Annotated in this window: 59 protein-coding genes and 1 pseudogene (1 of these 60 cut by a window edge); 30 read left to right on the top strand and 30 right to left on the bottom strand. The window is 64.8% G+C overall.

Annotated elements, in window-relative coordinates:
• Nucleotides 1–146 carry the 3' end of an FMN-dependent NADH-azoreductase gene (locus tag NR187_RS17165; RefSeq protein WP_211385872.1) on the top strand. It extends 463 nt beyond the left edge of the window, so the window shows 146 of its 609 coding nt (coding positions 464–609); its start codon lies off the left edge, out of view; it ends in the stop codon at nt 144–146.
• Nucleotides 147–218: 72 nt separating this feature from the next.
• Here the strand turns inward: NR187_RS17165 and NR187_RS17160 are convergent, their stop codons facing one another.
• Together NR187_RS17160 and NR187_RS17155 are read right to left on the bottom strand one after the other, a co-directional pair.
• A complete protein-coding gene (locus tag NR187_RS17160; RefSeq protein WP_256807106.1) occupies nt 219–401 on the bottom strand; it encodes a hypothetical protein in 183 nt (60 codons plus the stop codon).
• 176 nt (nt 402–577) lie between these two features.
• Nucleotides 578–1,351, bottom strand: a complete 774-nt coding sequence (locus NR187_RS17155; protein ID WP_211385870.1) for an SDR family oxidoreductase — start codon at nt 1,349–1,351, stop codon at nt 578–580.
• A gap of 122 nt (nt 1,352–1,473) precedes the next feature.
• Between NR187_RS17155 and NR187_RS17150 the strand changes: the two genes are divergently transcribed.
• Nucleotides 1,474–1,941, top strand: a complete 468-nt coding sequence (locus NR187_RS17150; RefSeq protein ID WP_211385869.1) for a helix-turn-helix domain-containing protein — start codon at nt 1,474–1,476, stop codon at nt 1,939–1,941.
• Between the two features lie 58 nt (nt 1,942–1,999).
• Here NR187_RS17150 and NR187_RS17145 read toward each other — a convergent pair whose 3' ends face one another.
• The gene (locus NR187_RS17145; RefSeq protein WP_211385868.1) at nt 2,000–2,239 is read right to left on the bottom strand and encodes a hypothetical protein; all 240 of its coding nucleotides are present in this window, start codon (nt 2,237–2,239) and stop codon (nt 2,000–2,002) included.
• A 228-nt stretch (nt 2,240–2,467) separates the two neighbouring features.
• On the opposite strand from NR187_RS17145, the gene topA reads away from it, so the two are divergent.
• The 4 genes from topA to NR187_RS17125 are packed head-to-tail and all read left to right on the top strand — an operon-like array spanning nt 2,468 to nt 8,807.
• Nucleotides 2,468–5,224 carry a type I DNA topoisomerase gene (gene topA / locus NR187_RS17140; RefSeq protein ID WP_256807105.1) on the top strand — a complete coding sequence of 919 codons (2,757 nt, stop codon included), beginning with the start codon at nt 2,468–2,470 and terminating at the stop codon, nt 5,222–5,224.
• Nucleotides 5,225–5,243: 19 nt separating this feature from the next.
• A complete protein-coding gene (gene rnr, locus NR187_RS17135; protein WP_256807104.1) occupies nt 5,244–7,592 on the top strand; it encodes a ribonuclease R in 2,349 nt (782 codons plus the stop codon).
• The gene (locus NR187_RS17130) at nt 7,586–8,026 is read left to right on the top strand and encodes a DUF983 domain-containing protein (RefSeq protein ID WP_211385865.1); all 441 of its coding nucleotides are present in this window, start codon (nt 7,586–7,588) and stop codon (nt 8,024–8,026) included. The genes rnr and NR187_RS17130 overlap by 7 nt, the downstream gene beginning before the upstream one ends.
• A gap of 31 nt (nt 8,027–8,057) precedes the next feature.
• Nucleotides 8,058–8,807 carry an NUDIX hydrolase gene (locus NR187_RS17125; protein ID WP_211385864.1) on the top strand — a complete coding sequence of 250 codons (750 nt, stop codon included), beginning with the start codon at nt 8,058–8,060 and terminating at the stop codon, nt 8,805–8,807.
• On the opposite strand, the gene NR187_RS17120 is transcribed toward NR187_RS17125, so the two are convergent.
• Nucleotides 8,808–9,350 (bottom strand): hypothetical protein, encoded by a 543-nt coding sequence (locus tag NR187_RS17120; RefSeq protein WP_211385863.1) that lies wholly within the window; start codon nt 9,348–9,350, stop codon nt 8,808–8,810. It abuts the gene before it with no gap.
• Nucleotides 9,351–9,568: 218 nt separating this feature from the next.
• Between NR187_RS17120 and NR187_RS17115 the strand changes: the two genes are divergently transcribed.
• The 5 genes from NR187_RS17115 to NR187_RS17095 all read left to right on the top strand — a co-directional run bounded on the left by NR187_RS17115 (nt 9,569) and on the right by NR187_RS17095 (nt 14,499).
• Entirely contained in the window at nt 9,569–10,894 is a 1,326-nt protein-coding gene (locus NR187_RS17115; protein ID WP_211385862.1) for an LLM class flavin-dependent oxidoreductase, read from the top strand.
• A 124-nt stretch (nt 10,895–11,018) separates the two neighbouring features.
• Complete coding sequence (rpmG, locus tag NR187_RS17110) at nt 11,019–11,186, top strand: 50S ribosomal protein L33 (protein WP_007603295.1); 168 nt, start codon at nt 11,019–11,021, stop codon at nt 11,184–11,186.
• A gap of 400 nt (nt 11,187–11,586) precedes the next feature.
• A complete protein-coding gene (locus NR187_RS17105) occupies nt 11,587–12,255 on the top strand; it encodes a helix-turn-helix domain-containing protein (RefSeq protein ID WP_256807103.1) in 669 nt (222 codons plus the stop codon).
• A 153-nt stretch (nt 12,256–12,408) separates the two neighbouring features.
• Nucleotides 12,409–13,647 carry an acyltransferase gene (locus tag NR187_RS17100; protein ID WP_256807102.1) on the top strand — a complete coding sequence of 413 codons (1,239 nt, stop codon included), beginning with the start codon at nt 12,409–12,411 and terminating at the stop codon, nt 13,645–13,647.
• Between the two features lie 243 nt (nt 13,648–13,890).
• Nucleotides 13,891–14,499: a hypothetical protein gene (locus NR187_RS17095; RefSeq protein WP_256807101.1), complete on the top strand. Its 609-nt coding sequence runs from the start codon at nt 13,891–13,893 to the stop codon at nt 14,497–14,499.
• A 652-nt stretch (nt 14,500–15,151) separates the two neighbouring features.
• On the opposite strand, the gene NR187_RS17090 is transcribed toward NR187_RS17095, so the two are convergent.
• A complete protein-coding gene (locus NR187_RS17090; RefSeq protein WP_211385859.1) occupies nt 15,152–16,390 on the bottom strand; it encodes an MFS transporter in 1,239 nt (412 codons plus the stop codon).
• Nucleotides 16,391–16,520: 130 nt separating this feature from the next.
• Here NR187_RS17090 and NR187_RS17085 point away from each other — a divergent pair, with 130 nt between their 5' ends.
• Nucleotides 16,521–17,120, top strand: a complete 600-nt coding sequence (locus NR187_RS17085; protein WP_256807100.1) for a TetR/AcrR family transcriptional regulator — start codon at nt 16,521–16,523, stop codon at nt 17,118–17,120.
• A 234-nt stretch (nt 17,121–17,354) separates the two neighbouring features.
• Here the strand turns inward: NR187_RS17085 and NR187_RS17080 are convergent, their stop codons facing one another.
• Nucleotides 17,355–18,728, bottom strand: coding sequence for a PleD family two-component system response regulator (locus tag NR187_RS17080; protein ID WP_256807099.1), 1,374 nt, complete (start codon nt 18,726–18,728; stop codon nt 17,355–17,357).
• A gap of 14 nt (nt 18,729–18,742) precedes the next feature.
• Complete coding sequence (locus tag NR187_RS17075) at nt 18,743–19,108, bottom strand: response regulator (protein ID WP_007603272.1); 366 nt, start codon at nt 19,106–19,108, stop codon at nt 18,743–18,745.
• 228 nt (nt 19,109–19,336) lie between these two features.
• On the opposite strand from NR187_RS17075, the gene NR187_RS17070 reads away from it, so the two are divergent.
• The 3 genes from NR187_RS17070 to NR187_RS17060 are packed head-to-tail and all read left to right on the top strand — an operon-like array spanning nt 19,337 to nt 21,341.
• The gene (locus tag NR187_RS17070; RefSeq protein WP_015685596.1) at nt 19,337–19,648 is read left to right on the top strand and encodes a DUF3572 domain-containing protein; all 312 of its coding nucleotides are present in this window, start codon (nt 19,337–19,339) and stop codon (nt 19,646–19,648) included.
• Nucleotides 19,645–20,934, top strand: coding sequence for a DNA polymerase IV (locus tag NR187_RS17065; protein WP_211385856.1), 1,290 nt, complete (start codon nt 19,645–19,647; stop codon nt 20,932–20,934). Before NR187_RS17070 ends, NR187_RS17065 begins: the two co-directional genes overlap by 4 nt.
• Nucleotides 20,934–21,341 (top strand): ACT domain-containing protein, encoded by a 408-nt coding sequence (locus tag NR187_RS17060; protein WP_211385855.1) that lies wholly within the window; start codon nt 20,934–20,936, stop codon nt 21,339–21,341. The genes NR187_RS17065 and NR187_RS17060 overlap by 1 nt, the downstream gene beginning before the upstream one ends.
• On the opposite strand, the pseudogene NR187_RS17055 reads toward NR187_RS17060, so the two are convergent.
• From NR187_RS17055 to NR187_RS17045, 3 genes and pseudogenes are all read right to left on the bottom strand, one after another.
• Nucleotides 21,338–21,631: pseudogene (locus NR187_RS17055) on the bottom strand (NUDIX domain-containing protein); the annotation flags it as partial. The gene NR187_RS17060 and the pseudogene NR187_RS17055 sit on opposite strands and share 4 nt — an antisense overlap.
• 12 nt (nt 21,632–21,643) lie before the next feature.
• Nucleotides 21,644–22,045, bottom strand: coding sequence for a RidA family protein (locus tag NR187_RS17050; protein ID WP_256807098.1), 402 nt, complete (start codon nt 22,043–22,045; stop codon nt 21,644–21,646).
• Between the two features lie 74 nt (nt 22,046–22,119).
• A complete protein-coding gene (locus NR187_RS17045; protein WP_256807097.1) occupies nt 22,120–22,965 on the bottom strand; it encodes a cell envelope integrity EipB family protein in 846 nt (281 codons plus the stop codon).
• A 245-nt stretch (nt 22,966–23,210) separates the two neighbouring features.
• Here NR187_RS17045 and NR187_RS17040 point away from each other — a divergent pair, with 245 nt between their 5' ends.
• The 4 genes from NR187_RS17040 to NR187_RS17025 are packed head-to-tail and all read left to right on the top strand — an operon-like array spanning nt 23,211 to nt 26,210.
• Nucleotides 23,211–23,678, top strand: a complete 468-nt coding sequence (locus tag NR187_RS17040; RefSeq protein WP_007603263.1) for a RidA family protein — start codon at nt 23,211–23,213, stop codon at nt 23,676–23,678.
• A 5-nt stretch (nt 23,679–23,683) separates the two neighbouring features.
• On the top strand, nt 23,684–24,430 hold the full coding sequence (locus NR187_RS17035; protein ID WP_211385852.1) for a glycerophosphodiester phosphodiesterase: 747 nt from the start codon (nt 23,684–23,686) through the stop codon (nt 24,428–24,430).
• Between the two features lie 58 nt (nt 24,431–24,488).
• Nucleotides 24,489–25,730, top strand: coding sequence for a GNAT family N-acetyltransferase (locus NR187_RS17030; RefSeq protein ID WP_211385851.1), 1,242 nt, complete (start codon nt 24,489–24,491; stop codon nt 25,728–25,730).
• A 51-nt stretch (nt 25,731–25,781) separates the two neighbouring features.
• Entirely contained in the window at nt 25,782–26,210 is a 429-nt protein-coding gene (locus NR187_RS17025) for an HIT domain-containing protein (RefSeq protein WP_211385850.1), read from the top strand.
• 120 nt (nt 26,211–26,330) lie between these two features.
• Here the strand turns inward: NR187_RS17025 and tsaA are convergent, their stop codons facing one another.
• The 4 genes from tsaA to NR187_RS17005 form a co-directional block, all read right to left on the bottom strand.
• Nucleotides 26,331–26,822, bottom strand: coding sequence for a tRNA (N6-threonylcarbamoyladenosine(37)-N6)-methyltransferase TrmO (tsaA, locus tag NR187_RS17020; RefSeq protein ID WP_256807096.1), 492 nt, complete (start codon nt 26,820–26,822; stop codon nt 26,331–26,333).
• A gap of 30 nt (nt 26,823–26,852) precedes the next feature.
• Complete coding sequence (locus NR187_RS17015) at nt 26,853–27,203, bottom strand: AzlD domain-containing protein (protein ID WP_256807095.1); 351 nt, start codon at nt 27,201–27,203, stop codon at nt 26,853–26,855.
• The gene (locus NR187_RS17010) at nt 27,200–27,940 is read right to left on the bottom strand and encodes an AzlC family ABC transporter permease (RefSeq protein ID WP_256807094.1); all 741 of its coding nucleotides are present in this window, start codon (nt 27,938–27,940) and stop codon (nt 27,200–27,202) included. Before NR187_RS17010 ends, NR187_RS17015 begins: the two co-directional genes overlap by 4 nt.
• A 125-nt stretch (nt 27,941–28,065) precedes the next feature.
• Entirely contained in the window at nt 28,066–29,025 is a 960-nt protein-coding gene (locus NR187_RS17005) for a transglycosylase SLT domain-containing protein (RefSeq protein WP_256807257.1), read from the bottom strand.
• 315 nt (nt 29,026–29,340) lie between these two features.
• Between NR187_RS17005 and NR187_RS17000 the strand changes: the two genes are divergently transcribed.
• Complete coding sequence (locus NR187_RS17000) at nt 29,341–29,802, top strand: hypothetical protein (RefSeq protein WP_256807093.1); 462 nt, start codon at nt 29,341–29,343, stop codon at nt 29,800–29,802.
• Here the strand turns inward: NR187_RS17000 and NR187_RS16995 are convergent.
• Nucleotides 29,792–29,992: a hypothetical protein gene (locus tag NR187_RS16995; RefSeq protein WP_256807092.1), complete on the bottom strand. Its 201-nt coding sequence runs from the start codon at nt 29,990–29,992 to the stop codon at nt 29,792–29,794. The two genes, NR187_RS17000 and NR187_RS16995, sit on opposite strands and share 11 nt — an antisense overlap.
• Nucleotides 29,993–30,324: 332 nt before the next feature.
• Nucleotides 30,325–30,573: a type VI secretion protein gene (locus NR187_RS16990; protein ID WP_256807091.1), complete on the bottom strand. Its 249-nt coding sequence runs from the start codon at nt 30,571–30,573 to the stop codon at nt 30,325–30,327.
• A gap of 357 nt (nt 30,574–30,930) precedes the next feature.
• On the opposite strand from NR187_RS16990, the gene NR187_RS16985 reads away from it, so the two are divergent.
• Nucleotides 30,931–31,569 carry an HAD family hydrolase gene (locus tag NR187_RS16985; RefSeq protein ID WP_256807090.1) on the top strand — a complete coding sequence of 213 codons (639 nt, stop codon included), beginning with the start codon at nt 30,931–30,933 and terminating at the stop codon, nt 31,567–31,569.
• Here the strand turns inward: NR187_RS16985 and NR187_RS16980 are convergent.
• Nucleotides 31,566–32,606, bottom strand: coding sequence for a phenylacetaldoxime dehydratase family protein (locus NR187_RS16980; protein WP_211385841.1), 1,041 nt, complete (start codon nt 32,604–32,606; stop codon nt 31,566–31,568). The genes NR187_RS16985 and NR187_RS16980 overlap by 4 nt on opposite strands.
• Nucleotides 32,607–32,617: 11 nt before the next feature.
• Nucleotides 32,618–33,634, bottom strand: coding sequence for a carbon-nitrogen hydrolase family protein (locus NR187_RS16975; RefSeq protein ID WP_211385840.1), 1,017 nt, complete (start codon nt 33,632–33,634; stop codon nt 32,618–32,620).
• Between the two features lie 197 nt (nt 33,635–33,831).
• Between NR187_RS16975 and NR187_RS16970 the strand changes: the two genes are divergently transcribed.
• The 6 genes from NR187_RS16970 (at nt 33,832) to NR187_RS16945 (ending at nt 38,902) form a co-directional block, all read left to right on the top strand.
• A complete protein-coding gene (locus tag NR187_RS16970; protein WP_211385839.1) occupies nt 33,832–34,788 on the top strand; it encodes a helix-turn-helix domain-containing protein in 957 nt (318 codons plus the stop codon).
• 108 nt (nt 34,789–34,896) lie between these two features.
• Nucleotides 34,897–35,091, top strand: a complete 195-nt coding sequence (locus NR187_RS16965) for a hypothetical protein (RefSeq protein WP_249129394.1) — start codon at nt 34,897–34,899, stop codon at nt 35,089–35,091.
• A 116-nt stretch (nt 35,092–35,207) separates the two neighbouring features.
• Nucleotides 35,208–36,233 carry an aldo/keto reductase gene (locus NR187_RS16960; RefSeq protein WP_211385838.1) on the top strand — a complete coding sequence of 342 codons (1,026 nt, stop codon included), beginning with the start codon at nt 35,208–35,210 and terminating at the stop codon, nt 36,231–36,233.
• Nucleotides 36,234–36,486: 253 nt separating this feature from the next.
• On the top strand, nt 36,487–36,834 hold the full coding sequence (locus tag NR187_RS16955) for a c-type cytochrome (RefSeq protein WP_211385837.1): 348 nt from the start codon (nt 36,487–36,489) through the stop codon (nt 36,832–36,834).
• A gap of 79 nt (nt 36,835–36,913) precedes the next feature.
• Nucleotides 36,914–38,335, top strand: a complete 1,422-nt coding sequence (locus NR187_RS16950) for an MFS transporter (RefSeq protein WP_256807089.1) — start codon at nt 36,914–36,916, stop codon at nt 38,333–38,335.
• A gap of 108 nt (nt 38,336–38,443) precedes the next feature.
• The gene (locus NR187_RS16945; RefSeq protein ID WP_256807088.1) at nt 38,444–38,902 is read left to right on the top strand and encodes a translation initiation factor 2; all 459 of its coding nucleotides are present in this window, start codon (nt 38,444–38,446) and stop codon (nt 38,900–38,902) included.
• A gap of 69 nt (nt 38,903–38,971) precedes the next feature.
• Here the strand turns inward: NR187_RS16945 and clpA are convergent, their stop codons facing one another.
• The 3 genes from clpA to NR187_RS16930 all read right to left on the bottom strand — a co-directional run bounded on the left by clpA (nt 38,972) and on the right by NR187_RS16930 (nt 42,896).
• The gene (gene clpA, locus NR187_RS16940) at nt 38,972–41,380 is read right to left on the bottom strand and encodes an ATP-dependent Clp protease ATP-binding subunit ClpA (protein ID WP_211385834.1); all 2,409 of its coding nucleotides are present in this window, start codon (nt 41,378–41,380) and stop codon (nt 38,972–38,974) included.
• Between the two features lie 289 nt (nt 41,381–41,669).
• A complete protein-coding gene (clpS, locus tag NR187_RS16935; RefSeq protein ID WP_211385833.1) occupies nt 41,670–42,002 on the bottom strand; it encodes an ATP-dependent Clp protease adapter ClpS in 333 nt (110 codons plus the stop codon).
• Between the two features lie 558 nt (nt 42,003–42,560).
• A complete protein-coding gene (locus tag NR187_RS16930) occupies nt 42,561–42,896 on the bottom strand; it encodes a phasin family protein (RefSeq protein ID WP_211385832.1) in 336 nt (111 codons plus the stop codon).
• A gap of 388 nt (nt 42,897–43,284) precedes the next feature.
• On the opposite strand from NR187_RS16930, the gene NR187_RS16925 reads away from it, so the two are divergent.
• Nucleotides 43,285–45,132, top strand: a complete 1,848-nt coding sequence (locus NR187_RS16925) for a D-alanyl-D-alanine carboxypeptidase (protein WP_211385831.1) — start codon at nt 43,285–43,287, stop codon at nt 45,130–45,132.
• 223 nt (nt 45,133–45,355) lie between these two features.
• Here the strand turns inward: NR187_RS16925 and NR187_RS16920 are convergent, their stop codons facing one another.
• The 4 genes from NR187_RS16920 to NR187_RS16905 form a co-directional block, all read right to left on the bottom strand.
• Complete coding sequence (locus tag NR187_RS16920) at nt 45,356–46,081, bottom strand: DnaJ domain-containing protein (protein WP_256807087.1); 726 nt, start codon at nt 46,079–46,081, stop codon at nt 45,356–45,358.
• A gap of 64 nt (nt 46,082–46,145) precedes the next feature.
• Nucleotides 46,146–46,895, bottom strand: a complete 750-nt coding sequence (locus tag NR187_RS16915) for a VWA domain-containing protein (protein WP_256807086.1) — start codon at nt 46,893–46,895, stop codon at nt 46,146–46,148.
• 149 nt (nt 46,896–47,044) lie between these two features.
• Nucleotides 47,045–47,905, bottom strand: a complete 861-nt coding sequence (locus NR187_RS16910; RefSeq protein WP_211385828.1) for an alpha/beta fold hydrolase — start codon at nt 47,903–47,905, stop codon at nt 47,045–47,047.
• 344 nt (nt 47,906–48,249) lie between these two features.
• Nucleotides 48,250–49,173, bottom strand: coding sequence for a division plane positioning ATPase MipZ (locus NR187_RS16905; RefSeq protein ID WP_211385827.1), 924 nt, complete (start codon nt 49,171–49,173; stop codon nt 48,250–48,252).
• A gap of 284 nt (nt 49,174–49,457) precedes the next feature.
• On the opposite strand from NR187_RS16905, the gene panC reads away from it, so the two are divergent.
• Nucleotides 49,458–50,309, top strand: a complete 852-nt coding sequence (gene panC / locus NR187_RS16900) for a pantoate--beta-alanine ligase (protein ID WP_211385826.1) — start codon at nt 49,458–49,460, stop codon at nt 50,307–50,309.
• Here the strand turns inward: panC and NR187_RS16895 are convergent.
• The 5 genes from NR187_RS16895 to NR187_RS16875 all read right to left on the bottom strand — a co-directional run bounded on the left by NR187_RS16895 (nt 50,306) and on the right by NR187_RS16875 (nt 53,425).
• Complete coding sequence (locus tag NR187_RS16895) at nt 50,306–50,746, bottom strand: DUF1489 family protein (protein WP_211385825.1); 441 nt, start codon at nt 50,744–50,746, stop codon at nt 50,306–50,308. The genes panC and NR187_RS16895 overlap by 4 nt on opposite strands.
• A 42-nt stretch (nt 50,747–50,788) precedes the next feature.
• Nucleotides 50,789–51,772 (bottom strand): hypothetical protein, encoded by a 984-nt coding sequence (locus tag NR187_RS16890; protein ID WP_256807085.1) that lies wholly within the window; start codon nt 51,770–51,772, stop codon nt 50,789–50,791.
• 154 nt (nt 51,773–51,926) lie between these two features.
• Nucleotides 51,927–52,130, bottom strand: a complete 204-nt coding sequence (locus NR187_RS16885) for a hypothetical protein (protein WP_007611353.1) — start codon at nt 52,128–52,130, stop codon at nt 51,927–51,929.
• Nucleotides 52,131–52,307: 177 nt separating this feature from the next.
• Complete coding sequence (locus tag NR187_RS16880) at nt 52,308–52,676, bottom strand: YidB family protein (RefSeq protein ID WP_211385823.1); 369 nt, start codon at nt 52,674–52,676, stop codon at nt 52,308–52,310.
• 86 nt (nt 52,677–52,762) lie between these two features.
• On the bottom strand, nt 52,763–53,425 hold the full coding sequence (locus NR187_RS16875; protein ID WP_211385822.1) for a glutathione S-transferase family protein: 663 nt from the start codon (nt 53,423–53,425) through the stop codon (nt 52,763–52,765).
• Nucleotides 53,426–53,549: 124 nt separating this feature from the next.
• On the opposite strand from NR187_RS16875, the gene NR187_RS16870 reads away from it, so the two are divergent.
• A complete protein-coding gene (locus NR187_RS16870; RefSeq protein ID WP_211385821.1) occupies nt 53,550–54,296 on the top strand; it encodes a DUF599 domain-containing protein in 747 nt (248 codons plus the stop codon).
• Nucleotides 54,297–54,577: the final 281 nt, after the last annotated feature.

Raw genomic sequence — 54,577 nt, 5'->3', positions numbered from 1 at the left:
AAACTTATCTGCGCGGCGTGTTCGGCTTCATGGGCATTCACACCCCTGAGTTCATCACCGCCGACGGCATCCAGGTCGGTCCGGAGCATCGCGAGAAGTCGCTCGCAAGCGCGCTCGAGGCGGCAACCACCCTGCGCGCGGCCTGAGCCAAAGCGCACATCATCAGCCGCCGCAACATCGCCTGCGGCGGCTGATCGACCGATGCGCGATCGGCGAAACTAAAACCAGGCGCCCTGAATGCCCAGGATGACGGCGACGAGCGAAACGAACAGGCCGATGCCGCAGAAAAGAGCGACCCCGATGAACTCGGAGGTGTCGGAACTCTTGGCGGGAACGGCGGTCTTCTCGGTGTAAATACGCGGTGCTGAAATCGGCGAAAAAATACGAGCTGCCTTTGGCATATCGGGCTCCATCGAAATGAGTCTTCGTGACCCCTGCCCGTAAAAGGGTCTTGGCAGCGCAACCGAAGGTTCAACGCGTCACGCAAGGTTCAGAAAATACAGCTCGCAAAATGTGGGAACCGGCCGGCGCAACCGCGTGCCGCTGCGCCGGTCGATTCAATTTGCACCAGGATTGATCAACCGCGATAGATCGGCGCGCCGCTTGGAGACGCAACAGCGCCGCCATCGACGAAGATTTCCTGGCCCTGTACATGCGCGGAATCGTCGGAGGCGAGGAACAGCACCGTCTTCGAAACGTGATCTGTTTCACCAATGCGCCCCAGCGGCGTCGTCAGCGCGATCCGCTTCTCGAATGCCTTCTCCGCCTCGGGCGTTGCGATCGCGGCGCCCCAGATCGGCGTGCGGATCGCGCCGGGCGCAACGACGTTGACGCGGATGCCGCGCGGCGACAGCTCCGAGGCCATGATCCGCGCCATCGCCCGCACGCCGGCCTTCGCAGCACCGTAAGCGGAGTAACCGGGAATGCCGAGCACGGAGATCACCGAACCGTTGAGGATGATCGAGGCGTTGTCGTTGAGATAAGGCAGCGCAGACTGCACGGTGAAGAACACGCTGGTCAGATTGGTGCTGATGACCTTCTCGAAAACGTCCAGCGTGGCTGAGCCGAGCGGCGTGCCGCCGGCGATGCCGGCATTGGCGAACACGATGTCGAACTTGCCGAATTTTTCGGCGCCCTGCTTGATCGCAGCTTCGGTCGCCGCGATGTCGGTGGCATCGGCAGCGAGCGCAATTGCGTTCGGGCCTAGTTCCTTCGCCGCCGCCTCCAGCGTCTCCCTGTTGCGCCCGGTGATCACCACCTTCGCACCCTCGGCCACGAACAGTTTTGCCGTCGCAAACCCGATGCCGCTGTTGCCGCCTGTAATCAGTGCCGTCTTGTCCTTCAGCCTCATGCTCGCCTCCAGTAGTTGCATGATAAAACTAGATTGCCATCTAGGCCATTTGGTTTTATGATGCAACCACACAAACGCGTGATCGCCGCCCAATTCTGGCGAATGCGACAGGACGACAGACGATGGTGAAACGAACCAGCTTCGAGGGCGATGCCTGCCCGATCGCGCGCTCGCTGGAGGAGATCGGCGACTGGTGGTCGCTGCTGATCATCCGCGAGGCGCTGTTCGGCGTGCGCCGCTTCGGCGAGTTTCAGAACAAGCTCGGCATGGCCAAGAACATCCTGTCGGCGCGGCTGCGCGCGCTGGTCGACCACGGCATTCTGGCGACGGCACCCGCTTCCGACGGCAGCGTCTACCAGGAATATGTGCTGACGCCGAAGGGCCACGGCACCTTTCCAATCCTGGTGGCGCTACGGCAATGGAGCGAGGAGTTCGACGATCACCCGGAGGAGATCGCGACCATCCTGGTCGATCGCGCCAAGGGCCGCCCGGTGAAGAAGCTGGAAATGCGCGCGGAGGACGGGCGCCTGCTCGCGCCGGCCGATACCATGCTGAAGCCGCGGCCCGCACCAAGGCGACGATCGGCCTGAGGGCTCCTTTAGCCCGGATTCCGCTGCGCTCTATCCGGGCTACCTTAGAATCCTGCCCTCACGACAGCTTGCGCTTGCTCCGCAGCCGCAGATGCTCGTCGGCTTCCAGCTTGGTCATGCCCAGCAGATAATGCAGCACGTCGAGCTTGTGGCGCTCGGCGAGCTTGCGCAATGCCCCGGCCTGCTCGGCGATGAAGGCGACCGCCTCCTCGACGCCGCCCTCCCCCGGCTCCTCGTGACGCGAGCCCGCTGCCGCGTCCGATGCGGCACGCGCCCGTTTCTTTCCCGGCTTAGTCACCAGCCCCCCAGCCGAATCCATGCCCCAAGGAAACATTACGCCTACATCGGCCGCAACTCCAAGGTGGTATTTTGCAACTTTCTCGATATGAAACTTTTCCCATCGGGAGGGCCTTCAACACCCTTCGATTTGACAGCGAGGGCCTCACCACCCATGTTCGGGACGAAAGGGCCGACCCGAATCCCTTCGAATTCGGCCCCAAATTTTCCCATAAGTTACTGGAACTACATGAATATCGTCATTGTGGAGTCGCCGGCGAAAGCCAAGACGATCAACAAGTATTTGGGCTCGTCCTACGAGGTTCTGGCCTCGTTCGGCCATGTCCGGGACTTGCCGGCGAAGAACGGCTCCGTCGATCCCGACGCCAATTTCAAGATGATCTGGGAGATCGACCCCAAGGCGGCCGGCCGGCTCAACGATATCGCCAAATCCCTGAAGGGCGCCGATCGCCTGATTCTCGCCACCGACCCTGATCGCGAGGGCGAGGCCATCTCCTGGCACGTGCTGGAGGTGTTGAAGGAAAAGCGCGCGCTGAAGGATCAGAAGATCGAGCGCGTGGTGTTCAACGCCATCACCAAGCAGGCGGTCACGGACGCGATGAAGAATCCGCGCCAGATCGACGGCGCGCTGGTCGACGCCTATATGGCGCGCCGCGCGCTGGATTATCTGGTCGGCTTCACCCTCTCCCCCGTGCTGTGGCGCAAGCTGCCGGGCGCCCGCTCGGCCGGCCGCGTGCAGTCGGTGGCGCTGCGGCTGGTCTGCGACCGCGAACTCGAGATCGAGAAGTTCGTCGCTCGCGAATACTGGTCGCTGATCGCGACCCTGCTGACGCCACGCGGCGACGCCTTCGAGGCGCGGCTCGTCGGCGCCGACGGCAAGAAGATCCAGCGTCTCGACATCGGCACCGGCGCGGAAGCCGAGGACTTCAAGAAGGCGCTGGAAGCAGCCAGCTACGCGGTGACCGCGGTCGACGCCAAGCCGGCCCGGCGCAATCCGCAGGCGCCCTTCACCACCTCGACGCTGCAGCAGGAAGCCAGCCGCAAATACGGCTTTGCGCCGGCCCACACGATGCGCATCGCCCAGCGCCTCTATGAAGGCATCGACATCGGCGGCGAGACCACCGGACTCATTACTTATATGCGTACCGACGGCGTGCAGATCGATCCGTCCGCGATCACCCAGGCGCGCAAGGTGATCGGCGAGGATTACGGCAACGCCTACGTGCCGGAAGCCCCCCGCCAGTACCAGGCCAAGGCCAAGAACGCGCAGGAAGCGCACGAAGCCATCCGCCCGACCGACATGTCCCGCCGCCCCGACAGCATGAGCCGCAAGCTCGATGCCGATCAGGCCAGGCTCTATGAGCTGATCTGGAAGCGCACCATCGCGAGCCAGATGGAATCTGCCGAGCTCGAACGCACCACCGTCGACATCACGGCGAAAGTGGGCGGCCGCACGCTGGAGCTGCGCGCCACCGGGCAGGTCGTCAAGTTCGACGGCTTCCTCGCGCTCTACCAGGAGGGCCGCGACGACGAGGAGGACGAGGATTCCCGCCGCCTGCCCGCGATGAGCCCGAACGACGCATTGAAGCGCCAGTCGCTCGCCGTCACCCAGCATTTCACCGAGCCGCCGCCGCGCTTCTCCGAAGCCTCGCTGGTCAAGCGCATGGAAGAGCTCGGCATCGGCCGGCCCTCGACCTATGCCTCGATCCTCCAGGTCCTGAAGGACCGAGGTTACGTCAAGCTGGAGAAGAAGCGCCTGCACGGCGAGGACAAGGGCCGCGTCGTGGTCGCGTTCCTCGAAAGCTTCTTCAGCCGCTACGTCGAATACGACTTCACCGCCAATCTCGAAGAGCAGCTCGACCGCATCTCCAACAACGAGATCTCCTGGCAGCAGGTTCTGAAGGACTTCTGGACCGGCTTCATCGGCGCCGTCGACGAGATCAAGGATCTGCGCGTCGCGCAGGTGCTGGACGTGCTCGACGACATGCTGGGGCAGCACATCTATCCGCCGCGCACCGATGGCGGCGACATCAGGCAGTGCCCAAGCTGCGGCAACGGCCGGCTCAATCTCAAGGCCGGCAAGTTCGGCGCCTTCGTCGGCTGCTCGAACTACCCGGAATGCCGTTACACCCGTCAGCTTGCCGCCGATGGCGAGGCCAGTGCCGATCGTTCGCTCGGCCAGGATCCTGATACGGGTCGCGATGTCTGGGTCAAGGCCGGCCGCTTCGGGCCCTATATCCAGCTCGGCGAGCCCAAGGACTACGAGGAAGGCGAGAAGCCCAAGCGCGCAGGCATTCCGAAGGGCACTTCTCCGGGCGATGTCGAGCTCGAGCTCGCGCTGAAGCTGTTGTCGCTGCCGCGCGAGATCGGCAAGCATCCGGAGACCGGTGAGCCGATCACCGCGGGTCTCGGCCGCTTCGGTCCGTTCGTGAAGCACGAGAAGACCTACGCCAGCCTGGAGGCCGGCGACGAGGTGTTCGACATCGGCCTCAACCGCGCGGTCACGCTGATCGCCGAGAAGGTCGCCAAGGGCCCGAGCCGCCGCTTCGGCGCCGACCCGGGCAAGGCGATCGGCGATCATCCGACGCTTGGCACCGTCACCGTGAAGAGCGGCCGCTACGGCGCCTACGTCACGGCCGGCGGCGTCAACGCGACGATCCCGGCCGAGTTCGAAAAGGACACCGTCACGCTGCCGCAGGCGATCGCGCTGATCGACGAGCGCGCGGCCAAGGGCGGCGGAAAACCCAAGGCGAAGAAAGCGGCCAAGCCGGCCAAGGCCAAGAAGGCTGCGGAGAAGGCCGCGGACGGCGATGATGCCGCGCCAAAGCCAAAGAAACCGGCCGCAAAGAAAGCCGCGGCCAAATCCGAATCCACCAGCAAGGCGCGCGCCGCCGTGTCGTCGACCGCCAAGACGTCGCCGACAAAGGCCGCCGCCACCAAGAATCCTGCAAATGCTCCGGCCAAGAAAAGTGCCGGCAAGACTTAGATCAAGAATTAGAGGTTAAGTGAAACGCAAGAATGACCATGGCTTTCCCGACAGGAGCGCCATCGTCGCCTTCATCAAGGCAAACCACGGAAACGTCGGGACCCGCGAAATTGCGCGCGAGTTCGGCCTGAAGAACGCCGATCGCGTCGAGCTCAAGCGCATGCTGCGCGAGCTCGCCGACGACGGAACCATCAAGAAGAAACGCCACAAGGTCTCGGAGCCGGACAGCCTGCCGCCGACGCTGGTCGCCGACATCACCGGCCGCGACGCCGACGGCGAGTTGATCGCCTCCCCCACCGAATGGGACGAGGTCGAAAGCGGCGAACCGCCAAAGATCCTCATCGTTCTGCCGCGCCGGCCGAAGCCCGGCACCGCGGCCGGAAGCGGCGACCGCGTGCTGCTGCGCGTCGAGCGCTCCGACGAGGCAGAAGGCCCCGCCTATCGCGGCCACATCATCAAGGTCTTCGACAAGACCAGGAGCCGCATCCTCGGCGTGTTCCGCAGCCTGCCCGAAGGCGGCGGACGGCTGGTCCCGGTCGACAAGAAGTCTGCCGACCGCGAGCTGAACATCGCCCCGGCCGAGACGCACGGCGCGCAGGACGGCGACCTCGTCAGCGTCGACATCATCCGCTCGCGCGGATTTGGCCTCGCCTCCGGCCGCGTGAAGGAGAAACTCGGCTCGGTCAAGTCCGAGAAGGCGATCAGCCTGATCGCGATCTACGCCCACGACATCCCGCTGCAATTCCGTCCCGCGGCGGAGCACGAAGCCGAAGCGGCGGAGCCTGCGAACCTGAAGGGGCGCGAGGACTGGCGCGACGTCCCGCTTCTCACCATCGATCCGCCGGACGCCAAAGATCATGATGACGCGGTGCATGCGCAGCCCGACCCTGATCCGAACAACAAGGGCGGCTTCATCGTCAACGTCGCGATCGCCGATGTGAGCTTCTATGTGCGCCCCGGCACCGCGCTCGACCGCGATGCGCTCGACCGCGGCAATTCGGTCTATTTCCCCGACCGCGTCGTGCCGATGCTGCCGGAGCGCATCTCCAACAATCTCTGCTCGCTGGTCCCGGGCGAGCCGCGCGGCGCGCTCGCGGTGCGGATGGTGATCGGCCCGGACGGCCGCAAGCGCTCCCACAGCTTCCATCGCATCCTGATGCGCTCGGCGGCGAAGCTGAGCTACGCCCAGGCACAGGCCGCGATCGACGGAAGGCCTGACGACACCACCGGCCCCCTGCTCGATCCGATCCTGCGGCCGCTCTACGCCGCCTATGCCTGCGTCAAGCGCGCCCGCGACGAGCGCGATCCGCTCAATCTCGATCTGCCCGAGCGCAAGATCCTGCTCAAGAGCGACGGCACGGTCGATCGCGTCGTCGTCCCCGACCGGCTCGATGCGCACAAGCTGATCGAGGAGTTCATGATCCTCGCCAATGTCGCGGCGGCGGAGATGCTCGAGAAGAAGTCGCTGCCGCTGATCTACCGCGTGCATGACGAGCCGACGCTGGAGAAGGTCCACGCGCTGGCGGAATTTCTGCAGACGCTCGATGTTCCCTTCGCCAAGAGCGGCGCGCTGCGCCCGGCGCTGTTCAACCGCGTACTGGCGCAGCTCGAGGGCCACGACCACTTCCCGCTGGTGAGCGAAGTGGTGCTGCGCGCCCAGGCGCAGGCCGAATATTCCTCAGAGAATTACGGTCATTTCGGCCTGAACCTGCGCCGCTACGCGCATTTCACCTCGCCGATCCGCCGCTACGCCGACCTCGTCGTGCATCGCGCGCTGGTCCGCGCGCTCGGGCTCGGCGAAGGCGCCCTGCCCGACAGCGAGACGCCGGAAACCCTGAGCGAAGTCGCCGCCCACATCTCGGTGACCGAGCGGCGCGCGATGAAGGCCGAGCGCGAGACCGTCGACCGCCTGATCGCCCACCATCTCGCCGACCGCATCGGTTCGAGCTTCCAGGGCCGCGTCTCCGGCGTCACGCGCGCCGGCCTGTTCGTCAAGCTGGCCGAGACCGGCGCCGACGGATTGATCCCGATCCGATCCCTCGGCACGGAATATTTCAATTATGACGAGGGCCGCCACGCCCTGGTCGGCACGCGCAGCGGCACCATGCATCAGCTCGGCGACGTCGTCGACGTCCGCCTGATCGAGGCCGCTCCCATCGCAGGCGCGCTGCGCTTCGAGCTGCTATCGTCGACCGGCGAGACCGCGCCGCGGGGCCGCAGGCCATCCGGCCCGCAACGCCGCCCCTCGTTCAAGGCGCAGCCCGGACGCAGCCCGGCGAAGAAGCACAAGGCGGCGAAGCCGAAGAAGCCCGGCAAGGGCAAGAAGCCCAAGGGAAAAGGCAAGGGACAGAAAGGCAAGGCATGGTGACGATGAGCACGGCGCCGAAGATATGGACCCGCGAGACCGGCCTCGTCGAGAAGCGCGACCTCTGGACGGCGATGAAACGCGGCTTTCGCGGCCGCTGCCCGCGCTGCGGCGAGGGAAAGCTGTTCCGCGCCTTCCTGAAGACGGCGGACAATTGCTCGGCTTGCGGCCTCGATTTCACGCCGCACCGCGCCGACGACCTGCCCGCCTATCTCGTCATCGTCATCGTCGGCCACATCGTGGTGCCCAGCATCCTCTGGATCGAGACCAATTACACCACGCCGGTCTGGATCAGCTTTGCGGCCTATCTGCCCTTTACGTTCCTGGCCTCGCTCGCGTTGCTCCAGCCGGTCAAGGGAGCCGTGGTCGGATTGCAATGGGCTCTGCGCATGCACGGCTTTGACGACAACCCTCCGGATGGTATTCCGCCGGTGTAAGCAATAAGCAAGAAGCGGTTTGGGTGAGGACATGACGGATACGGCGCAGGCGGAAAAGGCAAAGATCCACGAGGGCAAGGAAGCCGACCACCATCCCTATTTCCGCCCGAAGGATGCGGCGACGCTGATCCTGGTCGATCGCAGCAGCGCCATTCCAAAAGTCCTGGTCGGCAAGCGCCACGACAAGGTGGTGTTCATGCCCGGAAAGTTCGTCTTCCCCGGTGGCCGCGTCGACAAGGACGACTATCGCGTGCCCTGTGCCGCCCCCATCACGTCCGAGTTGGAAGCCAATCTCGCCAAGGGCAGCCCGAAGACGCCGCCCTCGCGCGCCAAATCGCTCGCCATTGCCGCGATCCGCGAGGCCTGCGAGGAGACCGGTCTCTGCCTCGGGCGCAAGGCCGAGGGCAAGGCGCCCAGGCTCGAGGGCCCCTGGAAGCCGTTTGCGGATGCGGGTCTGCTGCCCGATCCCTCCAGCCTGTTCCTGATCGCGCGCGCGATCACCCCGCCCGGCCGCGTCAAGCGGTTCGACACCCGCTTCTTCACGGCGGACGCCTCCGCGATCGCCCACAGCGTCGACGGCGTGATCCATGCCGACGCCGAGCTGGTCGAGCTGGTGTGGGTCGAGCTCGGCTCGAAGCCGCTCGCCGATCTGCATCCGATGACGCGCAACGTCCTCAACGAGCTCGACACGCGCCTGGCCACCGGCCCGCTCGGCCACGATGCACCCGTGCCGTTCTTCCATTTCTACGGCGGCAAGATGCAGAAGGATATTTTGAGCTGATCAATCGGCGTCGGGCTCGGTGCCGACATAGTCGCGCGCCGGCAGTTTGAGGACGCGGCCGATCTCGCTTGCGAGCTGGTCCGCCTGCTCCCGCCTCGTAAAACTCTGAAGCGTGATCGGCTCGGTGCCCTTGTTGCCGCAGAGATTGACGTCATAGGTCGTCAGATCCGCATCACAGTCGTCGGTGATGCTGATGAAATGATAGTCGGCGAGACTGCGCTGCCTGCGGATGTTCAGCGGGCCGAACTGCCGGGTGATGATGATCTGGCGCAGCGTCTCGTTGAGCACGACGAAGGTGCGGAAGGTCAGCAGGATCAGGCCGGGGATGCCGACGAGCAGCCCGAGGCCGGTGAACACCAGCACCGGCACGAGATCGTCGGCGAGCCGGCCGAAGCCGGAAAAATCCTGGCGCAGGCCGAGCGCGACATTCCACAGCAGATAGCCGCTCGCCGCCAGCAGCGGCAGCGACAGCAGCCGGCCGATCCAGGGCATGGGCCGGTCGATGCGGACGATTCCGCCGTCCACGCTCATTGCGCCGGCCATCAAGAGTCTCCTTGGAAGCGAAGGTCTTGGCTTGGTCGGCGCCGGCGGCGGATTGGTTCGATAAGCCTTCTCCCGCACCGTCACTCGGCGCCGCGGAATGACGCGATTGTGCTGAGCTGATCGCGAAAAACAAAAAATTCTTCCCGCCTCCCCCAATGGCGGAGTTCCCCGGCGTGCCTATGTCTTCCCGAACGTCACACAAAACGGACCAGGGCGCGATGGCACAACGGCAACTCAAGCTCGGCGCGTTCATGCGCCCGATCAGCATCCACACCGGCGCCTGGCGCTATCCCGGCGCCTGGCCGGACGCCAATTTCAACTTTGGACACATCAAAACGCTGATCCGGAAGCTCGAGGCCGGCAAGTTCGACGCCTTCTTCATGGCCGATCATCTCGCCGTCTTGAACATGCCGGTCAACGCGCTCAAGCGCAGCCACACCGTCACTTCATTTGAGCCGTTCACGCTGCTGTCGGCGCTCTCGGCCGTCACCGAGCGCATCGGCCTGATCGCGACGGGCTCGACCACGTTCGACGAGCCCTATCACGTCGCGCGGCGCTTCGCCTCGCTGGACCATCTCAGCGGCGGCCGGGCGGGCTGGAACATCGTCACCACATCCAATCCGGACGCGGCGCTGAATTTCGGCCTCGACGACCACATGGAGCACGCCGAGCGCTACAAGCGCGCCCGCGAGTTCTACGACGTCGTCACGGGCCTGTGGGATTCCTTCGCCGATGATGCCTTCGTGCGCGACGTCGAAAGCGGCCTGTTCTTCGATCCTTCGAAAATGCACACGCTCGACCACCACGGCAAATATCTCAAGGTCCGCGGCCCTCTCAACATCGCCCGCCCCGTGCAGGGCTGGCCGGTGATCGTGCAGGCCGGCGCCTCCGAGGACGGCCGGCAGCTTGCGGCGGAGACGGCGGAAGCCGTGTTCACCGGCGGCGGCAGCCTTGCCGACAGCCAGAAACTCTATGCCGACATCAAGGGCCGCATGGAGAAGGTCGGCCGCGACCCCGAGCACCTCAAGATTCTGCCCGGCGCCTTCGTCGTGGTCGGCGACAGCGTCGACGAGGCCAGGGAAAAGCGCGCGCTGCTCGACAGCCGCGTGCACTACGACAGCGCCATTGCCTCGCTCTCGGTCATCCTCGGCACCGATGCCTCGGGCTTCGATCCCGATGGCCCTCTCCCCGAAATCCCCGAGACCAACGCCAGCAAGAGCGGCCGCCAGCGCATGGTCGACCTCGCCGCGCGCGAAAAACTCACGGTGCGCCAGCTCGCCCAGCGCGTCGGCGGTTATGGCGGCCTGTCCTTCGTCGGGACCGCAAGGACCATCGCCGACCAGATGGAGGAATGGCTGGTCGGCCGCGGCTCCGACGGCTTCAACATCATGTTCCCGTTCCTGCCCGCCGGCCTCGACGATTTCGTCGACAAGGTGGTCCCGGAGCTGCAGCGGCGCGGGATTTTCCGGAAAGAGTATGAAGGGGCTACTTTGAGGGAGAATCTGGGCCTGCCGCGGCCAAAAAACCGGTTCTTCGAGGCGTAATGGGCCCGATTTGGGTGGTTTTCCGGCCCTAAAACCTTGACATCAGGCGGTTTCTGGCTAGGTTGCCGGCCAACGCGGGCCGTTTGGCCGGCTCCAGATTCCCTTCATTTCTGAGGTTCTGAACATGGCCAAAGCGGTCACCATCAAGGTCAAGCTCGTGTCCTCGGCCGACACCGGCTTCTACTACGTCGCCAAGAAGAATTCGCGCACCATGACCGACAAGCTGGTCAAGAAGAAGTACGACCCCGTCGCGCGCAAGCACGTCGAATTCCGCGAAGCCAAGATCAAGTAAGCAGATCAAGCAAGATCGCGGAACGTTGAATCCTTCGGGGCCCTTTCGGGCCCCGTTTCATTTTGTTGGACCCGGAAAGTCCCACGCGCGATGCGGACACATGGGCCCCCGCTCTGCAGCACATCGTCGAAGTGACGCTGCGCTGCGTCCGGGGCACGAGCGCTTTGACTGAGATCAACAATATCTGCCGGCAGATCGCTAAACAGGACAGCACGTAGCAATCCCACCGCTACGTCCCCACCAACAAGCCGCCAGCGCCCCCAAAGCTGGCGGCTTTTTCCTTTTCGCCTTGCTCCCCTACCGCCGCGCTCACCACATCAAATTTGATCTCCCGCAACAGTGCTTGCCGGTTTTTCCCATAGCCTTAGCCAGGTTCCGCTGAAACGCGGGGGAGGAACGAATGCTCGTAAGAAAGCAACAAGCTGCACCTCATCGGCCAAGCTCGAGCGAATTGAATGCGCTCGCCGGCCACGCCGTGTTTTGCAGTGAATTCAAATATCGGCGCGGCACCGAGATCTTTGGAGAGGCGGAGCCGACCGAATACCTCTACCAGGTCAAGAGCGGAGCGGTTCGAAGCTATAAATTGTTGGCTGACGGTCGGCGGCAGATCATGGCCTTTCATCTGCCGGGTGACATCTTCGGCGTCGAGAACGGTGCAGTTCACCGGTTTACCGCCGAAGCAATCGTCGAAACGACTGTTCGCCTGACCGAGCGCCAGAATGTCGTCGAGCAGGAACGTGGCGATGCGACCGCGACGAACAACATCCTCAGGCTCGTCACGGGCAGCCTTCAACATGCCGAAACTCACATGCTGCTGCTCGGGAGGAAAACGGCAATCGAGAAAGTCGCGGCTTTCCTGATCGAAATGGACGTCCGCTTGACTGCGGCGGGGGTCATGAGCCTCCCCATGAACCGCCGCGACATCGCCGACTATCTGGGGCTGACGCTGGAGACGGTGTCACGTGCCCTGTCGGAGCTCAGGGATCGCGACATTCTCAGCTTCATCGGGCAGTCCCAGCGACAAATCTTGTTGCGAGATCGAGCGAAACTGACCGAGTTCGATCAATGAGCGGAATTGATGCAATTGTTCTGCCCGGGGTTGCAAGCAGCTGATCCCGGCCGGGCGACCGACGGCGGCGGAGCAGTGTGACCCACCTCAAAGAGCCCAGTGAAAGGATTCAATATCTCCAGCGGGATCGTTGCATGACATTGGTCCATTCCCGTGAAGAGCCATTTGCCCCTGCTGGATCCGCTGCGCTTCGGGACCGCTCTCGGAGTCGCCATTTTTCACCAGATGTTCTGGTCCTGGGCCTGGGTTTCGATTGGCGTCCCGGGCTTCGAGCACTACGTCGCCGCCGATGTTCTTTACCCGTCCGCCGCGCCCTTCACATGGTTCGGCTGGGTCGGCGTTGAAATCTTCTTTGTCATCTCCGGTTACGTCATCGCGAATTCCGCGAGCCAATCTTCACCGGCCGCGTTTCTTCTCGGTCGCGCGCTCAGGCTTTATCCGGCCGTCTGGGTGTGCGCCACCGCGACCTTGCTCGTTCTGCTTGTCTTCGGGAGCGGACCGGCATCCGAATTCATTCTGCCCTACATCCACGCCATGCTGATGGTCCCCAAGGGGGTCACAGGTCAATGGCTTGACGAGGTCTACTGGACGCTGGCAGCCGAGACGGCGTTCTATGGACTCGTGTTTTGCGCGATGCTCACGAAGACAATCACCCTGCGACACCTGGCCTGGGGTCTCACCGTCTACAGCGCAATCTTCAACGCCGTCGCGCTGCTCGTACTGTCCTGCACGACGCCGTCCGACCTGCCTTATCTGGTTATTCTGATGTTCCGGGTGCCGTGCGCGGCATTCCTGTTGACGCATGGCTGCTTCTTTGCGCTGGGGATCTGGCTGTTCATCTCCGCGAACAGGCAATTGACGGCGCTCGAACAGGTAGCGGTTGCCGTCACGTGTCTTTCGGGCGCCGCGGAGATCTACTTCTTTGCTTCTTTCTTTTTGATGTCCATTCCCGCCATCTCGGATCAATCGGCCCTTGTGCCGATCATGGTCTGGGCGGCTGCGGTGCTCCTCATTGCAATTGCCGCGAACCGGAGCAGGCGCTCGGCTGGCACCGCTTCGCCTGAAGCACCGGCCTATTCGAGAACGCTCGGGCTGATCGCCTATCCGCTCTATCTGACCCACAACGTCATTGGCACGGCGATCATCCGCGCCCTGGTCGTTTCAGGCCTGGATGCCACCTCGGCCCTATGGATCGCGTTGGGCATGCTTGTCCTGCTCTGCTGGTTCATTTGCGCAAGGATCGAGCCAGCCGTCAGATGCGCTATGATGCAAGCCCTCTCCCAGTTCGGAAAGCTGCCGGAAAGACAGCCGGCGTCGAGACGCCGGGCATTGGCCCGGGGGCTGCGTCTTCCCCTGCCCGTCTCCGTGAAGGTGAACGTCGCGGCGTCCTAAGGGGCGCCGCGCTGCGCGTAGAGCACGAGAGCCGAGATGCTTCTAAATTGTCGCGTCGGCTTTACGCGCGGAAGACGACGTCGACGCAGAGCTAGTTGATGTCAACAACGGGCCCAGTTCAAGAAATTGCGAGAACCACTTTGGACGCCATTGCTAGTGTAGACCCCCGCACTGGGATCCGTAGATTGGCGTCCGGCTCCGCTGAAATCTGCTACGCCAAATTCTGCAGACGAGCTGGTCCATATGGCACAAATAGGCTTCTACGGTCCGACTGTGAAGCGGTTCATGCACATGGAGCATGAACCGGTCTCGCTGATCACGCGTTCGCTGCGCAACGCGGAGATTGCTGTCACTGAAACCCGCGTCGATGCTGCTGTGTCTCGCCCATCCGGCGAGATGGGTCTTGCAGATGCCTATGTTGTAACCCTTGCACTCAACGATTTCCCCAACTGCAAGATTTGGCAGCGTGGTATGTCCGTCCGGACCGATGTCCGCTCGGGCGCAGCGTACTTCTACGATATGAAGAAGGATCCTCGCTTCGTCATCGATAAGCCCTTCCACTCCCTTCATTTCTACCTTTCGCGTACATCACTCGACGGCATCTCTGAGCTGTCAGCCGCACCGCGCGTTGGTGAGCTTCCCTCGCGGCTCGGCGGCGGCCATGACGACGCGGTCATCCGTCATATTGGTGGGTCGCTCCTGCAAGCGCTGGGTAGGCCCGCTGAGATCAACCAACTCTTCATCGATCACATGATGCTCGCATTCACTGTACACGTCGCGCAGACTTACGGCGGTATGAGAAGCACCGCGGCGCTTGCACGAGGGGGTCTCGCGCCTTGGCAGCGGCTCTAATTCATCTTGCGGCGGAGCTTCTGGATGACTTCTCGGAGTTCGGCGGCATATTCCTCGATCAACCGGCGTGCCTCGTCCAAGCGAGACGGCCTCGCTTCCTTATTCTCGACTTTGCCAGGGTCGGACATGGCCGCACGGTCTGCCACGGAAGCGGAGACCGTTTGAGCCGGATCAAACGAACATGGCCAACTGAGGCGGCTTACTTCTCCGGCGGATGAAGCGCCGCCTTCCTCAATTCTGGGTCGGCAAGCATCCAAGCCGCGCTCGCCCATTAAGGACAGCGCCGCTGAGGCATTTCTCGTCCGACCAGCAATAAGCCTTGCACCAAATGCGCAAAGGGCAGCTAATATTGGCTTCAGCGCGCCACGCTACCCGCCGTCGGAGGGCGCAATGCAAAACTACATAAGCCACGAAAACATCAGACGTTACGAGAAGCTGATCGCCATCAGTGAAGGTGACCCGTCACGCGACGAAGCACGGCACCAAACGCTGTTACGGCTCCTGGCCGAGGAAAGAGCCAAGGACGAGAGACCGCACGACTGGCCAGACGTCTAATCGGGGCCGCTCCGATCGAGCGTTATGCGAGGCTCATCCCCAAGGCCCGGCGTCCGTTGCAAACTCCCAAGCGGACGCTCATAAGCACGCGCCCCGCCTACGCCGTCCGTAACACCGGCGCTGGCGGCTGCGACGGACGGATCAGCGCGAACGCGACCTGGATGATGCCGCCGGCAAGGCCCAGCGCGACGCCGATGCGCCAGGCCATGGTGTAGGAGCCGAGCGCGTCGTAGATCACCCCTCCTCCATAGGCGCCGAGAAAGCTGCCGATCTGGTGGCTCATGAAGGCAAGGCCCTGGATCATCGCCTGCCAGCGCAGGCCGAACATCTCGGCGACCGCGCCTGCCACCAGCGGCCCCACGCCCATCCACAGGAAGCCCATGATCGCGCCGAACAGCAGCGTCGAGGCCGGAGTCGCGGGCAGCGTGAAGTACCAGGCGAGCGCCAGCGAGCGCAGGATGTAGATGCCGCCGAGCAGCGCCAGCTTGTTCCAGCGCTGGCCGGCCCAGCCGAAGAAAAGCGAGCCCAGCACGTTGAAGCCGCCGATCATGCCGAGCGTCTGTGCGCTCAGCATCGGATCGAGGCCGCAGATGGCGAGATAGGACGGCAGGTGCGTGGTGAGGAACACGAGCTGCATGCCGCAGACGAGATAGGCGCAGGTCATCACCACGAAGGACGCATTGCCGAACGCGGTCTTCGCCGCGGTCATGGCGGTGGCATCGCCGATGTCGTCGGCCGTGGGCTTCGGCAGCGGAACCCCGTCGACGCGGCCGGCATACCACGCGGCCGGAAGCATCAGCACCGACATGATGACGAAGCCGGCGAGCCCGACGCGCCAGCCAAAGCCCTCGTTGAGCAGCTGCCCGATCGGCGCCGACAACAGAGCGCCGAGCGAGCCGGCGCCGGAGACGATGCCGAGCACGGTGGAGCGCACCGTCGCAGGGACCGCGCGTGCCGCCACCGACATCGCGATCGCGGCCGCAGTGCAGGCCAGCGACGTCCCGATCAGCACGCCGGCACCGATCATGATGCTGACGAGACCGTTCGCGGTCGCCATCAGCACGAGGCCCGCGATGTACATCAGCGAGCCCACGATCATGATCGGGCGGAAGCCGTAGCGCACCGTCATCGCGCCGGCGAGCGGCTGCAAGAAGCCCCAGGCGAGGTTCTGCACGGCCAGCGCCAGCGTGAAATCCGAGATCGAAATGTGGATGTCATGCGTGAGCGGCTGCATGAAGATGCCGAGCGACTGCCGCAGTCCCATGCTCAGGGTGAGCATGATCGAAGCGCCGATCAGGATGGGCAATGTCGGGCGCAGGACCTGCAACAGGGGCATTTTCTTCTCCCTCGTGGGCGCGGCGCACGCGCCGACGTCTGCAATATCGGTTGATTTTGGTTACACAGACCTGTGTACTTAGGCTATGAAAGGTGGACGCTTGTCAAGCCAACAGGACGCACGCTATCGCATGGCTCCCCCGACGACCCCACAGACGATGAAGGAGCGGATCCTCGAGACCGCCGACAAGCTGTTCTATCTGCAAGGCATTCGCGCCATCGGCGTCGATACCATCGCGGCCGAGATCGGGATCTCCAAGCGCACGCTCTACAACCACTTCCCCTCCAAGGATGCGCTGATCGCGGCGTACCTCGAACGCCGCTTCGTGCAGCCCCGCGCCTCGGACAAGCCGCCGGCCGAGCAGATCCTGGCAACGTTCGATTCGCTGGAACGGCGTTTCGCCGCCCGGGATTTTCGCGGCTGCCCGTTCGTGAACGCGGTCGCCGAGCTCGGCCCAGCCGACCGCGCCGTGAAGAAGATCGCGATCGCCTTCAAGGAAAGCCGCCGCGTCTGGTTTCGCGAGCGGCTGATCGAGCTCGGCGTCGCCGATGCGGATGCGCTCGCGACGCAGCTCGTGCTGCTGGTCGACGGCTCCATCGCCCAGGACCTCGTGCGCGACGACCCCGCGATGGCGCGCGCGGCGAAGGAAGCGGCGAAGGTGCTGCTGCGCAATGCAGGCGTGGATGTGGGGGATGGTGCGAAGCCGCCTGTGAAGCGAGGCAAGCCCTAGCCTCAATAACCGCTGTCGTCCCGGACAAGCGAAGCGCGGATCCGGGCCCCATGGATGCGGCGACAGCGTTCATTCACGCCCCGCCCGATCCTACTAAGATGCTCCTGTTTTGCCCGACGTGTCAAACGGCGCTGCCGATGGCGCAAGCGATTTTCGCGGCCCACGTAAGCCGTTGATCCGACTGGCGCGGCTACTGTGCATGGGGTTGTTTTCGCATTTCTTGTGTCGCCGGCGTTACGCCGCGTGCGACACCACCCGGTTGCGGCCATCGTGCTTGGCGCGATACAGCGCCGTGTCGGCGCGCTTGAGGACGTCGGCGACCGCCTCGCCCTTCTGCTCCAGCGTGGTCAGCCCGATCGAGATCGTGACCTCGATGCGCTTGGTGCCCTTGTGGACGGCAAACGGCTCGCCCGCGATCGAGCGGCGCAGGCGCTCGGCGACCATGCCGGCGACGTGGAGATCGGTCTCCGGCATCACGATGACGAACTCCTCGCCGCCGTAGCGGCAGGCCAGATCGATGCCGCGGATCGACTTGCGCACGCGCACCGCGAATTCGCGCAGCACGTCGTCGCCGGCGTCGTGGCCGTAATTGTCGTTGATCGACTTGAAGTAGTCGATGTCCAGGATCATCAGCGCGAGCGGCTTGCCGCGGGTCGCGGCCTGCTCGGCGAGCGTCGCCAGATGGCTCTCCATGTAGCGGCGATTGTGCAGGCCGGTGAGCGCGTCGGTGATCGCCATCTCGATCGAGTTCTGCACGTTGTCGCGCAAGTGGTCGGTGTAGCGGCGGCGGCGGATCTGGGTGCGGGCGCGCGCCAGCAGTTCGATCTTGTCGATGGGACGCAGCAGATAGTCGTTGACGCCGATCTCGAGCCCACGCAGCAGCCGTGTCGAGTTCTCGGGGTCCGCGATCGCCAGGATCGGCACGTGCCGTGTGCGCTCCAGCGAGCGCGCCTGGCTGCAGAGCCGCAGGCCGTCGAAATTGTTGAGGTCGAGCGAGACGATCAGCAGGTCGTAATTGCCCTCGGCGGCGTGGAACAGCGCTTCCGTCGGGTTCGGCTCGACATCGACGGTGTGCTCGGCCGCGAGCAGGCCCGCCAGCCGTTCATAGGAGGACTCGCGGTCGTCGACCAGCAGGATGCGGCCGCCCTTGCCGGTGTCGGCGACCGCAGTGCGCTCCGGCGCCTGCATGCCGATCTCGAGCGAGGTGATGGCGCGCATGCGCAGCTCGTCCGTCATCATCTTCAGCCGCGTCAGCGAGCGCACGCGGGCGATCAGCACGACGTCGGAGACGGGCTTTGTCAGGAAGTCGTCGGCGCCGGCTTCCAGCCCGCGATTGCGGTCGGCGGGGCTGTCGAGCGCGGTGACCATCACGACCGGAATGTGGTGCGTGGTCGGATCGGTCTTGAGGCGGCGGCAGACCTCGAAGCCATCCATGTCGGGCATCATGACGTCGAGCAGGATGATGTCGCACTCGGCGCGGGCGCAGATCGCAAGTGCCTCGGCGCCGTTGGAGGCGGTCATCACGTCGAAATATTCGGCGGACAGACGGGCTTCGAGCAGCTTGACGTTGGCAGGGACGTCATCGACGACGAGGATACGCGCGGACACTTTGAACTCACTTCCTATCCGATGAAACGCCGGACCGTCTCAATGAACTTGCCGACCGAGATCGGCTTGGACAAATAGGCTTCGCAGCCGCCTTCGCGGATGCGCTCTTCGTCGCCCTTCATCGCGAACGCCGTGACCGCGACGACCGGGATGGAGCGCAGCTCCGGATCGTCCTTGATCCAGCGCGTCACCTCGAGCCCGGAGACCTGCGGCAATTGGATATCCATCAGCACGAGGTCGGGCCGCATCTTGCGGACGAGATCGAGCGCCTCGTAGCCGTTGCTGGTGCCCGTGGTCTGGTAGCCGTGCGCCTCCAACAGGTCGCGGAAGAGCTTCATGTTGAGCTCGTTGTCTTCCACGATCAGGACGGTCTTAGCCATCCCGCCCTCCTGTTTGGTCCGCAGACCGATGCATGTAGCGCCTCAGGCGCCGCTCGCCGGCGCTTCAAAAACTGGATTCAAACTAGCCTCGAATTCGCTCTAGTTTCGTTAAACCCGAGTGCCCACTTTCTGCGATGTGGTTTCCAGTTGCTTGTCGAGGGTCCAGAGACTCGGGCATGATGGTTTCAAAGTAGACACCTAAAGTTAACGGAAAGGCAAACCGGCCCCTTGAAAAAGCCTGTTCACAACCCTCGCGAAGTCGCTGAAATCGTTGCGATTCAGGCCCTGTCTTTCGTCGCGGGCGATCCTGAGCGGCTGGGCCTGTTCCTGGCTGAGACAGGCGTCGGCCCGGAGTCGCTCCGGAACGCCGCCTCGGATCCCGGTTTCCTGCTCAGCGTGCTCGATTTCGTGATGCGCGATGACGCCACCGTGAAGGCCTTTGCCAGCTCCGCGGAACTGCACCCCACCAACGTGGCTGCGGCCCGGCAGGTCCTCGGTGACGCACTGGGCGACCGGACCTGGGAGCGCGACGTGCCGTGAGCGCTCCCGATCCGGCCGGGCCCCGCTGCTTCTGCCGGGATTGTTCGGCCGATCTGGATGCGGGCGTGCGGCGCTGTTCCGCCTGCGGCTCTCCTCGCCTCGTCCGCCACCGCGCGCTCGCGAGCCTTACCATCGCGCATATCGACTGCGACGCCTTCTACGCGACGGTCGAGAAGCGCGACAATCCTGAGATCGCCGACAGGCCCGTCATCATCGGCGGGGGAAAACGCGGCGTCGTGTCCGCCGCCTGCTACATCGCGCGCACCTATGGCGTGCGCTCGGCGATGCCGATGTACAAGGCGCTGGAAGCCTGCCCGCATGCGACCGTGATCCGGCCGGACATGGCGAAATACGTCCGCGTCGGCCGCGAGGTGCGGCAGGCCATGCAGGCGCTGACACCGCTGGTCGAGCCGCTCTCGATCGACGAGGCCTTCCTCGATCTCTCCGGCACCGAGCGGGTGCACGGCATGATCCCGGCCAAGGTGCTGGCGCGGTTCGCGCGCAACATCGAGCGCGATATCGGCATCAGCGTCTCGGTCGGCCTGTCCTGCAACAAGTTCCTGGCCAAAATCGCCTCCGACCTCGACAAGCCCCGCGGCTTCGCCGCGCTCGACCAGGAAGAAGCGCGTTTGATGCTGGCTTCGAGGCCGGTCGGCTTCATCTTCGGTGTCGGACCGGCCACGCAGGAGCGCCTAGTTCAGCGCGGCTTCCGCATCATCGCCGATCTGCAGAAGGCCGACGAGATCGAGATGATGCGGCAGTTTCCGAGCGACGGCCGCCGGCTATGGCGGCTCGCGCGCGGCATCGACGACCGCCGCGTCGAGCCAGATCGGGGCGCCAAGACGATCTCGAGCGAGACCACTTTCGAGACCGACATCCGCGATTTCGCGACGTTGGAGAAGATCTTGTGGCGGCTGTGCGAGAAGACCTCGTCGCGGCTCAAGAGCAGCGAGCTTGCCGGATCCACCGTCACGTTGAAGCTGAAGACCGCCGATTTCCGCCAGCGCACCCGCTCGCAGTCGATCGCAGCGCCGACGCAGCTCGCCGCCAAGATCTTCTCGATCTGCCGCGAGATGCTGGCCAAGGAGATCGACGGCACCGCCTTCCGCCTGATGGGCGCCGGCGTCAGCGCGCTGCGCGAGGGCTCGGCCTCCGACGACACCGACATGCTCGACCGCCGCGCCGCCCATGCCGAGCGCGCGGTGGACAGTTTGCGGAAGAAATTCGGCAGCGCCGCGGTGATCCGCGGCATTGCGTATGACGGGCCGGAGAAGGCGCAGGAGTGATGTCGGGGGAACGAGACCTCACCGCGCTGCTGAGACACATGAAGCCGGAGCTGCGGCCTGGCATCTTCGTGTTCTGCACGATTCCGGCAAACGAGCGCGTTCCGGCGGCGATCAGCCCGCTGCTGACATTCCGCGAGCGGGAAGGAACGACGCTGGTGATCCTGCGTGACGAAGCCGAAGCCGTGGGATTGCGCTACGAATTCCCCTCGCGTTTGATCACCTTGACGGTTCACTCCGCGCTCGATGCGGTGGGCTTTCTTGCGGCCATCACCGCACATCTGGCTGACTCCGGCATCAGCGTGAACGCCGTTTCGGCTTTCCACCACGACCATCTCTTCGTACCCGTCGACAGGGCCGATGATGCGATGGCCGCTCTGCAGGATGTATCAAACGTGAGTCTGGACTAATCCATCGTTTTGGCCGGCCGCGAGCACAGCGGAGGCAGCCTGTCGCGCGTCAGAGGTGCAAGCTTTAAGGCTCCGGGCGTGGACGAATCGAGCCAGAGAATCTCCTCAATCTCCGCTCCGGGAGCGACCGGGTGCGCGATGACGATGCGGAAGACTTCCGCATCGACTTGCCGGCCAGGCTCGTGCGCCGCAGGCGCGGTATATCGTCCGACATAGATCATCCCGCTTGGATCGACGTCGATGCCGAGCTCCTCGGACAATTCCCGCTTCAGCGCGGCCTGAGGGTGCTCGCCGGCCTCGACTTAATCCGCGACCGCGATCGCCTCGATCTCGATCAGCCATTCCGGCGCGGCGAGCGCGGAGACGCCGACGAGGGTCGAGGCCGGCGGCTCCATCCCTTCGAAGAAGGCGGAGCGGGCCTTGCCGATGATCGGGCGCAGCTCCGGCTTGTAGTTCACGACGAAGGTCGTGATCTTGACGATGTTGGCGTAGCTCGCACCGGCCGCCTTCAGCGCGTGGCCGAGATTTTGCATCACCTGGGTGGTCTGCGCGGCAATATCGCCTTCGCCGACGATCCGCCCTTCCTCGTCCACCGACACCTGGCCGGAGATGTAGATCGTGCGCGCACCTGTGGCGGTGACGACATGGGAATAGGCCGGATTGTGGTGCAGGCCGCTGGGGCGGAGATGATCGAGCTTGGGCATAGGCTTGCTCCCGGAGGTTTGTGGTTGGGAGCAAGCGTAGACGCAGAGTGCGACAAGGGCTAGACGCCTCGCCCTCAATTACAGGGCTTGCTGTCCTTGACGTCGAACTTGCCCATCGCGCCGGAGATCACGAAATCGTTGTAATCAAGCACGAGCTGGCGCGAGACACCGTTTTCGTAGAGCTCGAACGCCATCGCATAGACGGGGGTTTGCTCGCCTTCCTTATGCTGGGCTTCGCGGTCGAAATAGCTGACGGTGACCGGCCAGCGCTTGAGCGATTTCATGTGCTCGTCGGACGTCGACGGATCGGACGAGCCGGCGCGCTCGGCGGGGATCGGCTGGCCGATCACGGTCAGCGTGTTGTAGACCTTCTGGCCGTCGTCGGAGCCGTCATAAACCGACAGCTCGAGCAGCGACTTGCCGTCCTTGGCGGCGGCAATGATGCGCTGGATCTGCTCGGTCGGGAACACGATCTTGCCGTCGAGGGTAAAGCTCTTCGGCGCCGGCAGCTTCAGCTTGACGTTGATGTGGTCGCCGTCGCGTTCCGCGGAGCCGTCGACCCGGCCGGCGTCGGCCTCGTTCATCCGCGTCTCGATCTTGAAGCGATAGCTTTTGCCCGCAGCGTCCTCCCAGGAATTGGAGCGGAGGTCGCTGAGCGTGATCTTGCCCTCGCCGCTGTCGAGCTCGGAGACCTGGCGGAATTCGGAGGTATAGCCCTCGCACGAGCTTCCGGTGAAGTTGTAGAGGATGCGCCCGCGCGCGCTGTTGACCGAATTGGAGCGCGATTTCACCAGACTGAGGTCATAGAGCGCCTGATGCGCGAGAAACGGACCGCTGGCTGCGTAAGCCCCGCCCCCGGCTCCAAAGACGGCTGCCGCGAGCGCCATCACACCGAGTGAAGTCCGGAAAAGGTGCACCATGTCTGTTCCTTGAAGATGCGTCCTTGGGGAAGCGCAGATTCGACATTTTAATGACCGTTCCATTGCGCCGCAACTGAGGCCGTTTCACGTAAATTTGCGACCCTCACCCCGAACCGCCTGCCCTGCCTCAACAAAATGCGGGCCTTCCGGTTGCTTGCATGTGGCTGCACGATGGGCGAAACAGGGCGCGCCCGGCCGCCAACGGACGCGCCGGAGCGGATGAATTTTGGACAACGAGGTCGAAGATGGCGGGCACGGTCGAGCAGAAACTGGCGGAACAGGGCATCAAGCTGCACGAGGCCCCCACCCCCGTGGCCAATTACGTGCCGTTCGTGCGCACCGGCAATCTGCTGTTCGTCTCCGGCCAGGTCTGCTTCGATCCCGCCGGCAAGCTGATCGCCAAGGGCAAGCTCGGCGCCGGAGTGACCATCGAAGAAGGGGCCGCGGCCGCCCGCGGCTGTGCCGTCAACCTGCTGGCCCAGGTCAAGGCTGCCCTCGGCGACCTCGACAAGGTCGTCCGCGTGGTGCGCCTCGGCGGCTTCATCAACTCCGCCCCGGACTTCCTGGACGGGCCGAAGGTGCTGAACGGCGCCTCCGACCTGATGGTCGCCGCCTTCGGTGACAAGGGCCGCCACGCCCGCACCACCGTCGGCGTCGCCTCGCTCCCCGCGGATGCGGCGGTCGAGGTCGAAGGCGTGTTCGAGGTCGCCTGACGCGAATGCGCGCTCCTGATTGGCTGACAGCCCGGCCGGTCGCCCATCGTGGCCTGCACGACATTTCCCGCGGCATCGTCGAGAACATGCCGGGCGCGGTGCAGGCTGCCATCGCTGGCAATTTCTCGATCGAGGTCGATATCCAGCTTTCCGCCGACGGCGAGGCTATGGTGCATCACGACCATGCGCTCGGCCGCCTCACCGAGGCGACCGGCGATCTGGTCAAGAAGACCGCCGCCGAACTGAAGGCGATCAAGTTTAGGGATACCGACGAGCGGATGATGTCGCTGTCCGACCTCTGCGCCATGGTGGCCGGCCGCGTGCCGCTGGTGATCGAGGTGAAGAGCCATTTTGGCGGCGACCGCAAGCTGGTGAAGCGGATGGCCGAGGTGCTGGCGTCCTATCAGGGGGCAGCGGTCGGCATGTCCTTCGACCCCGACCAGGTGCTGGCTCTGCGCGAATTGTTGCCCTCCCGCCCGCGCGGCATCGTCGCGCAGCGGAGCTATGAGGACGAGTACTGGGCCTACCTGACCCGAGAGCAGCGCGACAGCATGCTGTACCTGCGCCACGGCTTCCAGACCCAGCCGCATTTCGTCGCCTTCAAGGTCGACCACCTCCCGGCCCCCGCCCCCTGGATCGCCCGCAACGTCTTTGGCTGCGCCCTGCTGGGCTGGACCGTGCGCACGCCCGAGCAGCGGACGCGGGTCGGGCAATATGCGGATCAGATGATCTTCGAGGGGTTCGTGCCTTAGGACGCCCTCTTGGGACGCCCTCTTGAAGTCACTGCTGCAATGCACGATCTTGGGCACGATGGCATCATCTGAAATCACGCTCGAGGCTGTACCCTCGATTGGCGAGGTATCTGCTGAGGATTGGGACGCCTGCGCCAATCCCGGCACGGCTTGTAACGGACATGGCAAGGGAACCTCGTCCGGACTTCCAGGCGATTCCCTCGGACTCTCAAAGCCTGCCTATAACCCCTTCGTCTCCCACGCATTTCTATCCGCCGTCGAGAAATCAGGTTCAGCCACAATCCGCACCGGCTGGGGCCCGCGGCATCTCGTGGCCAAGCTCGACGGCCGCGTCGCTGGCATCGTCCCTTGCTATCTGAAATCGCACTCTCAAGGTGAGTACGTGTTCGACCGCGGCTGGGCCGACGCCTATGAGCGTGCGGGCGGGCGCTATTACCCGAAGCTGCAGGTCTCGGTTCCCTTCACGCCCGCGACCGGCCCTCGGCTCTTGGTCCGAGACGGCGTCGACCACGAGCGCATCACGGAAGCGCTGGCGAGCGGGCTGGTGGCGCTGTGCGGCGTCAGCAAGGCCTCCTCGGTCCACGTCACCTTCGCGCGCGAGGCTGAGTGGAAGCTACTGGCCCGGCACGGCTTCCTCCAGCGCACCGACCAGCAGTTCCACTGGCACAATGAGGGTTTTGCGAGCTTCGACGACTTCCTGGCGACGCTGAACTCGCGCCATCGCAAGTCGATCAAGCGCGAGCGGCGCGACGCACTGGCCGCCGGCGTCACGATCCATTGGCTCACGGGCCGCGATATCACCGAAGACGCATGGGATGCGTTTTTCACGTTCTACATGGAGACCGGCTCACGCAAATGGGGCCGGCCGTATCTGACGCGGGAATTTTTCTCGCTGATCGGCGAGACCATGAGCCAGGATGTGCTGCTGGTGATGGCCCGCCGTAACGATCGCTGGATCGCGGGCGCGATCAACTTCATCGGCTCGGACACGCTGTTCGGCCGCAACTGGGGCGCGGTCGAGCATCATCCCTTCCTGCATTTCGAGGTCTGCTACTATCAGGCGATCGATTTCGCGATCAAACACGGCTTGGGGAATGTCGAGGCCGGCGCGCAGGGCGAGCACAAGATCGCGCGCGGCTACCTGCCGCGGACGACCCATTCCGCCCACTTCATCGCCGATCCCGGCCTGCGCCGCGCCATCGACGATTACCTCAAGCGCGAGCGCGCCTATGTCGCGGAGGCTGGGCGGGAGCTCGCCGAGCTCGGCCCGTTCCGCAAAGGCGTCGACGAGGCGCCTTGACGCCCTCGCGCCGCTGGTGACAGTAGGCAAAAATCTCGAGGAGCCGCAGCCATGACCGCCTACGATCCCAACAACATTTTCGCGAAGATCCTGCGCGGCGAATTCTCCTGTCACAAGGTCTATGAGGACGAGCATGTGCTCGCATTCCTCGACATCATGCCGCGGGTGCCCGGCCACACGCTGGTGATCCCGAAGGCCCCTGCCCGCAACATCCTCGACATCAAGCCCGACGACTATGCGCATGTCGCCCGCGGCGCGCACAAGATCGCCGCCGCTGCGATGAAGGCGTTCAAGGCCGACGGCATCACCGTGCAGCAGTTCAACGAGGCCGCCGGCGGACAGGTGGTGTTTCACCTGCACATGCACGTGATGCCGCGCCACGACGGCGTGGCCATGCTGCCGCCCGCCAGCCGCAAGGAAGACGTCAAGGTGCTGGAAGAGAACGCAACCAAGCTAATCGCGGCGTTGCAGGCGGTCTAAGTCTCTCCCACTCGTCATTGCGAGCGAAGCGAAGCAATCCAGACTGCTCCCGCCGAGACAGTCTGAATTGCTTCGCCGCAAGGGCTCCTCGCAACGACGACGTTAGAGCGGAGCGCCCCCCTATTCGGTCTGGAAATCCCCCGGCTGCGGCGCGGCCAATGGGGTGAACTCGCAGCGGTCGGGCTTGATGTCGATCAGCGGCGTATTGTCGATGCAATCGAGCCCGCGCACCAGGATCGCGTTGCCCTCGATGCCAACGAGCTTCACGATCGAGGTGCCGATCGGATTGGGCCGAACCGGCGAGCGCAGCGAAAAGGCGCCGCGGGTCTTCTCGTTGTTCTTCGGGCTTTGCAGGAGGATGTCGCGGCGCGACTTGTCGAGCCAGTAGAGCACTTCGAGATTGCTGTAGAAATCGACGCCCTTGATCGCCAGCAGGAACGGCTCGAAGATCTCGAGCCGACATATCGGGCCGTCATGCCGCCCCTGCCGCGGCGTCTCCAGCCGCGAGGTCCAGGGCGTGCGGATGCGGCCGATGAAGACGAGGCCGGCATCCCCGGTCGGGGGCAGCTCGATGGCGACCTCGCCTTCGCGGAGCTCGTTTTCGCGAACCATATTTCCAGTTCCCTGCTGTTCGCCGGGGTTTTAACCCAACCACCACTTGCCGGCCAGCATGAAGACTTCGCCCGCGACCACGCCCGCGAAGATCGAGCGGCGGGTCAGCAGGAAGACCACGAGGCCGGCGCCGACTGAGCCATAGCGCAGGACATCCGGCACGCTAGCGAGCGCGCCCGGCGGCTCGACCACGATCTGGGCGATGACGCCGGCCAGGATCGCGGTCGCGACCGCCCTCACCCAGACCAGAAGCTCGGAGCCCTCGTCGAGGCCGCCGCCGAACCACAGGCCCAGCATCCGCCATATCTGGTTGGGAACGACGCCGGCGACGAACAGCACCGCTAGCGCATGCCAGTCGCCGATGAACTGCGCATAGCTCATGCGCGCACCTCCCGCCACCAATGCACGCCATAGGCGATCGTGCCCGCGATCAGGCCGCTGACGAGGATGTCGAGGCCGGAGTTCATCTTCGCGGCCAGCGGATACAGCAACATCCCCAGCGCGAGCGCGACGACATCGGCGACCTCGCGGCTGTTGCGCGCGGTCGAGAACAGGAAGGACAACGGCGTCAGCAAGAGGATCGCCGCGCCAAGCGTCTGCGTGAGATTGGCGGCAAGGAAATAGCCGACCGCATTGGCGGTAAGGCACACCGAGACCAGGCCGCAGCCGAGCCCGTGGACGAACGCGATGCGCCGCTCGCGCGGCACCTGCGGCAGGAAGCGGTGGCATTCGACCCACAGCGTCACCGCGGTGAGGTGAGCGGCAAATACCAGCTCGCGCCTCTTGGTCGTCGGCGTGCGCATCAGCGGCAGCACCGAGACCACCATCGGAAACAGGCGGATCGCACTGACGGTGACCGCGATTGCGGACTGGATGACGGTCGCACCGGAGCCGAGCGTCGTGATCAGGATGATCTGCGCCGGACCTGCCCATACGAAAAGCGTCGAGCAGAGCGCCCAGAGCAGACTGAAATGGGTGTCGTGAGCGAGCGCGCCGATTCCGAGATAGGTCACGAACAGCACAATTGTGAGGATCGTCTGCGTGATCGAGCGCAGCCCCCACGCAAAGGCGCGCCACGGGCTTTGCCATTGAGGTGAATCGAGCGGAGGAAGCGCCACGGGAGTCTTGGGCCGGGGTGAGGAATCGTGCTGGCATAACGGGCAAAGCGAGGGCTGGCGTCAAGCAAGCGGGCGGCGGGGCTGGCATGCAGGCGTGGCGCTCGCGACCGTCGTTCCGGAATGCCCTACCCGCTCACACCACGGTTCTTCAGCACGAAGCAAGCCCCGCCTGACTTGCGGATTCGACCGCAGAGTTCGTCCGCCTCGCTCCGCGTGTCGGCGCCGATGCGCACCTGATAGAAGGCGCGCGTGCCGCGGCTGCGCATCACCGAGCTTAGCAGGCTCGGATCGCGTTCTCCGATCACGGGGCCGAGCCGGGTGACGGCGCGGGAATACATCGCCAGCGCCCTGTTGCGGTCGAAGCCGGCGGCGAGCTGCACGCCCCAGATCTTTGCGGCGGCAAGCTCGACATGCTGCTCCAGCTCGGCGACGAAGGCATTCGGAGCGCGCTTCAGGAGGGCCATCAGATCGCGGCAGCCCGTCGGTGGCGCGCTTGGCGGCCCCTTGCCGGTGCCCCCTGCCTTGGCCCAGGCATCGACGGATGTGCCGGTGATGGCGAGAACGTAGTTGCGTGTCTGCTCCGGCATCGGACCGGTGCCGGCGAGCCATTCCTGCACCCGGCGCGGCCCGGCATTGTAGGCGGCGGCAGCGAGGCCGAGATTGCCGAACTGGTTGCGCAGCTCGTTCAGGAATTCGGCCGACTTCGGCAGCGCCTGTACCGGATTGAAGGGATTGAGCAGCCCACGCTCGCTCGCGGTGCCCGGCATGAATTGCGCGATCCCCTGCGCATGCTCGCCGCTGCGCGTCATGGGCCCCACGGCATCGGCCTGGAAGCGGCTCTCCTGCCAGATCACGCGGGCGAAGAACTCCAGCGGCAGGTTGGCATCGCGCGCGGCCGCCTCGACGATCAGGCAGATCGACTCCCGCGTGTCGCTCTCGCGCGCGTCGGTGGATTTCTCCGCCGGCTTGGCGGGCTCTTCGGCACTGGGGACGGCGACGTCGGAGCTCGCGGGCGAGCTGTCCTCTGCTGCCACCGCTGTCGCCGAAACAAACAGTACAGTGATGACGCGCCATGCAATCTGCATCCACCGCGGGCAGGCGAGCCCGTGGCGCGCGCCGGTGCGGCGTGCAACAAGATGATCCGCCAGATTGTGGCATCCTGCCATGGTTCGATGAGTTGCCAATATGCTGCCTGACCTGCCTTTCCCAATGCGCTCCCTCGCCAAACGGATCCGGGCGATCCTGGCCCTCACCGCACTCCTCCTGACCGCCGCGCCGGCCATGGCGCAGGTCTGGCGCAGGTCTCCTGGCAGATGACCACGGAATACCCCGAGAATAACATCTCCGAGATCGGGCTCGCGACCTTCGCCAGCCGCGTCTCCGAAAGGACGCACGGTTTTGTGACCGTCGCGAACGCCTCCGAAAACGCCCTCAAGATCAATTCTGGCGAGATGCCGCGCGCCACGATCGACCGTCGGATCGCCGGAGGCGATGCCTTCGCGGGGGCGCTTTCGAGGCTCGATCCGGTGCTCGGATTGTCCACCCTGCCCTTCCTGGTCCAATCGGTGGATCTCGCCCGCGCCACCAATGTGCAGGCGCGCCCGCTCTACGAGAAGGCACTGGCAGCTCGCGGCCTGAAACTGCTCTATCTGACCATCTGGCCGGCCACGGGGCTGTGGTCCGACCAAGCGCTCGAAGGCGACAGCGATCTACCGAGACTGAATTTGCGAGCCTACGCGAAATCCAGGCAGGAGCGGAGACAACCGCGATCGTCGAATGGGCGAGACAATAATGAGGGAGCGGCAGCGGCCATCGGCGATGAACGCTCCGCCAGTGTTGTCGCTTGCCGGTCTAGTTTTTGATTGGAACCGGGCTTTCGCCGCGAATGGCGCGGTCGAGCGCATCGATCAGCGCCTGGATCTCCACGAACTTGTTGCGCGCTCGCTCGGCCGTGTCGCGCACAAAGGGAGCGGCCAGCACTTTCGCATGCGCGTCCCTGTCCTCGATCATGCGATCGCGGGCCTTCTTCAGTGTTTCAAGTCGCTCGCTCATCCAGCCTCTCCTGAAAATTTCGTTTCGATCCCAAGCCCGAACTCAGTCGAAGGACGCCGGCAGCTCGCCCTTCCGGAATAATATCTTGGGCTCGTCGTCATAGTCGCCCATTTCGGGATCGCCGCTCGACGAGAACGCAACGACGGCGAGTTTGATCAATGCCAGTCTCTCGGCCGTTCACAGCGCGCCGCTTTCCGACTTGCAGACGATCGGAGATCCCGGCTTCAAATTTCCGCCCTTGCCGGGGTTGAAGGCTTGCACGACATAAGTTGTTTCGCTGACCACGGGGAACTTCCTTTGGCCGGCTGCAAAACGCGGCGAATGAGCCCCCCTCAACAGCCGCGGCAGATGTTCTTCAGCTTCGCTGCGGTTCTGGCCTCTTCCGCAACGAACGGGTCCTTGTAAGCGGCGCGGGACGTCTTGTTCTCCGCAGCAACGGGCGTTTTCTCCTTCGGAGGAAACGCGGCGTCGTAGCAGGCGAGACGACCGCTCGTGCTTTCGATCACGCGGCATTCCGGTCCTGCCGCGGCGGCGCCTTGCGACAATGTGCCGAGCGTCAATGCGAAAAGAATCGCACTCACACGGGCGCCTTTCCTATCCATGCAGGACAGCCGCAGCGGCGACCAGAAGCAGGAGAAACAATGGAACGACCACCGGCGGCACGATCCATTCGGCCAGACGAAATTGAGACATGCATGCTCCTGCTCAGTCGGCGGGAGCGCTCGAGACCCTCAGTCACCGGTGGATGCCATGGGAAGGGCGGTGATGGCGCGAGTCTACGCTTCCCTCACGCCAATAGCGAGCGTTAAACGGTAAGCGACCTCAGTAGGGGGGATTTCGGCGTGAGAGCTGTTGCGTCTTGTCTTGGCGCGTTGCCTTGGCCCGTGGCCTCGTTTAGGTCAAACAACGGACGGCGGTATCAACACAGGCACGGCAACATGGTTACGATCTATTTCGATCTCGACGGCACGTTGACCAATCCCAAGCCCGGGATCACCCGCTCGATCCAGTACGCCCTGGAGCGCCTGAACCTCGCGGTGCCGGACGAGGACGAGCTGACCTGGTGCATAGGTCCGCCCCTGCATGCCAGCCTGCAAAAGCTCACCGGCAGCGAGGAACTCGCCGACCGCGCGCTGCTGCTCTATCGCGAGCGCTTCAGCGATGTCGGCCTGTTCGAGAACGAGGCCTATGCCGGCATCACGGATACTCTGGCAACGCTGGCCGCGACAACGCCGCGCATGTTCGTGGCCACCAGCAAGCCCGCGGTCTACGCCACCCGCATCGTCGATCATTTTGGCCTGAAGCCCTATTTCGAGCGCGTGTTCGGCTCCGAGCTCGATGGGACGCGCGTCGACAAGCGCGACCTGCTGCGCTACGCGCTCGACGAGGCGGAGGTCGACCCGAAACAGGCGATCATGATCGGCGACCGCAGCCATGACGTGGTCGGTGCTCGCACCAACGGCATGACCGCGATCGGCGTGCTCTACGGCTATGGCAGCGAGGCCGAGCTGAGGGACGCCGGCGCGCATCACATCTGCGCCGCGCATCCCGAGCTGCTCGGCCATTGCGTGGCCTAGGCGCCGACCGTTTCGACCGCCGCCAGCATGCCGGTCTTCGGGTGACAGTTCAGATATTCGAAGAACTGCTCGTCCGCGGCCGCCACCGTGACCTCGTGATAGAGCCTCAGCTTTGCCGAGGGTCCGAGCGTCGAGAGGTACTTCATCGCCGCGCCGAAGATCCTGACATGGGTCGGATGCGACTCTGCCCAGCGCTCCAGGGCGGCGAGACTCTTCCACCAGCTCTGGCCGTAGGATTTTTCGCTCGCGCTGCCCTCGGCCGCGAGCACGCGCATGTAGCGGTTGGCATAGCAGCCGATGCCGAGCCCGTCGTCGCTCAGAAAATCCATGCCCTCGCGCAGCACCGGCTCGACGTCGTCGAGATAGAGCTTTCGCTCGGAGGCCTCGGTGTCACTCCAGTCCTGCCCGGAGCGGATCAGGCAGAGATTGTCGTGAGCCTTCACCCGCAGCCGCGCGCCATCGCGGACCAGCTCCGGAGCACCGCCGGGCGCCAGCGCATCGGTTTGCGACAGCGGGATGCGGTCACGCATGCCGCCCCAATAGGCGTGCTCCTGCACCTCGCCGCTCATGCCGTCGGCGATGACTGCCACGCCTTCGGGCCGGCCGAGCGAGGAGAACAGCGTCTCGTGCCGCGCCAGTGCGGGACGCAGCACCTCGATGAAGGTGCCGACGCCCTCGCGCTGCCTTGCGGTCCAGGCCTCACGCCCCGGTTCGAACCAGGCGTCGAAACGCGCGATGTCGTCCCAATAGGCCACCGAGACGACGTTCTCATGGCCGGTGTGGTCGAGATATTGCGCGCGGTCCCAATGCGAGGGACCGCACTCGCCGGCGAACCGGCCGCCGATTTCAGCGAGCGCCTCCATCGCCGCCGCCGGTGCGGCGCCGCGATACTGCACGCCGAAATAGGCCATGACGACACGACTGACCGCGGGCTTGTAGCGCGCCACGAACGACGGGTATGGCGGCTGATAATCGTCCGGCACCCGCTTGTGGCGCGAGCGCTGAGTCTCGAGATGCAGGGGAATTGCGGATTCCATGATCAACCCTCTCAGCTCGCCGCTGCGCCGATGTCCGCGGGCTCGACGGTGTCGACCGGCAGCGCGAACTGCTCGACGCGCTGGTACCGCTTCTTGTTGAGCAGTAGCCGCGTCACGTCGGGCCGGGAATAATGCCCGGCAGGATCGGCGGCGTTCTTGGCGACGCCGATGGCGCCGAGATCGATCTCGGCGATCAACAGCCCTTCCTGGTCCGGCGCGAGCTTGTCGCCGATCTGGCTGCCGTCGGGGCCGTAGATCGCAGCAAAGCCGCCACCGGCATGCAGCAGCGCGTGCTTGTCCGGCCGATCACAGAGTTCGTCGATCATCGCTTGCGAGACTGTCGCACAAGGCGCGAGCACGAAGCAGGAGCCTTCCACCGCGTAGACACGCGAAGCGGCGTTGTTGACCTCAGCGCCGAGCGCCGGCGCGAAGGGATCGTAGAGCGAGAAGCTCGGCCAGGCCGCGACATGCACCTGCTCGTTTTGCGCATACATCGCGTATTTCGACAGCGGCTGGAGGTGCTCCCAGCAGCAGAGCGCGCCGATGCGACCGATGTCGGGCCGCGCATGCACGGCAAGATCGCTGCCGTCACCCTCGCCATAGACGGTGCGCTCGGCATGGGTCGGCCGCAGCTTGCGGCGCTTTGCGATGGTCTCGCCGTCCGGCCCGATCAGCCATTGCGCCAGGTAAAGGCTGCCGCCATCGCGTTCGGAAAGGCCGATCACGGCGGTAAGCTTCGCCTTGCGCACGGCATCGCGCAGCCGCTCGGCCTGCGGACTGTCGTAGGAGAGCGAATTGTCGAAATAGCGCTGCACGAAGCCGCGGCCGATCGCCCAGGCCGGCGAATCCATCCAGATGTGCCAGGGGTAACCGGGGATGAACGCTTCCGGAAAGGCGATCAGCTTGGCGCCCTTCTCGGCGGCGTCCCTGATCAGGGCGATCGACTTGTCGATCGAGGCGTCGAGATCGAGCCAGGCGGGCGCCGCCTGCACCACTGCGACCTTGTATTTCGGATGTTCGATGCCCATTGCCGCCTCCATTGCCGGTTGATCGGAAGCCACGTCCGATGCAGTCTATTTGGCCAAGCCCGGCGGCCGGGCGCTCGACCGCCGCGGAACGAAAACTCGACCGGACGGGATCGCGGCCCGGTACGGGATTTGCCTCCGGTTGGGTCGGAGCTGCGCCAACACGCGATTTTGCGGGATGTGAAAGGGAGGCTCTCCAGATGCCAATCCAGTTCACCACGGACGACAGCCCCGGCCACCGGCGGCTTGCGCTCTGGCAGGATATCGTCTGCGACGTCTTCGTCGGGCTGGACTGCAAGTCCGACCTCGGCAGCGCCTTTCGCGGCTCGGTCACGCAGGCTCCGCTCGGCAAGGCTGTATGCTCGGAGGTCTGCTCGGACCGTCAGCATGTATTTCGCACGCCCTCGCGCATCGCGCGCTCGGATCAGGATTTCGTGCTGGTCGCGCTCGGCAATCGCGGTGACGGCGGCGTGGTGCAGGACGGCCGCGAGACCGTGATCCACCCCGGCGAGTTCGCGCTCTACGACACGACCCGGCCCTATGAGCTGAAGTTCAACGGCACATTTTCGCAGACCATCTTCAAGGTGCCGCGCGAGATGCTGCAGCGCCGGCTCGGCGCGACCGAAGCCCTTACCGCCAGCTCTTTCGGACCAGATTCGCCGCTGCAGAGGATCGCCTACGACTTCATCGCCCGGCTGTGCCAGAGCGCGGATCAGATCGATCCGCTCCACGCCGCCGCTCTGTCGGAACAGGCCGTCGATGTCCTCGCCATGGCACTGGGCGAACGGCTGGGCAGGACGCCGCTGCCGTCCTCGACGCATCGCTCCGCCCTGCTCTACCGGCTGAAGGCGCATATCCGGGCTCACCTTGCCGATCCCGACCTCTCGCTGTCCGATACCGCAGTGGCGCTCGGCATGTCCTCCCGCTACGTGAACGATCTCCTCGCCGACGAGGACACCTCGTTCCAGCGCTATGTCCTCGGTGAGCGTCTTGCTCAATGCAGGCGCGACCTCGCCACCCCCGTGCTCGCCCACCGCCACATCAGCGAGATCGCCTTCGCCTGGGGCTTCAACGACCTCTCGCATTTCGGCCGGGTCTTCCGCGAGCATTTCGGGATGTCCCCGCGCGACTTCCGGCAGAGTCAATTGCGGCATTGATATCAAGACAGGCATCGGTCCGAGCCTTCGCCTCGGGCGAAGGCGATGCTCGGCAATCCAGATTGTCAGATCGTCCCGCCGGCATCAGGCTGGCGCACATGAGGACTCATGTCACGACAGGCGGATCGGAGGGTGCTGGTCGTGCTGGGCTGGGGCCTGACGCTCCTGCCGCGGCAGGCGCGTGACGGCGAGGCCGTCTGCCTTCCCTCGTCTGCAACAAGAGGCGTCGCTCAGCTTTCGGCGACGACGATCAGCGCGCGCCTGACCGACGCAGTCGTCGAGGACATGCGCCTGCATGACTAGGCCGTTTCCAAGCAAGGCCGGTATGTGAGCGCGGCGTAGGACACGGCGCGTGCTTGCACTACCATCGAGGACCAAGGCTGCAGGGATCAATCAGCGGCCAGCCGAGGAGCATATCGATGGAATACCGACGCTTGGGCCGCTCAGGCCTCATGGTGCCCGCCTTGAGCTTGGGAACAGGCACTTTCGGCGGCGTGGGCCGCCTTGCTGCGTGGGGGACGACCGACGCGACCGAAGCGCGCCGCCTTCTCGATATCTGCCTCGAGGCCGGCGTGTCGATGTTCGACACCGCCGACGTCTATTCGCTCGGCGAGTCCGAGCGTGTTCTCGGCGAGGCCATAAAGGGCCGCCGCGACAAGATTTTGGTCTCGACCAAGGCAACCTTCCGCTTCGGCGACGGCCCCAACGACATCGGATCGTCACGGCAGCATCTGCTCGCGGCCATCGATGCTTCGCTCGCCCGGCTCGGCACCGATTACATCGACCTGTTCCAGCTTCACGGCTTCGACGCCTTCACCCCGCCTGAAGAGGTGCTCGCGACCCTCGACGTGCTCGTGCGCGCCGGCAAGATCCGCTATGTCGGCGTCTCGAATTTTTCGGGCTGGCACCTGATGAAGTCGCTCTCAGTCGCCGACAAGCACGGTTTTCCGCGCTACGTTGCCAACCAGACCTACTATTCATTGATCGGGCGCGACTATGAATGGGAGCTGATGCCGCTCGGCCTCGACCAGGGGTTGGGGGCGGTGGTCTGGTCGCCGCTCGGATGGGGCCGCCTCACCGGAAAAATCCGCCGGGGCCAGCCGAAGCCCGAGGTGAGCCGCCTGCCCAAGACCGCCGACTTCGGCCCGCCGGTGCCGGACGAGCATGTCTACCGCGTCGTCGATGCGATCGACGAGATCGCGAAGGAGACGGGCAAGAGTGTCTCGCAGATCGCGCTGAACTGGCTGCTCCAGCGTCCGACCGTCTCGACGCTGATCATCGGCGCGCGCAACGAGACACAGCTGCGCGAAAACCTCGGCGCGATCGGCTGGTCGCTGACCAAGGATCAGATCGCCAAGCTCGATGTCGCCAGCAAGGTGACGCTGCCCTACCCCTACTGGCACCAGCGGGGGACTTTCTCCGACCGCAATCCGCCGCCGGTGTAAGGCGCGCCCGCCCTTGAGCTGCGTCAAGCCCGCTTGCGTCGGGCGTGGCATCCTGCGGCCGTCGCGAGGCTCCCGATGCGCCGATTTGCCATGAAGGCCCTGTTCACGGCTCTCACTCTCAGAAGGGGTGAGAACGAGAGGATCGATTGGGATCGCCGCATCCTGATCTTCTCGATAGCAGTAACGATCGCCTTGGTCGCATTCTACGTCTGGGGCAAGGCAGACTTGCGCTGGGAATGACGGGGAATGCTCGATGAAGAGGTTCACGCCGGTTCTGCTGGCCGTTGGCGTGCTATGGAGCGCCGATGGTCAAGCCAAGAACTTCGAGAACATTGAGCAGCGGCACGCTGAAGCACTGTTGCAGCGGATGTGCTCGCAGTGCCACGCGGTCGGCAGGACCGGCACGAGCCCAAACAAGGTGGCGCCGCCGTTTCGTCGCCTCGGCGAGAACAAGCTCTACGATCCCGATTTCATGCAGCGCCTTCAGGACGGCTACAGCAGCATCCACCGCTTCATGCCGACGTTTCGATTCGGCCGCGACGACGCCGAGGCCGTGGTAAACTATCTCAGAGCGATTCAGGAGCCGCAGAAGCCGAAATAGCCGTCGGCTTTGGCTGGAACCATCCCGGGTCGGACCAAGTTGCGGACGAGCAACCGCGCCTCAACCGAACACGTTTGCCATGTCGTCAACTACGATCGAGCATGCCGACGGCCTGCCGCAGCCGCAGCGGAACCGAGCGGTGCTGACCATTGCGCTCGGCATCATCATGGCCGTCGTCGACAGCGCCATCGCCAACGTCGCGCTGCCGACGATCGCGGCCGACCTCGACGCGAGCCCAGCTATCTCGATCTGGATCGTCAACGGCTACCAGCTCGCGATCACGATCTCGCTCTTGCCGCTCGCCTCGCTCGGCGAGATCGTCGGCTATCGCCGTGTCTATCTGGTCGGACTTGCACTGTTCACGCTGGCATCGGCATTTTGCGCGCTGGCGCATACGCTGCCGCTGCTGACGATCGCCCGCATCATCCAGGGCTTTGGCGCGGCCGGCATCATGAGCGTCAACTCGGCCCTGGTGCGCTTCACCTATCCGCGCAGCCAGCTCGGCCGCGGCATCGGGCTTAACGCGCTCGTCGTCGCCTTCTCGGCCGCGATCGGCCCGACGCTCGCCGCCGGCATCCTCGCGGTCGGAAGCTGGCCCTGGTTGTTCGCCATCAACGTGCCGCTCGGTGCGGTGACGCTGGTGCTGGGCCTGCGCTGCCTGCCGCACACCACGCCCGCGAGCCGTTCCTTCGACTGGCAAAGCGCGGGGCTGTCCGCCATCACCTTCGGCGTCGGCATCGCCGCGGTCGACAGCGTCGGGCACGGCGAGGCCGCCGCCACCTGCCTCGTGCAGTTCGCCATCGCTCTCGTCGCCGGCGCGCTGCTGATCTACCGCGAAACCCACATGAAGTCGCCGCTGCTGCCGGTCGACCTCTTGCGCATCCCGGTGTTCGCACTGTCGATTGCGACCTCGATCGCCTCGTTCTGCGGGCAGATGCTGGCCTTCGTCGCGATTCCCTTCTACCTGCAGAGCCGCTTCGGCTATTCGGCGGTGCATATGGGCCTGTTGATCACGCCATGGCCGATCGCGGTGGCGTTCGCAGCGCCCCTCGCCGGCCGCCTGGTCGAGCATTATCCGGCCGGCCTGCTCGGCGGCATCGGGCTCACGCTTTTCGCCTGCGGGCTTGGCGCGCTCGCCTTCCTGCCAGCGGCGCCGACGCCGCTCGACGTGATCTGGCGGATGGCGCTGGCCGGTGCCGGCTTCGGCCTGTTCCAGACCCCCAACAACCGCACCATGATCGCCGCCGCCCCGCGTGAGCGCGCCGGCGGCGCGAGCGGCATGCTGGGCACGGCGCGACTGCTCGGCCAGACCACGGGTGCGGCGCTGGTGGCGCTGTTCCTCGGCCGTTATCCGCTGGAGGGAACGCGGATGGCGCTGCTCACCGCCGTCGGCTTCGCGCTCTGCGGCGCGGCGCTGAGCATGCTGCGGCTGTCGCCCGCGGGCGCGCGCGGCGCGGAGCACGTCCGCGTGCAGGACGACCAGCGCCTGCGCGGCGAATAGCGCGTCACCGCCCGGCCGGCGACAACCCGTAGTTTTACCATGCCACCCAAGAATGATTGCGCTCGCGCTTTGGTTGCGCTTCATTGGCGATGGGACAAGGGGCATTTCATGCGATCATTTGGAATTGTGGCGCTCAGCGTCATGCTGGGCGGCTGCGCGTCTGTGACTCGCGGCACGACTGAAAACATCAGCATCTCATCGACACCTTCGGGCGTGGAAGCCGTGGTCAGCGGACTGGAGGTTCCGACCACCTGCACGACGCCCTGCGCCGTGGTCGTCAAGCGGAACGCCGACATCTCCATCACCTTCCAGAAGGAAGGCTATGAACCGCAGATCGTGCCGCTCAGCCGAGACATTCAGGGCGGCGGGGCCGCCGGCTTTGCCGGCAATCTCCTGCTGGGCGGTGTCGTCGGCATGGGGGTCGATGCCGCAACGGGCGCCGCAACCGATCACAAGCCGAATCCGGTCATCGTGACGATGCAGCCGTCGGTTCCTGCCCGCACGCGGCCGCCTGCGCCGAAGAAGCCGCGGCCGCCAGCGGCACCCGCGCCCGACACCGGCACTTAGAATCACTCACTGCTGCGACAAGCAAAAAGGCCGGCTTTTCAGCCAGCCTTTTGATTCATTGCGCGCGGATCAGACCTTGACCAGCGGGCCCTTGGAGGTCGGCCCCTTCGAGCCGCCGGGGCCGCCCGGCTTGGACTTGCCCGGCGGACGCTTGCGGGCGCCGGGGAGCTTCTCCTGCTTCGGCGTGACCGGGCCGTCGAGGAACTCGAAGCCGATCTTCTCCTTGGTCTCGTCGGCCTCGTCCTTGACGAGAACGACGCGAACGTGGCCGCCGCCCTTGAGCTTGCCGAACAGCACTTCGTCGGCCAGCGGCTTCTTGATGTGCTCCTGGATCACGCGGGCCATGGGACGTGCGCCCATCTGCTCGTCGTAACCATGCTGGACCAGCCAGACCTTGGCGGGCTCGGACAGCTCGATGGTGACGTCGCGATCGCCAAGCTGCGCCTCGAGTTGAAGCACGAACTTCTCGACCACCGTGCCGATCACCTCGACGCTGAGATGGCCGAACGAGACGATGGCATCGAGGCGATTGCGGAATTCCGGCGCGAACTGCCGGTTGATCGCCTCGTGGTCGTCGCCTTCCCGCTTCGAGCGCGTGAAGCCGAACGCCTGCTTGGCGAGATCCGCCGCGCCAGCGTTCGTAGTCATGATCAGGATCACGTTGCGGAAGTTGACCTGCTTGCCGTTGTGGTCGGTGAGCCGGCCGTGGTCCATGATCTGGAGCAGCACGTTGTAGAGGTCGGGATGCGCCTTCTCGATTTCATCGAGCAGCACCACGCAATGCGGATGCTGGTCGACGCCGTCGGTGAGCAGACCGCCCTGGTCGAAACCGACATAGCCGGGAGGCGCGCCGATCAGGCGCGAGACGGTGTGCCGCTCCATGTATTCGGACATGTCGAAGCGCAGGAGCTCGACGCCGAGGGAGGCCGCAAGCTGCTTGGCAACCTCGGTCTTGCCGACGCCGGTGGGACCGGAGAACAGGTAGCAGCCGATCGGCTTCTCCGGCTCGCGCAAGCCCGCGCGTGCGAGCTTGATCGAGGCGGCGAGCGACTCGATCGCCTTGTCCTGACCGAACACGGTGCGCTTCAGGGTCTGCTCGAGATGCTTGAGCACCTCGGCGTCGTCCTTCGACACGCTCTTCGGCGGAATCCGCGCCATCGAGGCGATCGTGGTCTCGATCTCCTTGATGCCGATGGTCTTCTTGCGCTTGTTCTCGGCGACCAGCATCTGCGCCGCACCGGATTCGTCGATCACGTCGATCGCCTTGTCCGGCAGCTTGCGGTCGTGGATGTAGCGCGAGGAGAGCTGCACCGCGGCCTCGATCGCCTCATTGGTGTATTTCAGCCGGTGGTAATCCTCGAAATACGGCTTGAGACCCTTGAGGATCGCGATCGCGTCCTCGACCGTCGGCTCGTTGATGTCGATCTTCTGGAAGCGCCGCACCAGCGCGCGGTCCTTCTCGAAGTGCTGCCGGTATTCCTTGTAGGTGGTCGAGCCCATGCAGCGGATGGTGCCCGAGGCGAGTGCCGGCTTCAGCAGGTTCGAGGCATCCATCGCCCCGCCCGACGTCGCGCCCGCACCGATCACGGTGTGGATCTCGTCGATGAACAGGATGGCGTTGGGATGCGCCTCGAGCTCCTTCAGCACCTGCTTGAGGCGCTCCTCGAAGTCGCCGCGATAGCGCGTGCCGGCGAGCAGCGTGCCCATGTCGAGCGAGAACACGGTGGCAGCCGCCAGCACCTCCGGCACCTCGCTGTCGACGATGCGCTTGGCGAGGCCTTCGGCGATCGCGGTCTTGCCGACGCCGGCCTCGCCCACGAACAGCGGATTGTTCTTCTGCCGGCGGCACAGCACCTGTATCGCGCGGTTGATCTCGGAATTGCGTCCGATCACCGGATCGATCTTGCCGTCGCGCGCCTTCTTGTTGAGGTTGACGCAATAGGTCTCGAGCGCCTCGCCCTTCTTCTTTGCGTCCTCGCTGCCTTTGGTCTCGGTCTCCTCGTCGACGCCGCGTACCGGCCGCGCCTCGGACACACCGGGCCGCTTGGCGATACCATGGCTGATGTAGTTGACCGCGTCGTAGCGCGTCATGTCCTGCTCCTGCAGGAAATACGCGGCGTGGCTTTCGCGCTCGGCGAAGATCGCGATCAGCACGTTGGCGCCAGTCACCTCCTCGCGGCCGGACGACTGCACGTGGATCACCGCGCGCTGAATCACGCGCTGGAAACCGGCGGTCGGCTTGGCGTCGTCGGCGCCGTCCGTCACCAGGTTCTCGAATTCGGTCTCAAGATAATTGACGAGGCTCGTACGGAGCTTGTCGAGATCGACGCTACAGGCGCGCATGACCGCGGCTGCATCGGAGTCGTCGATCAAGGAGAGCAAGAGATGCTCGAGCGTCGCGTATTGGTGATGACGCTCGTTTGCGATCGCCAGTGCACGATGCAGGGATTGTTCAAGGCTTTGAGAAAAAGTCGGCATTCGCGTCCTCTATGGCCCCCACCATCATGATCGCCATCGCCCGGTCAGGCAACAACAACCTTTGTCACATATAGGTATACAATATCGCCGCGAAAGACCGGTTCCGCGACTCAGGCGGATGCGCACCTGCGCCGGTTACGATGCAAGACCCGTTCCCATTTGGGCGCGATCGGGGCCCGTGCAGAATTCCAAGGCTTTTCCGGCGGCGACGAACATCGCGCGCAGACATCACGTGGCGATCACATTGCGACATGCACAAGAGGCGGCTTCGAACGCGCCGTGAGAGGCCTTACTTCTTTTCCATCACGCATTGTAGCGGATGCTGGTGCTTGCGGGCGAAATCCATCACCTGCGTCACCTTGGTCTCGGCGATCTCGTAGGTGAACACGCCGCACTCACCGATCCCGTGATGGTGGACGTGCAGCATGATCTTGGTGGCGGCCTCGGCGTCCTTCTGGAAGAATTTCTCCAGCACGTGGACGACGAATTCCATCGGCGTGTAATCGTCGTTCAGGATCAGCACACGATACAGGTTCGGCCGCTTGGTCTTCGGTTTGACCTTGGTGATGACGGACGTATTTGGCGCGGCAGGACCGCCGGAACGGTTCTCGTCGTTGCTCATCCGGGGAGCGTGGGCCGCGGAGGCCGCGGACAGGTCTGGTCTGGAAGACAATTGCGGCATGGCTCAGGCGTTCAAATTCCCCACGGAAGCGTATGGCAGTACACTGCGCAGCCCCAGCCTTCGGAGCTTCGCACAGGCGCGCCGCCCTGTCGGATCGCCGCTTCCAGCCGGTCCGGTTCGAGCCGGATTGGCTTCACCGAATATGGGCCCGCCCCCGGCTCGCCGCAAGCGTGCGACGGCTCGGCCGACGGCCGCAGCGGCCCCGATTCCCGGTTCGGGCGATCCTCACCGAGGTTAATCAATCCGGACCGATTTGACAAAACCTTCCGCCCCGCCCGCTTTGAAGGCGTTTGATCAGGAACCGGCCGCCGTCGCGGCTGGCACGATCTCGCGCAGGATGCCTCCGGATTTCTACGGTGCGAACACCGCCGAATTCAATTCGAGGACCTCGGTACGCCGTTGTCGAAGCTGCGTGGCGCGCCGAAGCGAATCCCCTGCGACCAAGAAAAAAAGCCCGGCATCAGCCGGGCTTTTCGATTCCAGGACTTCCAGAGAACGTTAGTTGGCCGGAGTGAACTTCGACACGATGGTCTCGACCGGCTTGAATGCCTGCTTGGCGAGGTCGCTGTAGAGGCCGGCGATCTTCTGCGATTCCGCAACGAAGGTCTCGTAAGCGGAACGGGCGAAATCAGTCTGCGCTTCCATGGCCTTGTCCAGCGACTTCACGCCGGAAAGCTTCTCGACGAAGGACTTGGTGTCTTCGAACGACTTCTTGGTGTAGTCGCCATAGGCGCTGGCGATCGCCTGGAGGCCGTGCTGCACCGAGGTCGCGGAGGCAACGTACTGCTCGAAGTGCTCTTTCCCGTAGTTCTGAAAGTCTTCAACCTTGAACATCTTGGAATCCTTTTCCCTGACTTTGTCGGGAAGCCCCGGCTCCCTGACTCTGCCCACAATTAGTGCAACGCACAAAAAAGTCAAGAATCTTGTGCGTCGCACAAAATTAACATGCAAATCGCTGAGATTCCCGGGGTTTCCCGCAATGGTTCCTTAAGCATTTGGAAACCGCGGCCCCCTACTTTGATTCCCTGGACGTGTTCAACTTCCGCAAGCGGCCAAAAGCCGTTTGAGAACATCACCTTAGCCAGAACAGCGGCTCAGGTTCAACGTCTCCCGCGGCGAACACCAGCGGACGGACAGCCTGAGCAGGTAATGATCCCGGGTCCATTGGGCACAATTTCGCCTCACGGGCCGGTGATCAAGTCAGAAACGGGGACGGGGTTTCATGCTTCGTAAAAACTTGTCTTCCTCGCGCTTGGCGCGGGTTGGCGTTTTCGGGCTTCTTACGGTCACCACCGCGGTCATCTTCACCACCGATGCTGCCGAGGCGCGGCGCCACCGGCGTCATTACGCGCATCACCGGGTACAGCGCGATATATCCGAGAGTTCCAGCCCGAAATTCGCGTCGATCATCGTCGACGGCAATTCCGGCTCCGTGCTCCAGGCGACGAGCCCCGACGGTATCCGCCATCCGGCGTCGCTCACCAAGATCATGACGCTCTATCTGCTGTTCGAGCGCCTCGAGTCCGGCAAGATGAAGCTCGACACCGAGATGCCAGTGTCCCAACACGCCGCCGATCAGGATCCGACCAAGCTGAACCTGCGCGCCGGCCAGACCATCCGCGTCGAGGACGCGATCAAGGGTCTCGTCACCCGCTCCGCCAACGACGCCGCCGTGGTGATCGCGGAAGCCATCGCCGGCGACGAGGACGACTTCGCCACCATGATGACGCGCAAGGCGCGTTCGCTCGGCATGTCCAAGACGGTCTACCGCAACGCCAACGGCCTTCCCAACGACGAGCAGGTCACGACCGCGCGCGACCAGGCCACGCTCGGCCGCGCCATCCAGGAGCGCTTCCCGCGTTACTATCGCTATTTCGCGACCTCGACGTTCAACTGGCACGGACAGTCGATCCGCAATCACAATCACCTGCTCGGCAGCGTCGAGGGCGTGGACGGCATCAAGACCGGCTACACCCGCGCCTCCGGCTTCAACCTTGTGACCTCGATGCGCCGCGGCAACCGACACCTGATCGGCGTGGTGCTGGGCGGCCGCAGCGGCGGCTCGCGCGACGCCATCATGCGCAACCTGCTCGCGGAGAACCTCGACAAGGGCGCGACCACTCACACCGTTGCCGCGGTTACCGAGCGCAACGGCTCCGACGCCAGCACCGAGGTCGCCGACGCGTCGGATACTCCGGCGCGCCCCGCCCCGCAGGCCCAGGCCGCAGCGGCCCCTGCTCCTGAAGCAGCCCCGTCACGTCTCGCCGCGCGCCTGTCGACGCTCGCAGCTGCGACTGCCGCGGTGCCACCGGCTCAGCCCAGGCCTGAAATCAACAAGCCCGAAGTTCGGCCGACTGAATCCAAAATCGAGCCGGCGCCGCTCACCAATGGCGTGATCTCGAGCCAGCCGCTCTCCATCATCCCCGGCTCGTCCGAGCCGATGAAGCCGGTCCGGGTCAAGACGGTTCAGGTCAAGGCCGGCGCCGTGAGAGTCGCCTCCGCTGCCCCAACTCAGGTCGCACCGCAGGTTACGAGCACGATTGCGCCCCGCTCCGACGTCGCGGAAACCTCCGGCGCCGTGGTCGCGCGGGCAGACCTCATCAACAGGCCCGAGATCGTCAGCCATCCGGAAGCGCCGAGGGCCGAGATGGCCCGGACCGAGCTGCCGCGGCAGCCGGCGGGCTTCGGCACCGGCAACGGCATCCTCGGTGTGCTGCCGGCCGCAACCGCGGCCGCCGCCCCGGCGGCCCCGAGGCTCGCTTCAGCCGACCCGGCGCCGCAGCCGATCCAGATGAGCTCCACCACCAGGCCCGTCGTCACCCACAGCGGCTGGATCGTCCAGGTCGGCGCACTCGAGAGCGAGAACGAAGCCCAGCAGCGCATAGACGCTGCGCGCAGCTCGGCCCGCGGCCTGCTCAGCAAAGCCGATCCGTTCACCGAGCCGGTCGTCGCCAAAGACAATCGCAAGCTCTACCGCGCCCGCTTCGCCGGGCTCGAGCGCGACCAGGCCGAAGCCGTCTGCCGCGCCCTGAAGCGCGCCGACATCTCCTGCATCACCGTTCGCAACTGATCTTTCGCACCGCTTCGATCAAGATGCCCGCGCCTTGCGCGGGCATTTTGATTTTCGGGGTCCGGTGATGACAAGGCCGTTCCACGACAACCTCTCGTCAAGGATTTACGGTTAAAACTTTACTCAAGGGATCGACCACGCCGGCAATGGCGGGCATCGGGGCGACGGCAAACAGAGCAAGCGGGACTCACGCGGGACTGGCGTTTGTAGCGTGGTGCCGGAGTTAGCCGTTATGCGTACGAAGCAGAGTATCCTTGGCCTCGTTTACACGGGCAGCGAGATACGTCGAGCCCCCCTGGTCGGGATGGAGTTTCTTCATCAGGGACTTGTGAGCCCGGCTGATGTCGTCACGTCCCGCCCCCGGCTGCAAGCCAAGGATCTGGTAGGCTTCCTCCGTCGTCATTTTGCCGGTCGCAACCGTGGGACGCTGCCCCCCTGCCGCGTCGCCCTGCGCGTTCTGACGCCAAGCGGGAAACCGGCGGTCCAGATAGCTTTCAAGTAGGGCCACGCTCTCGGCATCGAACGCCGGGACCATTGCCAGCAGGCCTGCAAGATCGAACTCGTCGAGATCGCGCCCAGCGTGAGGCCCGGCGACGATCTGGCCCGCGAGTCGGCCAGAATCGTGGTCGAGCCGCATGTCCAGGAATTGCGAGCGCACACGCGAGGCCTGTCCGGACGGGCGCGTCGCGCCGCCGCCGAACAGCCCGCCGATATTGCCGAAGCCGGCGTTCGCCAGCGGCGTCCAGCCGAGCAGCCCGGCGCCGAATATGCCGAGCGGGATCGCCACCGCCAGTTCGCCCCGCAGGCCCGTGAAGGCTGCGACCGCCAGCGCGACGACGCCGCCGCCGAACTTGATGGTGCGCGCCAGCACCGCCGGATTCGCGGAACGGAACATCTGGAGCAGCAGATAAAGCGTGATAATTGCGACAACGCCGGCGATCAGGGTCATGGCCGGAATATAGTCGCGTCACGCCGAAAAAGCATGCCGTTGCATCCCGCCAGGCAAACCCGCCTCACTTGAGCTGCTCGATCAGCTTCGCCGCGCCGTTCGCGGTTTTGGCCAATTGCAACAGCGCCTCGCGGCCGCCGGCGGCATAGGCCGCGGCTGCGCGCAACAGCTCGCGCAATTGCGCCGCCGCGCCCGGATCGAACCGGCACCACGCCCCGCCGGTAAGCCGGGCGATCTCGCGAAAGGCCTGCTCGGCCACTGCGTCATGGCCTTCCTGAAACATGAACACGGGCACCTTGAGCATGCCTAGCTCGCCGGCCTTGGCGCAGAGTTCGTCGACCTTCTCCTCCATGGCGTCGCCGACGAAGACAACGGCACGCACGCCGGACGCGACCGCCTCGCGCCGCGCCTCGCTCAGCACCTTGCCGATCTGGGTATCGCCGCCGCGGCAATCGATCTTGCTCATCAGCGCCGCAAGCCTGGCGCTGTCGGAGATCCATGCCGTGGCGCGACACTCGTTGAAGCCGCGATAGTAGACGAGCCGGATGTCGAGGCTGCCGAGCGCGGCGGTTTCGCGGAACATGTCGGCCTGCAGCGCGCACGCCATGTCCCAGGTCGGCTGCCGGCTCATCGTCGCATCCAGCGCGAAGATCAGCCGGCCTTTCGCACCGGGAGCGTGCGGCGACAGCGCACGCGCCTTGGCGACGAAGGCCGCGATGTCCTCCGAGGTCGCCGTCCCCGCCTGCGGCACTGCGCCGCCAGATTGCGCCGAGACGGCATCGCGGCCGCGCGGTTTGATGGGTTCGCCCGACATCTCTTGACCCTGCGTGAGCGGCTAATGTGGTCAGCGCGTGCAGCCCGGTCAATGAGCAAAGCCCCCGCCAGCGGAGGCCGGCAGGGGCTTTGAAATCGCTGCTGACGATGAGGGCGATGTCAGCGAGTAGGCTGTCAGCGAGGAGGCTGTCAGCTCTTGGCGGGCGCCATCAGAGCGACCGGACCAGGCTCGAGAATCTTGGGCGGGGAAGCCTGCGTGTTGACCGGCGCCACGTCGCTGTCGGTCGCGCTCAGGAATTTGTCGAGCATGCCCTGAATCGAGTTCTTGGCCACATCCGGACCGGTGTCGCGCATGTCGTTGTGCTGGAATTCGGTTTTGACGACCTGGATTCCGGCCTTTTCGCACTCCTCCTCGGTCGGGATCACGCCCGCATCGGTCTTAAACTGCGGATCCTGCGAACGGAACGACAGGATCTTGAACTTGCCGGCGGTGACGAAGGGCACACGCAGATTGTCGAGCGTGACGACCTTCTTGACCTCATCCGGATACTGCTTGGCGAAATACATCGTGATGTCGCCGCCCATGGAGTGGCCGACCATCGTCACCTTGGCGTAGTCGGCGTTGGGCTGAACCTTCTTCATCTCCTGCATGGCGAGATGGATGTTGGCGACGCCGCGCAGAATCTGCGGCAGGCGGCCGACATAGAGCTCGCCCGGTTTGGTCACCATCGGAGGATCGGTCGGCAAATCATGCTGCGGGCTGACGACCATGTAGCCGCGCGCGGCGAAGATGTTGGCGAGGAAACCGTACTCGGTGTTCTTGACGGTATTGCCGTGATTGATCACGGCAACGGGCAACGTGATCATGCCGGCATTGGCCTGCATTTCCTTGTCGCGGCGGATCGCGATGTCGACGGGCACCGGACGGTTGTCGCGCGAAGCGTCGTAGAAGGTGATGGTCTCGTGCTTGATCGCCCACTTGCTCGCGGTGAAATAGGCGACGCCACAGAGGGCACCGACGGAAACCAGAACGGCAATTCCACGCTTCATTTTCGTCCTCAGCCTCAGGCTCTTTTGCGGCCTGATCCCTGTTGAAAATCGTGTTTCTTCCGGAGCTCTTCGGCCCCTGGTCGCCTATTCCCTAATATATGTCACAGCCGCGTGACAGGAAGGCTAAATATTGTGAATTGGCAGCCCTTTCATTGTGCGTCGCACGCGTTTCTTGGGCACCCACTTTCTTACGGCTACGTGAGGGTGCAGGTCACCATCCGACGCAACCGGTCTCGATTGGGTTCAATTTTGCAGTAAACGCGTGGTGAAAACGACCGAGCGCAGGCTGGGTTCCGGCGGGAGGCGACGGCTTTATCGATTGGAAGTAGCGATATACCGCCGCCTCAGGCGCCGAGGATGTCGTGGACCTCGAGCGGCTTGTCGACCTGATTGAACCACTCGGCGCGGTTCGCCGCCCGGCGGCGGCCGCGCTCGTCGAGCGGCAGCTTGAGCTGACGCAGCAGGCTCGTCACCTCCTCCCGCGCGGTGAGATGGCCGAGATTGGGCCGCATGCCGAGCGTGGCTTCGTCGATCTCGTCGAGGGCGGTCAGGCCACGCGGGAAGAACTCGCGATAGACGACGCGCTCGGCGAAGCCGTCGACGTAGCGGAAGCCGAGTCGCAGCGACAAGTCCTTGAGGCCCTCGGCAACCAACTGCTTGTTGCGCGAACCGAGCATGGACAGGCGGTTGCGCACGACGATCCAGTCGGTGGTCGCGCCGTCGAGCTGGCGGCGCTTGCGGCGGGTATCCCGCACCATCTCGGCGTAATGGCTCTCGCCCGTGACGGCGTAGTTCGCCGGATCGACGGTGCCGAGCACATCGAAATCGAGGAAGCTGTCGTTGATCGGGGTCACCAGCGTATCGGCCATCGAGTGCGCGAGCCGCATCAGGTAGCTGTCGGTACCGGGCGTATCGATCACGATGAAGTCGAAGCTGCGCTCGACCGCAGAGACCGCCTCCATGAACTGCTGGAACTCGGAATTCTCGTTCTCGGCGATCTGCATGGTCTCGCCGAGCTTGATGCAGCGATGCACCGGCAGTTCGAGGTCGAGCTTGGTGCGGCGTGCCCAGGCGGAGCGGTTGCCGATGTAACGGGTAAAGCTCTGCTGACGGCAGTCGAGGTCGATGGTGGCGACGCGCTGGCCGGCTTTCAGGAGCGCCACCGCAATGTGCAGGGCGGTGGTCGACTTGCCGGAGCCGCCCTTCTCGTTGCCGAGCACGACCACATGCGCCGAGCCGGACTGGCCTTGGCTAGCTTGCACAAGCATCGCGATCCTCAACACCCCCGACGATGATCTTCGAATTGGCCGCGTCTGCGGTCAAGTGAAATGCGTGACAGGTCATGCAAATCGCAGCGCGCCGTTTTTCATCATGAATCGCTGTGCCGCCTCGCGTCTGTGATCCAGCCCACAATGTCGCGACATCCTCCGCAGGCTTGCGCGGGATGCTGTGCCGCATCCGGATGCATGGCGTCCATGACGCCCGCTTGTTAAGGTTAGCCGGCCGGACCACGAGCCGCGCCCGCTCCAAATCCCAACCCCGCCGAGTCCCGATGTCGCCACGCCCCTTGATCGCCCGCACGGTCCCTGCCCTGCGACGCGCCGTCGACAATCTTCGCAAGCGCAAGGCCACGATCGCGCTGGTGCCGACCATGGGAGCGCTCCATGACGGGCATGTGTCGCTGGTGCGCCTTGCCAAGCGGCGCGCAAGCCGCGTCGTGGTGTCGATCTTCGTCAACCCGACGCAGTTCGCCCCGACCGAGGATTTCGGCGCCTATCCGCGCACCTGGAAGGCCGACATCGCCAAGCTCGCGGCCGAGGACGTCGATGTCGTCTGGCATCCCGGCGCCGAGGCCATGTATCCGGAGGGCTTTGCGACCCGCATCGTGCCGGAGGGACCGGCGCTGGCCGGCCTCGAGGACCGCTTTCGGCCGCACTTCTTCGGCGGCGTCGCCACCGTCGTCGGCAAGCTGTTCACGCAATGCCGGCCGGACGTCGCGATCTTCGGCGAGAAGGACTTTCAGCAATTGCGGGTGGTGACGCAGATGGCGCGGGATCTCGACCTCGGCGTCAAGGTGATCGGCTCCCGCACCGTCCGCGAGCGCGACGGGCTCGCGATGTCCTCGCGCAACGTCTACCTGTCGCCTCAGGAGCGGCAGACCGCGACCACGCTGTACCGCGCCATGAAGGAGAGCGCCGCGCGCATCCGTGCCGGCGAGGCGATCGCCCCCGCGATGGCGCACGGGGCCGGGATGATCACGGCCGCCGGCTTCGCGCTCGACTATTTCGAGCTGCGCCACGCCGCGACGCTGGCAGAGGTCGCCTCGCGCAAGGACGGCCCGTTGCGGATCCTGGTCGCCGCCAATCTCGGTAGCACCCGGCTGATCGACAATCTCGCGGTTTAGAGCAATCCGAGATCGCGCAGCTCGCGGCGCATCGGCTCGGGCATGGCCGCGATCGAGCCGGCGGCGGACTTGCCGAGATCGGGCGGCACGGATTCATCGGCGAGATAGCGCCAACCCTGGAACGGCCGCATCGGTCGCGGCGACACCGGGATCACCTTCGGCTGCATCACGATCCGGCAGCGTCCGATGCCGTCCTTGTCGCGGAACGGCTCGATGCCGATGATCTTTTCGCGCGCGGCGATCTCGCCCTTGATTACCCAATAGAGCGACCCGCCCGACAGAATCTCCGCGTCGCGCTTGGGCACCATGCGGGTGATGTGGATGTGATGTTGCGGCAGACCCTTCTTCTTGGCGGTCTGCATCCGTTCGGCGATCCACTCCTTCAATTCCTTGACGGAGTCGCAGCCGACGGCGAGCTTGATCAGATGTAGTGGCATGCCCAAGCATTAGCCGGGCAGCCACCCATTTGGAATGCCGATCTACTCGTTATCCGCAGCTGCGGGAGCCGCGGCCGGCGGTGCGAGCGGAACCGGTGCTGCCGCCGGCGCCCGCGCAGCCTTCGGTGCAGGCGGCTTCTTCGCGGCCGGTGCGGCGTGCACTGCGGCCTGCGCCGCGGCCGCAGCCGGCGCGCGCGGAGCCGGCGCTGCGGCTGCGTTTGCGGCCGGCGCCGCCTGGCGGGCCGGCGGCTCCGGATTCATGATGCTCACCGGGGGCGTCGACGAGGCGCTCGGGAACTCCGCATTGGTGGGCTTGCCCGTCGGCATCGACGGCGGCAGCCCGGCAAGCGCAGCCGTGGCCGGCATCGACGGCGCCGCTGCGGGCGCATTCCAGGTCGGCGCATAGCGTGCGACCAGCGTGTCGTAGAGATGGGAATCCATGTTGGCCGCGACCTGTTGCTGATCGCTCAGCGAGCGGAAGGCCGCGCAGTCGAACTGCGTGCAGCCGTCGCGCGCGACCAGCACCTGCGCGACCAGGCCATAGCGATCACGCTCCAGCGACTTGCGCAGCACCTTCGTGTCGAGCGTCAGGCCGTTGTCGGCGGTTGCCGCATCGCCGAGCGCGGTCAGCCGGTCGATGCGGGCCGCTGTGGCGGCGACGGCCGCGGCCGCCGCGTCAGGCGCGCCGAACAGCGCCTTCTCGCACCCAATGGCCACAGCATCGCCGGCGAGATCGTCGAGACAGGACAGCGCCGGCAGGCTCGCGGTGACGGCGGCCTGGGCGCGCGCCTCGGTCGGCATGGCCTGCCCCGCCGGTCCATAGACGCGCACGGTCGCAGCCACGGCTGTGGCAATCGCGATCAGCGTAATGACGGCCAGCGCGCCGTTGGCGACCGATCTCTCGGCGCGCGGCAGCGTGATCAGGAGAATCAGTCCGAAGAAGCCGGCAGCCGCCAGCGTCATCCACATCGGAAAGGCCGGCGAGCGCCAGATTTGATCCAGCGAAGTGGCCCATGCCCAGTTCATGCGCGACGTCCCCTCACGCGAGCAAAGAGCGAATGGTCAAAGCGAGCACCGCGAACCGGCAACCGCCCCGGCCCACCTTGTGAAGGTGAAGCGGGCCTTTTGACGGCGGCAGGACACAAATTCCCGGAGGCGCCGATGCCGGCGGCGTCGGCCTTCAGGACAGCGCGAGCTGGCTTTCCTTGGCGACGCGTTCGAAGGCTTCGGTCGAGCTCTTGATCCGATACTGGCAGTCGTCGCCATCGGTCGGCAGCAGACGGATGACCTCATACGAGCCGCTGGCAGCGGGGCGCGCGACGTTGCTGGCCGTGAACAATACGCGCGCTCCAATCGGGAATTTGTGCTTCAACACCCTCTCCATCACTCAAACAGCGCCTGCCCCGCCCATGGTCCCACTGCGGCGGCCGGCCGGAAACCCGCCCGTCATATAGCATGCGACCGGGCTTTTTGGCCAGCAGTATGCGGCATGGCAAAGGCACCAATTTTGCAGTCTTTTCAGAGTGATCGGCCAGCGGATGATACCGCCGGAACCGGCCCTTCAGGCGCTATGGGGCAGATGGCCGTCGGGGCTGGCGTGGTCCACGGCCTTGGGCACTTCCTGGGCCAGAATCTGGCCGAGCTGGTCGACCGGGATGTTGTAGCGCGCAGCCAATTGGCGAACGGTGTCGCTGCCGAGCACGGCGCGGAGCTGGTCGGCCGAGATCGGCAGGTTCTGGCCGTTGCCGAGCCAGGATTTGACCTGTTCGCCGAAGCCGGCCTGCTGGAGCTTGGCGACGATCGCGCTGAGGCCGCCCTGATTGTTGCTGCCGAGCACCTCGTTCAGCACGGCCGGCAACACGGCGGCGCCGAGCTGGCCGAGCGCACTGCGGAGCGCGGGGTTGTTCTCCAGCGAGTCCAGGATTCCCATGGCCGTCTGCTCTCCTTGCCGATCACCGGGCGATTGAGCGCCGCCGGCTTGCTCAACGTCAAGCGAGGCCCGATCACGATTGCGGGTTACATGGTCTCGAACTTTGCGATGACGAGCGTCTCGGCGAGCCCGTCCTTGGTCCATTCCTGGAACGCCGGCAGACCGAGCATCGTGTCCATGTAGGCCTGGGTCTCCGGCGTGACCTCGATCGCGTAGGTGCGGAAGCGGTGCACGACCGGGGCATACATCGCATCCGCCGCGCCGAAGCGGCCGAACAGGAAAGGTCCGCCGGCACCATACCGGGTCCGGCACTCGCGCCAGATCTCCTGCACGCGCGCGATGTTGGCCTTGGCGTCCGCCGACAACGGCACGGGACCCACGGGGCGGTGCAGGTTCATGCCGCATTCGTTGCGCAGGGCCATGAAGCCCGAATGCATCTCGGCGCAGACGGAACGGGCGTGGGCGCGGGCGGCGACATCGTCCGGCCACAGCTTCTTTTCCGGATAACGCTCGGCGATGTATTCGATGATGCTGAGCGAATCCCACACCGTGAGATCGCCATCGACCAGCACCGGCACCTTGCCGGCGCGACTGAAGGAGATGATCTGCTCCTTGTCCGCGGGATTGTCGGTGTAGAGCGGGATGACGGTCTCCGCGAACGGGATGTCGTTGGCGCGGAGCGCGAGCCAGGGCCGCATCGACCATGACGAGTAGTTCTTGTTGCCGATCGCGAGTTTCAGCGCAGCCATGTCACCAGTCCTTCTCGAGAGTCTGCCGGATGCGGCTGCTTTTAGCGCCAACGCGTGCCACCAATCAATCGTTGCCGGGCTGGATCATGCGTGGCAATCGTTGCGATCTCGCGAGGAGACAGACATGAGCAGGCATTGGGTCGACATCACCGCGATCAGCTTCTTCGTCATCGAATGGCTGGTCTATGCCATGACGCTCGAGCACTCGGCCTATGGCCGCAACAGCCTGTCGGCGCGCATGAACGGCTATCGCGAGGTCTGGGTCCGCCGCCTGCTCGATCGCGAGGCCCGTATGGTCGACATGCAGATCATGGCCTCGCTCCAGAACGGCACCGCGTTCTTCGCCTCGACCAGCCTGTTCGCGCTCGGCGGCGCTCTGGCGCTGCTGCACGCCACCAACGACGCCATCACCATTTTGGGCAAGCTGCCGATCGACCTCAGCACCTCGCCCGCGATGTGGGAGCTGAAATGCGTCGGCCTGGTGCTGATCTGCGTCTACGCCTTCTTCAAGTTCGCCTGGGCCTACCGCCTGTTCAACTATGTCGCGATCCTGTTCGGCGGCATGCCGCCGGCCTCGCAGCGCGGCACGCCGCAGGCCGAAGCTCATGTGATCCGCACCTCGCGTGTGTTCGAGTCGGCCGGCCGCCACTTCAACCGCGGCCAGCGCGCCTTCTTCTTCGCACTCGGCTATCTCGGCTGGTTCGTCAGCCCCTGGGTGCTGTTCGTGACCACGGCAGCCGTGGTGATCGTGACCTGGCGACGTCAGTTCGCCTCCAGTGCATGGGCTGCAATGGCGCCGGAGGTGGCGACCGACGGCGACGCGATGCAGAAGCGCGGTCATTGGGCTCCGCAGCGCGAGAGCGAGATGTGACGCATGCTTTCTCCGCGTGCTCATGCGAGCGCAATGACGGAGCGAGGGGTGACATCACAGTCCTGCGACACACATTTCGACTTGCAGGCACGCCTTCGCGTCCTCGCGGCGCAATTCGCCCGAGCTTTGCTTGGTCGCTCCACCCTCTTTAAGCCAAGAGGGCGCAGGGAAGGCCGGGTGCCGGCTGGCACCCGCGGTCCGCTGCGCGAAAAGCACACGCAGAGAAAACCGCACAGCAGCATACAGGTGTAGCCAATCACTCGGCCTTCCCTGCGCAGTGG

The organism is Bradyrhizobium sp. Bra64 (assembly GCF_024519875.1).
GTDB lineage: Bacteria > Pseudomonadota > Alphaproteobacteria > Rhizobiales > Xanthobacteraceae > Bradyrhizobium > Bradyrhizobium japonicum_G.
This window is presented reverse-complemented; position numbering and strand designations above follow the sequence as displayed.

Excerpts from the sequence above, each read along its gene's own strand:
- NR187_RS17130 (WP_211385865.1), top strand. The coding sequence starts at position 7,586 with ATGGTGACGATGAGCACGGCGCCGAAGATATGGACCCGCGAGACCGGC.
- NR187_RS17160 (WP_256807106.1), bottom strand. The coding sequence starts at position 401 with ATGCCAAAGGCAGCTCGTATTTTTTCGCCGATTTCAGCACCGCGTATT.
- NR187_RS16870 (WP_211385821.1), top strand. The coding sequence starts at position 53,550 with ATGAGCAGGCATTGGGTCGACATCACCGCGATCAGCTTCTTCGTCATC.
- NR187_RS16885 (WP_007611353.1), bottom strand. The coding sequence starts at position 52,130 with ATGGAGAGGGTGTTGAAGCACAAATTCCCGATTGGAGCGCGCGTATTG.
- NR187_RS16985 (WP_256807090.1), top strand. The coding sequence starts at position 30,931 with ATGGTTACGATCTATTTCGATCTCGACGGCACGTTGACCAATCCCAAG.
- NR187_RS17120 (WP_211385863.1), bottom strand. The coding sequence starts at position 9,350 with ATGGCCGGCGCAATGAGCGTGGACGGCGGAATCGTCCGCATCGACCGG.
- panC (WP_211385826.1), top strand. The coding sequence starts at position 49,458 with ATGTCGCCACGCCCCTTGATCGCCCGCACGGTCCCTGCCCTGCGACGC.
- NR187_RS16920 (WP_256807087.1), bottom strand. The coding sequence starts at position 46,081 with ATGACCCTGATCGCCGGCGTTGTCGCAATTATCACGCTTTATCTGCTG.
- rpmG (WP_007603295.1), top strand. The coding sequence starts at position 11,019 with ATGGCCAAAGCGGTCACCATCAAGGTCAAGCTCGTGTCCTCGGCCGAC.
- NR187_RS17155 (WP_211385870.1), bottom strand. The coding sequence starts at position 1,351 with ATGAGGCTGAAGGACAAGACGGCACTGATTACAGGCGGCAACAGCGGC.
- NR187_RS16910 (WP_211385828.1), bottom strand. The coding sequence starts at position 47,905 with ATGAAGCGTGGAATTGCCGTTCTGGTTTCCGTCGGTGCCCTCTGTGGC.
- NR187_RS16925 (WP_211385831.1), top strand. The coding sequence starts at position 43,285 with ATGCTTCGTAAAAACTTGTCTTCCTCGCGCTTGGCGCGGGTTGGCGTT.
- NR187_RS17105 (WP_256807103.1), top strand. The coding sequence starts at position 11,587 with ATGCTCGTAAGAAAGCAACAAGCTGCACCTCATCGGCCAAGCTCGAGC.
- NR187_RS16915 (WP_256807086.1), bottom strand. The coding sequence starts at position 46,895 with ATGTCGGGCGAACCCATCAAACCGCGCGGCCGCGATGCCGTCTCGGCG.
- NR187_RS17090 (WP_211385859.1), bottom strand. The coding sequence starts at position 16,390 with ATGCCCCTGTTGCAGGTCCTGCGCCCGACATTGCCCATCCTGATCGGC.
- clpA (WP_211385834.1), bottom strand. The coding sequence starts at position 41,380 with ATGCCGACTTTTTCTCAAAGCCTTGAACAATCCCTGCATCGTGCACTG.
- NR187_RS17150 (WP_211385869.1), top strand. The coding sequence starts at position 1,474 with ATGGTGAAACGAACCAGCTTCGAGGGCGATGCCTGCCCGATCGCGCGC.
- NR187_RS17045 (WP_256807097.1), bottom strand. The coding sequence starts at position 22,965 with ATGGTGCACCTTTTCCGGACTTCACTCGGTGTGATGGCGCTCGCGGCA.
- tsaA (WP_256807096.1), bottom strand. The coding sequence starts at position 26,822 with ATGGTTCGCGAAAACGAGCTCCGCGAAGGCGAGGTCGCCATCGAGCTG.
- NR187_RS17115 (WP_211385862.1), top strand. The coding sequence starts at position 9,569 with ATGGCACAACGGCAACTCAAGCTCGGCGCGTTCATGCGCCCGATCAGC.
- NR187_RS16970 (WP_211385839.1), top strand. The coding sequence starts at position 33,832 with ATGCCAATCCAGTTCACCACGGACGACAGCCCCGGCCACCGGCGGCTT.
- NR187_RS17005 (WP_256807257.1), bottom strand. The coding sequence starts at position 29,025 with ATGCAGATTGCATGGCGCGTCATCACTGTACTGTTTGTTTCGGCGACA.
- NR187_RS16950 (WP_256807089.1), top strand. The coding sequence starts at position 36,914 with ATGTCGTCAACTACGATCGAGCATGCCGACGGCCTGCCGCAGCCGCAG.
- NR187_RS16890 (WP_256807085.1), bottom strand. The coding sequence starts at position 51,772 with ATGAACTGGGCATGGGCCACTTCGCTGGATCAAATCTGGCGCTCGCCG.
- NR187_RS17075 (WP_007603272.1), bottom strand. The coding sequence starts at position 19,108 with ATGGCTAAGACCGTCCTGATCGTGGAAGACAACGAGCTCAACATGAAG.
- NR187_RS16930 (WP_211385832.1), bottom strand. The coding sequence starts at position 42,896 with ATGTTCAAGGTTGAAGACTTTCAGAACTACGGGAAAGAGCACTTCGAG.
- NR187_RS16975 (WP_211385840.1), bottom strand. The coding sequence starts at position 33,634 with ATGGGCATCGAACATCCGAAATACAAGGTCGCAGTGGTGCAGGCGGCG.
- NR187_RS16945 (WP_256807088.1), top strand. The coding sequence starts at position 38,444 with ATGCGATCATTTGGAATTGTGGCGCTCAGCGTCATGCTGGGCGGCTGC.
- NR187_RS16880 (WP_211385823.1), bottom strand. The coding sequence starts at position 52,676 with ATGGGAATCCTGGACTCGCTGGAGAACAACCCCGCGCTCCGCAGTGCG.
- NR187_RS17015 (WP_256807095.1), bottom strand. The coding sequence starts at position 27,203 with ATGAGCTATGCGCAGTTCATCGGCGACTGGCATGCGCTAGCGGTGCTG.
- clpS (WP_211385833.1), bottom strand. The coding sequence starts at position 42,002 with ATGAGCAACGACGAGAACCGTTCCGGCGGTCCTGCCGCGCCAAATACG.
- NR187_RS17025 (WP_211385850.1), top strand. The coding sequence starts at position 25,782 with ATGACCGCCTACGATCCCAACAACATTTTCGCGAAGATCCTGCGCGGC.
- NR187_RS17035 (WP_211385852.1), top strand. The coding sequence starts at position 23,684 with ATGCGCGCTCCTGATTGGCTGACAGCCCGGCCGGTCGCCCATCGTGGC.
- NR187_RS16875 (WP_211385822.1), bottom strand. The coding sequence starts at position 53,425 with ATGGCTGCGCTGAAACTCGCGATCGGCAACAAGAACTACTCGTCATGG.
- NR187_RS17060 (WP_211385855.1), top strand. The coding sequence starts at position 20,934 with ATGTCGGGGGAACGAGACCTCACCGCGCTGCTGAGACACATGAAGCCG.
- NR187_RS16895 (WP_211385825.1), bottom strand. The coding sequence starts at position 50,746 with ATGCCACTACATCTGATCAAGCTCGCCGTCGGCTGCGACTCCGTCAAG.
- NR187_RS17050 (WP_256807098.1), bottom strand. The coding sequence starts at position 22,045 with ATGCCCAAGCTCGATCATCTCCGCCCCAGCGGCCTGCACCACAATCCG.
- topA (WP_256807105.1), top strand. The coding sequence starts at position 2,468 with ATGAATATCGTCATTGTGGAGTCGCCGGCGAAAGCCAAGACGATCAAC.
- NR187_RS16995 (WP_256807092.1), bottom strand. The coding sequence starts at position 29,992 with ATGAGCGAGCGACTTGAAACACTGAAGAAGGCCCGCGATCGCATGATC.
- NR187_RS17085 (WP_256807100.1), top strand. The coding sequence starts at position 16,521 with ATGGCTCCCCCGACGACCCCACAGACGATGAAGGAGCGGATCCTCGAG.
- NR187_RS17125 (WP_211385864.1), top strand. The coding sequence starts at position 8,058 with ATGACGGATACGGCGCAGGCGGAAAAGGCAAAGATCCACGAGGGCAAG.
- NR187_RS16980 (WP_211385841.1), bottom strand. The coding sequence starts at position 32,606 with ATGGAATCCGCAATTCCCCTGCATCTCGAGACTCAGCGCTCGCGCCAC.
- NR187_RS17040 (WP_007603263.1), top strand. The coding sequence starts at position 23,211 with ATGGCGGGCACGGTCGAGCAGAAACTGGCGGAACAGGGCATCAAGCTG.
- NR187_RS16965 (WP_249129394.1), top strand. The coding sequence starts at position 34,897 with ATGTCACGACAGGCGGATCGGAGGGTGCTGGTCGTGCTGGGCTGGGGC.
- NR187_RS16955 (WP_211385837.1), top strand. The coding sequence starts at position 36,487 with ATGAAGAGGTTCACGCCGGTTCTGCTGGCCGTTGGCGTGCTATGGAGC.
- NR187_RS17095 (WP_256807101.1), top strand. The coding sequence starts at position 13,891 with ATGGCACAAATAGGCTTCTACGGTCCGACTGTGAAGCGGTTCATGCAC.
- NR187_RS16905 (WP_211385827.1), bottom strand. The coding sequence starts at position 49,173 with ATGCTTGTGCAAGCTAGCCAAGGCCAGTCCGGCTCGGCGCATGTGGTC.
- NR187_RS17030 (WP_211385851.1), top strand. The coding sequence starts at position 24,489 with ATGGCATCATCTGAAATCACGCTCGAGGCTGTACCCTCGATTGGCGAG.
- NR187_RS16960 (WP_211385838.1), top strand. The coding sequence starts at position 35,208 with ATGGAATACCGACGCTTGGGCCGCTCAGGCCTCATGGTGCCCGCCTTG.